The organism is uncultured Cetobacterium sp. (genome assembly GCF_947072685.1).
In the GTDB taxonomy this organism is placed as follows: Bacteria; Fusobacteriota; Fusobacteriia; order Fusobacteriales; family Fusobacteriaceae; genus Cetobacterium_A.
Genome location: NZ_CAMTIK010000016.1, coordinates 1 through 43,582 on the forward strand (window position 1 = coordinate 1; position 43,582 = coordinate 43,582).

Sequence of the window (43,582 nt, forward strand, 5' to 3'; positions counted from 1 at the left end):
TCATCTCCACCAATGAATCCACCAACTAATGATTTGCTGTAGTAAACTTAAAAGTTGTTATAATAGTAAAGACCACACTCAAAATTGAGTGTGGTCTTTTTTAGTTTTGAATAATTTTAGATTCAATTTTAAATCCTTCTGACTCAAAATTCTCTTCTATAAGTCCTTTATCAGTTTCATATGTGTATTTTATATTACTATTCCCATTATCTCTTTGAATAGCCAATATCTTTCCATCGAAACTAACAACTTCATACTTATTTCCTTCCGATTTCCAACTATTACCTTTTTCCAAAGGCATCTTCATTATAACTAAATTACTATTTACTTTTCCAGGTTTATATTCTTCACCCTCACCACTTAAAAATATTACAGTAGCAGACTCGGGAGTTATTTTTATTACTCTTGAAGTTTCCGTGGCAGTACTCTTAGTCGTTTGTAACACTAAATCATTTGACAATTTTTTAGTTACTACTGTATAACCACTATTTTCAAATCCACCTGAATATTTTAAATTCGATTCAGGGAAAAACCTTATTAAAGAGATATTGCTCTCTTTTTTACAAGCTACAAAAATAAATAAAGTAATTACTAAAAATATTAATTTTTTCATCAATCCTCCTCGTACAATAAAGGTTTCTGTTAACTAATTTTGTGAAAAAAGAATAATATCCCCAGCTAATAATACTATATCTCCTTTCGGGGTTATATAACTAGATTCTCTCTTTACCGAAATAATCAACATTCCTTTTGGAAGTTCCAAATCCTTTATCTGTTTATTTATATATTCTGAATCATTATCTAAAATCATTTTTTTTATAGCTAACTCTTCCAATTCATCGACTTCAATCTCTTTGTCCTCGGATTCAGATTCATCGAATAATCCTAATTTTTTTCCTACACTTTTTAATGTCATTCCTTGAAGTAAAACAGAAAAAACAACAATATAGAAGGTTAAATTAAATATGCCTTGTGCATTTGTAAGTCCCTCTGTTATTGCCATAGTAGAAAATATTATGGGTACAGCTCCTTTAAGACCCGCCCAGGATATAAAAAACTTTTCTTTATTAGTAAAATTAAACGGCCAAAGCAAACCATATACTACAACTATTCTGACAACAACTATCATTAAAATAGAGAGTAAGCTTCCTATATAAATATAGTCTAATAATTGACTTGGAAACACCAATAATCCTAATATTACGAACATTGTTATTTGCATAAACCAAGTTATTAGCCTCATGTTTCTAATACTATTTAATTTAAAATTAAACTTTTCATTTCCAATCATTATCCCAGCTATATAGATAGCAAGATATCCATTCCCCTCTATTACAGTTGCCAATCCAAAACACATAAATACCACTGCTATTAAATGAATTGTTAAAAATTCTTCTCTCACAATTTTCATATAGCTTGCTAACGGAAGTGTTATCTTTCCAAAACAATATCCTACTAAAATACCTAATCCAATCTGTTTTAATAAAAAAATACTTCCACTTAAAAGAGATGTATCATCACTTTTAAAAAATGATATTAAAAAAAGTATAAGTGCATATGCCATTGGATCATTACTTCCTGATTCAATTTCAACTACTGATTTTATTTTTTTTTTCAATTTAGAATCTCCCAACATTGACATAACCGCCGCTGCATCTGTTGAAGAAACCATTGCACTAAATAGTAACGATTCTTTTAGGGTAAATCCTGTTAAATAATATACTATAATTCCCGACAGAATGGCTGTTAGTAAAACTCCTATTGTTGCAAGTGTACAGCTGGGATAAAACGATGACTTTACATCCTCTTTTTTAGTTTCTAGTCCTCCTGAAAATATTATAAATATCAGTGCTAAACTTCCTATATTTTGAGCCATTGAAGCATTATCAAAATATATTCCACCTATCCCTTCAGAACCAGCAAGCATTCCTACTAAAAGGAACATTATCAACAACGGAATTTCTAGTCTCTTCGAAACTCTTATAGAAAATAAACTCACTAATATAATTATTCCTACAATTAATATTTCTACTCCCATATTTTCCTTCCTTTACAATTATTTAAAAAAAAGATACAAAACTAGACCATATGTTGTCATAACTACCAATGCTAAATATGACCCCACAAACAACGTTAAAAATAAAATCTTTAAAGTTTTATCAGCAAAGCTTTCCTCTCTCTTTAATATCTCGTTTTCTTCTTCTAATAATATCTTTTTCATTATTAACCTCCAATTTTATTTTTATATAAATTTGAAGGTTTTTTAAATTATTAAAACTCTTTTAGAATATCTTTCTAATATACCAATATGGAAGATATTGAAATATCTATTTGTAAAAACAATTTTTTTTAAATCAATTTTTATAATTGGAGTAAAATTAAAACTGATTAATTGTACGGGTTTATCAATGCTTTTATCTCTTAATGAGAGTGATTTTAATTCAGAAAACTTAAAATCTATATACTTGAGATTTTTCTCAGATTTTTTCTCTTTTATTTCATAATTCAATGATATATATATATGTTTTGCTTCTTTTATCTCCTCTTTTAAATTTCCAAAGATGGAAACTATAAAAAATATAAGAAATAAAAAAATCTTTTTTTTCATTTTTTCACCTCTGTACTTTTTACACTAAACTCAGTGTATCTCCTTTAATTATTATCTTATATTATACTTTATTTTATCAAATAACAAAAGAAAAAGAACCTAAATAATTAAAATTTAGGTTCTAATTTTTGGTTAGCTTGATAGCTATCCCATTTAAGATATTTTTTAATAATTAATGACCACAGCTACATCCACATCCGCCAGATGCATTTGCACTTTCATCAACATATTTTGCAATTTGATCCAAACCTACAAATACATTTGTCCCACTGCATTTTTCTACTACTAAAGATGGTACAGATCTAATACCATACATCCCTGCTAAATCTTGATTTTCTAAAGCGTTTATAATCTCTACACCTTCTGTATCTGCTAATAACTCCTTAGCTGGAGTACAGTATTGGCAAGTTGGTGTTGTAAATAACATTATTTTCATAAAAACCTCCTAATAAGATACTTTTTTAGTATATTTAATATGATATAAAAATTTAGTAAAAAAGTCAAGAATTTTTAGTTTTTCTTTTCCTTTAATTTTTCTCAAAATCAAGGTATAATACTCAATATTATTATAATTAGGAGAATAAACAATGAAAAAAATTTTAAGTTTTATTTTTATTTTTACAACTTTAATATCTTCTGTTTTATTTGCAAACCCAAACAAGGGAAATAAACATCATAAAAATTTTAGTCAAGAAGATAACTGGGGACACAATAGAACAGATTTTGATGATTGGTTAAACTTACATCCAAGGTTTAAACATAAAGATAGAAAAAGATTAGAAAAGTTTTACAAAGACCAATTAAAAGAAGAAAAACGTTTAAGAAAATCCTTTGAAAGATATCATAGAGAGATCGCCACTCTACCCGCTTACAGAAACTATAATGACCCTTTAAAATATTTTATTAATGATTTTTTATATTACCCAAACAGAGTTAATGGACATAATTTTAGTCGAAACTTTAGAGATACCTTGACAAAAGAACAAAAAATAACCTCTGACTTTATAAATCTTATAAGTAATTTTTTCTAATCAATATTTAGGAGGCATCTATGAATTTAATTGAAATTTTTGGTATTATAGTTTCAATTGTAATTTTTATTTCTTTGGACATGATATCTATAATTAAACTTCGTTGAGTCAATACTTTAGGATACCTACTTTTGCTGTGTATAGGATTATGATACACTCTATAGCTACAACTTTTTTAAATCTAGGTATTGCTATTTTAAATTAGTTCTAGCTGATAAAGATAGTGAGTATTTCAATTTTTTTCTTTATCAAAATTATGTTGAAATGATAGGATTCAAAAAAATATCAGAAAATACATACTCAAAAGATATTTGACAAACTAGAAAAGGTGGAATATAAACTTCCACCTTTTCTAGTTTGTTTCATCACTTTCTATCAAAATAATTGGATCTTCAATAAAAAAAGCTGGATATTTAAACATAACTAAATCTTTTAACACTCCTACTTTTTCTCTTGTTGCCATTATTATCTTTTTTTCAGCTTTATTTATTGTATCCATACTCAACGTTATTCTTTTATGTGGATATTTTGAACTTTCTGTTATTAGTGTCGGCTCCTCTACATTCACATCATCCATATCAAAAATAGAAGCAGTATGTCCATCGTCTCCTATCCCTAGATATATTAAATCAAATTTTATATTTCCTTTAAAATATTTTATTAATTTTTTTTCGTAATCAATCTTTGAATCCAGTGGCGTTTTTAACATCTCTATCCTATGAACATTTTTTTCTGGAATATCTATTTTATCTAAAAGATTTTTCCTAAGAAGATTATAATTACTATCTTCACTATTTAACGGAACAAATCTCTCATCAACTAAAAATATATTTATTTTATTCCAATCTATCTCTTCTTTCGAGAGTTTTCTAAAAAATTCTTTTGGAGTTTTACCTCCTGAGAAAGCCACATTCACAATATTTTTTCCATATGTAGATTCTTTAAAAATATCTACTGCTTTTTTAAATAAATCACTTTTTTTAGAAACTTTAATTATCCTCATGTCTACTCCACCTTCTTTCATCATTTTCTATTAATAACTCACTTTCTTTGACTCCCCAGCTTCCAGATGAATATTCCTGTATTTGTATACTTCCCTCAGAAGCCTCTATTATCGGTGCCACAATTTCCCACATACTTTCCACTTCATCCTCTCTTGTAAAGAGCGTTAAATCTCCCTTTAATATATCTAAAATTAATCTTTCATAAGCATTCAAATGTATTTTACTATTTAAATTTGAATAATCAAATGTTAATTTAATAGGATGTGGATAATTTTTATCTCCTGGATATTTTACATTCATACTTATCTCTATTTTTTCCTCTGGCTGAATAGTAAATATTACTCTATTAGGAAAAATTTTCGAACAATTATTTCCAAATAAATTTAGTGGAGGGTTTTTAAAAATTATGACGATTTCTGTCAATTTTTCTTTTAACCTTTTTCCAGCTCTTAAATAAAAAGGAACTCCTGACCATCTCCAGTTTTCTATAAAAATTTTTCCTGCAAAAAATGTTGCAGTCTTGGAATCTTGTGGAATTTTTTTCTCTTCTAAATAGCCCACTACATTTTCACCTAAAATTTTTCCATTTCCATATTGTCCTAATACAATGTTTTTTTCAATATCCTTTTTTTCAATTTTTTTTATGCTTTTAAAAATTTTTAGCTTTTCATCTCTTATAGAATTCGAACTAAAATTTATTGGATATTCCATACAAATTATACTCAAAATTTGGAGCATATGGTTTTGAATTATGTCCTTTATAATTCCATTTTTATCGTAAAATTCCCCTCTGTTTTCTATTCCTATTGTCTCCGAAATAGTTATCTGGACATGGTCTATGTACTCTCTTTTCCATATTGGTTCCAATATTAAATTTCCAAATCTAAAGAATAAAATATTTTGGACAGTTTCTTTTCCTAAATAGTGATCCATCCTATATACTTCATTTTCTTTAAAATTTTTCATAAGCTCTTTATTCAATTTTTTTGCTGAATTATAATCTGTTCCAAACGGTTTTTCCATAACTATTTTTTTATTTATACCTTTTTTACATATTTTTGTATTTTCAATTATCTTTAATATTTTTAAAACTAAATCTGGTGGAACTGCTAAATAAAAAATTATTTGATTTTCTTCTTCAGAACTATTATTAAATTTATCAACAATACTCTTTAGTATTTTACATTTTTCTGGCTCCTCTATATTCTCGTCATAATAACTAATATTTTTATAAAATTTTTCAAATAATTCTACATCAAACTCTTCTTTATCCTCTTTTAGAATATTCTTTTTTATTACTTCGTAGCACATTTCATTTGATCTTTTTGTTTTTCCATGTAAAATAATTTCAAAAGTTTTTTTCAGTTTATTTCTTTTGAAAAGATTAAATAAAGATGGAATTATTTTTTTAGTACTTAAATCTCCCATTCCACCAAAAATTATAAAAATAAAATTTGAAACTTTAATTTCATCTAATTCGTAGCTACAAAATTTATTCATATCAACTTTTAACACTATGACCTCCAAACCCATTTCTCATCTGAGCTATAACCTTATCTGAAAATGTTTCCTCCTGTCTAGATCTAAATCTTTGCATCAAAGCCATAGTTATAACTGGTAAACAAACTCCTTCCACAATAGCCTCTTCAGCAGTCCAACGTCCCTCGCCCGAATCCTCTACATAACCTTTTATATTTTCAAGCTTAGAATCTTCTTTAAAAATATCCTTACTTACTTCTAAAAGTAAAGATTCTATTATGCTCCCATTTTGCCAAAGATTTAGTATTTTTGACAAATCTAATTTATACTTACTATTTTTTTCTAAAAGTTCAAAACCTTCAGCATATGCCTGCATGAGTCCATACTCAATTCCATTGTGAATCATTTTTACAAAATGTCCACTCCCAGCCTTTCCCATATATCCATATCCATCTTTTTTAGACAAAGCATTTAAGATTGGTGAAATATAATTATAAGCTTCTTGATCTCCACCTACCATAAAGCAATATCCTCGTTCAAATCCCAGTACTCCACCACTAGTTCCTATATCTAGCCAATTTATACTACTATTTTTTATCTGTTCACTATTTTTTACACTGTCTTTATAATTTGAATTTCCTGCATCAATAATTATGCTGCCTTTTTTTAATTTTTCTTTTAATAACATCAACGTTCCATTGGTTATATCTCCCGACGGCAACATAACCCAAACTATAGGGGTTTCATTTATATTTATTCTTTCTAAAAACTCCCCAATACTATCAGTCACAATCCCACCAGCTTTTTTTATCTCATTTAAAGCCTTTTTATCAACATCAAAACCTATTATTTCATGATTTTTAATTAAAAGTTTTTTAGCAATACCACTTCCCATTTTCCCTAAACCTATTATTCCAACCTTCATTACTGACCTCCTAATTTAAAAAAATCATATCTTATTCAATCTTTTACTTCTTTTTTAAATATCTTCCTTTTACAATATTCAATATCTTTTTTAGTAATTTATAATTTTTATTTAATAAAAGGAAATATTGCTATTTACATGTATTTTAGATATATACAAATAGCATAAAGGAGGATTTTTATGAGCAATAATAACCCTAGTAATTCAACTGACCTTGTTAATATAAGAGATTTACTTCCTGAAGATATCCCTATTTTACCGCTTGTTATAAGACCTATATTCCCTAATATACTTACTCCTATAGCATTTACTGGTGACGACTTCTTAAAAGCTATTCAAGATGCTGAAGAACACTACAACGGGTTTATTGGCTTAGTTTTTACAAAAGATATCGATGACTCCGATTATTTTAACTCTGACCTATATGAGGTAGGTACAGTTGTAAAAATAAATAAAGTCACTTCTATTTCTCAAGATTCAGTTCAAGCAATAGTTTTTGGAGTAGAACGTTTTAAGAGAAAAAAAGTGGTTACTGGAAATTCTCGAATCTGCTGGAAAGTCAAATATAATAGAGAAAATGACGATTCTTCTGTTGAACTAAAAGCTTACATGCTTGCCATTATGACTTCTTTAAAAGAAATTTTCGAAGTGAATCCTATTTTAAAAGAGGAGCTTAAACTTCTTGTTTCTCAAGCTTCATATGATCATCCCGGAATTTTTATTGACTTTGTTTCTTCTATGTTGAAAGCTGAAGCTAAGGATTTACAAGAGCTACTAGAAGAATTTAATATAGTTAGCCGTTCACAAAGGTTACTTACAATGTTAAAAAATGAACTTGAAATTTCACAACTCCAAGCAAGAATTTCAAAACAAATAGAAGATAAAGTTAGCAAACAACAAAAAGAATATTTTTTAAGAGAACAACTTAAGCTGATTAAACAAGAGCTTGGATTAGAAAAAGATGAAAAATCAACTGTTATAGATAAAATTATGGAGCGATTAAGTCATATAAAACTATCTCCAGAAGCCGAAAAAGTTGTTAATGAGCAGATAGAAAAACTTTCATTGCTTGATCAGGGCTCACCAGAATATCATGTAGCAAGAACATATATAGAATCTATTGTTGAACTTCCTTGGGGAGTTTTTTCAAAAGACAGACTGGACATTAAAAAGGCTAAGGCAATTTTGGATAGAGATCATTATGGTTTAGAGGATATTAAAAATAATATATTAGAATTTGTGAGTACTGTCATTAAAACTGGAAATGTGAATGGTTCTATTCTTTGCTTAGTGGGTCCACCTGGTGTTGGAAAAACTTCTATTGGTAAATCTATAGCTGAATCTTTAAATCGAGAATTTTATAGATTCTCTGTTGGTGGAATGATTGATGAAGCAGAAATCAAGGGGCATAGAAGAACATATATTGGAGCAATGCCCGGAAAAATTATTCAATCTTTAAAATTAGTTCAAACATCAAATCCTGTGATTATGATTGATGAAATTGATAAGATTGGAAATAGCTTTAGAGGTGATCCTGCTTCTGCACTTTTAGAAGTTCTTGACCCTGAACAAAATAAAGATTTCTTAGACCACTATCTCGATATAAGATATGATCTATCTAAAATATTATTTGTTACAACTGCAAATCAATTAGATACAATCCCTAGACCACTACTTGATAGAATGGAAATTATTCATCTCTCAGGTTATATTTTAGAAGAAAAACTACAAATTGCACAAAAATATTTAATTCCTCAACAATTAAAAGCACACGCTCTTGATAGTAAAGAAATATCAATAAGTAAAAATGCTTTGAAATTTATTATTGATAAATATGCTCGAGAAGCTGGAGTTAGAACTCTAGATAAAAGCATTCGAAAAATAATGAGAAAAGTTAATTTAAAAATTGCTGAAGGAAATAAAGAAAAGGTTAGAATTAGTGAAGCAAATGTTGAGTCTTATTTAGGTGTTCCTTTTTTTACCACTGAAGAGCTTTATCAAAAAGAAATACCTGGAGTTACTTTAGGCCTAGCTTGGACATCTATGGGTGGAGCTACACTGTATATTGAAGCTGTTAGTATCAGTAATAAAGAGGGAGGTCTAAAATTAACTGGACAACTTGGAGATGTCATGAAGGAATCGGCTGAAATTGCCTATTCCTATATTCGCTCTCTTTTATCTAAAGATAAAACTCTTCCAGTTGAAATTAAAGAATATTTTGAAAAAAATAGAATTCACTTGCACGTTCCAGAAGGTGCTACTCCCAAAGATGGTCCTTCTGCTGGAATAACAATGGCTTTAGCTCTTTGTTCTTTGGCTTTAAATGCTCCTGTTAAAAAAGGTATCGCTATGACTGGTGAACTTACTTTAACAGGTAAAGTTCTTCCTATAGGTGGAATTAGAGAGAAAACTATCGCAGCTAGAAGGGTTGGGATAAAGGAGTTAATTCTTCCTAAAGATAATAAAAAAGATTTTGATAGACTTCCAGATTTCTTAAAAACTGGGATTACTGTTAATTTTGTAGATTATTTTACAGATGTTTTAAAGTATGCTTTAATAAAGAAATAAAAAAAGGGTGCAAGCCCTTTTTTTATTTCTTTAAACTTATACTTTTTAATATTTTTCTATCTAAATTTTTTATAAAAAAGATATCATTTTCAAAAATTCCATAACTATTTTCATTTCCTTCTTTTGGTAATGATATTGAACCTGGGTTTAATATAAAAATTCCATCTTTCTCCTCAGCTAACGGCACATGAGTGTGCCCATAAATTAATATATCTTTTTTAGATATTTTAGGTACTTTTTCCATATTAAAAATATGCCCATGAGTTGCAAATATTCTTTTTTCATTTAAAAATAGAGTAGTATAGTCTGCTAAAATTGGATATTCTAGCATCATTTGATCAACTTCACTGTCACAATTTCCTCTAACTGCTATAATTACATCTTTATATTTATTTAATGTATCCGCAACTTCTTTCGGGTTATAATCTCTAGGAAGAGGGTTTCTTGGCCCATGATAAAGTTGATCTCCTAAAATCAATAAATAATCAGCACTCTCTGCTTTAAATGCTTCCAGTGATTTTTTTAAATAGTAACTTGAACCATGTATATCAGATATTACAAAAATTTTCATACTTCTTCCTCCATTTTTAATCTTTTACAAAACATTTAATAAGCTATCTCTAAAGTGGAAAATAGAGATATTCTTTTTAAACATGTTATCATCATAACACATTTAATCATATATATAGAGCCAAAATCTTTAAACCTTCAAAAATAGAACCTTATTCGTTTCTTTGTTAATTTATTATACATTTTTGTATTTTAATTTTTTTATGGTATAATAATAATAAAAATGTTTGGAGGTCAATGTGGAAGATAAATTTTTAATGGAATCTTTAAACAGTTTACTAAAAGATGATCTTTTTAAAATTTTAGCTAAATTTGATATAAAACTTGCTAAAAGTACTGTTAAAGGAAAAATAATTGAAAAAATAATTGAGGTATACCTAAATAATTCAAAAACTTTTTTAGAAGTCTTTTCAAAAGATACTATAGCTCTTCTTTCTCAATATAATGAAAATAATAATAAAGTAAGTGAAAAAGATTTCTACGAGTATGAAGAATTCTTAATTCCTCTTCAAAGCTTTGGATTTATATCTAAAAATATCATAAAAGAAAAAGATAATAATCATTATACTATTTCTACTTGGTTTTTAAAAAACCTACATGAAATTTCTAATATTGAGGACAATAAAAAGGTAATCGATTTTAATCAAGAGCTTGAAATGCTTATCTTAGGAATGATTAGATTCTATGGAGTTATCGATGAAAATAAACTTTTAGAACTTTTAATCCCTACTTTTAAAAATATAACTTTAGAAAAAATTCACTCTTTTATTGATAATAGATGGATTTTAAATGTTTTTGTCAGCAAAATACAAGATTCCGGAAGTAACCTTGTATATTTAGTTGCTGATTCTGTTTCTGAACCTGTTGATATTTTACACGAAACAATAAAGTATGATAATTTAGATTACAAAATTTTAACAAATGATGAATATAAAAATTACTGGAACTATTTCTTTATAGAAAAAACACAGGAAATTGCTGATCTAATCGCTCTTTTAATGGGACATAAACTTCAAGGAGCTCAAATTGGTTTCGAAATAACTACTATCATTGATAAACTTAAAAATAATGTTCCTGTTAATGAAATTATCAATGATTTTAAAACAAGAATCATTTTTGATAATTTAGATTCTGAACAAATTTTTACAAATATTGTTACAAGAATAGCTAATACTCTTCCTTTATGGTGTTTAAAAGGTCATTCTTTTATTGAAATCTTTGGGGAAGCACAAGAACCTAGAAGTGTTACTAAAATTGGTAGAAATGATATCTGTCCTTGCGGATCAGGTAAAAAATATAAAAAATGTTGTGGTAAATAATAAAAATAGGAGCTTTGCTCCTATTTTTTTATAAATTATATTTGGTTTTTGTTTTGTACACTTTTATAGTATAGTATAAAACAAACTTTGTCAAACTTTTTATTATATATCTTTGAATTGAACTGTTTTTTCATGTATAATATATGGAAAAACTTAGGGAGTTGATTATGAATTTTTTAAACACTTTTTTCAAAATTAAAGAAAGGAACAGTACAATCAAACACGAAATAATTGGTGGTACTACAACTTTTCTTACTATGGCCTACATCATTTTTATAAATCCTGCTATTCTTAGTGAAGCTGGGATGGATAAAGGCGCTCTTATAACTGTTACTATACTATCTGCAACTATTGGTACTCTTATAGCCGCATTTTTAGCTAATGTTCCTTTTGCTCTTGCTCCTGGTATGGGACTAAATGCATTCTTTACATATTCTCTTGTTATTGGTAGAGGGATTCCTTGGGAGACTGCTCTTGGTATTGTTTTTCTTTCTGGAGTATTTTTCTTTTTTCTTTCTATAGGAGGAATTAGAGAAAAAATTGCAAATGCTATCCCTCTTTGTTTAAAGATATCAGTTACTGGTGGTATTGGACTTTTTATCGCTTTTATAGGTTTAAAGACTCTTGGTATTGTAGCATCAAATCCAGCTACAATTATAGGTTTATCTAGATTTAATACCAAAATAATGATAGGAGTTGTTGGACTTTTTATTGCAGTAATATTAGAAATAAAGAAAGTTAAAGGTGGGATTTTAATAGGTATTGTAGCTTCTACTGTTATTGGGTTTTTTACAGGAGATACACTTTTACCTACATCAATAGTTTCTATTCCTCCAAGTATAGCTCCAATAGCATTTAAACTTGATATACTTAGTGCACTTAAACTTTCTCTTTTAGGACCTGCCTTTTCATTTATGTTTGTAGATTTATTTGATTCACTTGGAACACTTATAGCATGTTCCAAAGAGATTGGAATTGCGGATAAAAAAGGTAATGTTAAAGATTTAGGAAAAATGCTTTATGCAGATGTTTCCGCTACTATGGTCGGTGCTGTCCTAGGAACAAGTACTGTTACAACTCTTTCTGAAACTGCTGCTGGAATAGCCGCTGGTGCAAGAACAGGTCTAGCATCTGTTGTGACTGCTTGTCTATTTATTATCTCTTTATTCTTTACCCCTCTTGTTTCAATAGTTCCATCATTTGCAACTGCTCCTGCTCTTATAATTGTTGGGGTATATATGTTTAAAAATATTTGTGATTTAGATTGGAAAGACTATAAAACTCTTTTTCCATCTTTTATAACAATTCTTATGATGCCTCTAACTTATAGTATCAGTACTGGACTAGCTTTTGGTTTCATATCTTATATCATTATCCATGCTGGAACTGGTGATTTTAAAAAATTAAATCCTACTTTAATTTTTATAGGTGTATTATCAGCTATCAGTTTAATTGTATAATTATCCAAAAAAACCAGCTAAAAATTTAGCTGGTTTTTTCTATTAAATTCACTATTATTTCTATCAATCTCTCTCTTGCTGGAGATTTTGTCATTGGTATATGAGTCGAATCTAAAGTTATATATACCCAGTTTCTCTCCTGCACTCTTTTTTTCATTATTTTTTTTGGTCTTTCTAAATGCTCAAATCCTGTACTATCTAAACAATCTATATAGGCACCTGGTATATTTTTCCCTTTATCTGTTAATTTTATTCTTTCTAAATATGGATAAAATGGCATATCTTTTATTAATGGATGATCTTTTCCAAATAACCTTTTGGGTAAGTAGACTCCTCTACCTTCTTTGTTTGAAATTTCAATCAGCTCTTTTTCTCTTTCTTCTCCAAATAAAGTTAAAATATTTTCTCCATTTTCTAAGAAAAAACTATCTATATATATTTGATATTTTATTCTTTCCGATATCCTTTCTGCCACAACTGATATTACTGCACCTCCAAAAGAATGCCCTACCAAATATACATCTTTTAAATTATTTTTTATAATTAACTCAATAATTTTATTTGCGTAGTTCGTTAAAGTAATTTTTTTCTCATCTTCTATTTCAGATAAGTTTGGCGAAAATACATTATTTCCATAATATTTCAAAATTTTTTCGACATCTCTATATACCCATCCTCCTACTCCTGCTCCATGAACTAAAATTATATTTCTTTTCATTTCCATCTCCTTAAAAAATTAAAAAGGCCTGATTTTGATCAAGCCTTTTTAATTAAATAAATCTTACATTCCTGCCAATCTCATAAATGAATCCGGTCCAATAGGGAATCCACTTACCATCCATATTGCTAAGAAAATACTCCACCCAATTAAAAATGCCATTGAATACGGAAGCATTACTGATACAAGTGTTCCTAACGATGCTTTTTTATCGTATTTTTGCATAAATACTATTATCATAGCGAAATAAGACATCAATGGAGATATAATGTTTGTACTTGAATCCCCTATTCTATAAGCTAACTGAGTAAATTGTGGAGTATATCCAACTCTCATTAACATTGGGATAAATACAGGTGCTAATATAGCCCATTTAGCAGAAGCAGATCCCATAAATAGATTTAAAAATCCTACAATCAAAATAAATCCAATAATTAATGGAATTCCAGTAATTCCAGTTGTTTCAAGGAAATCTGCACCTTTTACTGCCAATATTGTCCCTAAATTTGTATAGTTAAAATATGCTATAAATTGAGCTGCAAAGAATACTAAAATAATATATCCTGACATCCCCTGCATTGATTTTCCTAACATTGCCATTACATCCGAATCACTTTTTATTGTTCCTATTGATTTTCCATATGCAAGTCCTGGTATTGCAAAGAATAGAACGATAATTGGAACCAATCCACTTCCTAAGAAATTTTTTCCTAAAGTAAAATATAATGGTACCATTATTATTAGCATAATAAGTGCTGCTATTCCTGATGCTCTCAACGCTTTCTTTTCTTCAACACTCACTTCTTGGAACTCCATTTTTTCTTCACCTGTATATTTTCCAAGTCTTGGTTCTACAATTTTATCATTTATAAATGTTCCGATAGCTGCAATTATAAATGTTGACGCCATCATAAAGTACCAGTTTGCTGTTGGCAAAACTTCGTATGTAGGATCTAGTATTCTAGCAGCCTCTGTTGAAATTCCACCCAATAATGGATCAATTGTTCCTATTAATAAATTTGCTGAAAATCCTCCAGATACTCCTGCAAATGCTGCCGCTAATCCTGCTATTGGGTGTCTTCCAAATGACATAAATATCAATGCTGCAAGTGGTGGTAAAACAACATATCCAGCATCTGAAGCTACGTTAGACATAATCCCTAAAAATATAACCATAACTGTTACCAATTGTTTTGGTGTTGATAATGCTGCTTTTTTTAATACCGCTGCCATAAGTCCTGATCTTTCAGCCAAACCAATTCCAATAATTGCAACTAAAACAGTTCCTAATGGAGCAAATCCAGTAAAGTTCTTTACCATTGATGTAAATATATAATTTACTCCCTCTTTAGACATCAACGATTTTGTAGAGATTAGCATCTCTTCAGTTTTCATTGTTTTACTGTTAATTCCAACAAAGTCAACTGACCATCCAAGTGCTGATCCTATTCCTGAAATTAATATTATTGCTACTGCCAATATAGCAAATAATGTTGCTGGATGTGGTAAGGCATTTCCACCCTTTTCTACTACATTTAAAAATTTGTCTACCAGTCCTTTTTTCTTATTTTGTTCTTGCTTTAATTCTGCTTCCATATTCCCCTCCAATTTTTGATAATTTATTTCCATTTTCATTTGAAATGCTCAATAAAGTTTCTAATACTAGATAAAGAATATCATATTTTTGTACAAATTAAAAAGATTAATTTTATATATCATTTATAAATAACATATATATTATTCATCAATTCGTGTTTTTTACGAACGTTTTTTATAGTTTTATCATATTTTTTTCTAAATTTGTTAAAATTTCATATGAATTCTTTGTTACAAGTATATCATCTTCTATTCTAACTCCACCAAAATTTGGAATATATATACCAGGTTCGATTGTAATTATCATCCCCTCTTTTAAAATTTTATTCTCAGCTTTGAATGAAACACTGGGATACTCGTGAATCTGTAATCCTATCCCATGTCCAAGTCCATGTCCAAAGTATTCTCCATATCCTTTTTCTTTTATGTAATTTCTAGCTATCAAATCTAATTCGTGTGTTGATATTCCTGGTTTTACTGCTTTTATTGCAAGTTCATTTGCAACTCTTACTATCTCATAAATTTCAAAATGCTTTTCTTTTGGAGTATTTCCCACATAAAATGTTCTTGTTATATCGGAAGCATATCCTTTGTAAAAACACCCATAATCAATTGTTAAAAATCCTTCTTCTATCACTTTTTCACTTGCTACTCCGTGTGGTAAAGCTGATCTTTCATTTGATGCTACAATAATCTCAAATGATGGTTTTGATGCTCCTAATTTTCTCATTTGATACTCTAGTTCAACAGCTATCTCTCTTTCTTTTATCCCAACTTTTATTTTTGGGACTGTTAACTCTAAAGCTTTTTCCGCAATTTTTATAGATTTTTGAATTAGTTTAATTTCTAACTCATTTTTAATCTCTCTTTCTTTTATAAAAGAATCGTTTAAATTTATATATTCTATATCTCCGAAATTACTTTTAAAAAGATCAAACTGATCAAGAGTAACAGATTGGTTTTCAATTCCTAATTTTTTCACTCTATTTTCTTTCAATAGCTCTCCTACCTTTTTTAATGTGGATATATTTTCACATATTAACTCAAACCCATTTTTTTCTACTTCATTTTTCCCTTGAACAACATATCTAAAATCTGTTAAAAAATATTTTTTCTTTCCTATTACAATCACTATTCCTGTTGTTCCTGTAAAACCTGTAAAATATCTGATATTTAACATGTTTGTTATCAATATTGCATCCACATCTTTCTCTTTCATCAATCTTTCTAATTTCATTTTTTTCCCCCTTAAAATATTATTTTTCCTCCACCGATTACAAATTCATCTGAATATATTACAAGATGTTGCCCCTTTGCATTTTGTGGATTTTCTTTTTCGTATTCAAAGTATACTTTTTCTTCCTCAAATATTATTTTCCCACTAAAACCACAGCTGGAAAATCTTGGTTTTGCAACCAAACTTAACCTTTTTAATCTTTCTTTAGAAATATGGAGTACAAAGTTATCAAGTTCTACTCTTTTTTTATTTAACTCTATATAATCGCCCAAAATTATCTCATTTGATCCTGGTATTATATCTAGAATAAAATATACTCTAGAAAAAATAATTCCTAATCCTCTTCTTTGTCCTATTGTATACAACTGATATCCTTGATGCTTCCCTAAAATATTTCCATCTTTATCTATAAAATTTCCGGGTTTTATATTTTCTTTTAAGTTATTTTTTAAAAAAGCTAAATATCCTTCTTTAGCAAAACATATTCCTTGGCTATCTTTTTTATCATGCATATCTATTCCATATTTTTTTGCTCTGTCTCTAACAACTATTTTTTCATATTTTGCCAGTGGAAAAATTATTCTTTTTAAATTTTCTGGCTTTATTCTATATAACATATATCCTTGATCTTTTCTTTCATCTTTTGGTTTTTTTAAAAGAGTTTCTTCAAAACTATTCTCTTCCTCTATTTCACAATAATGACCTGTTGCTATAAAATATGCATTTTCTAAATCAGCTATTTCTAAAAGTTTTTTTATTTTTATTTTTTCATCACAAATTACACAAGGTGATGGTGTCATTCCATTTGAATACTCATCTATAAAATATTTTATTATCTTTTCTTTAAACTCTTCAACTATATCTAATACTATATGTTTAATCTTTAATTTTTTTGCTAGTTTTTTTGCATCCAACAAATCTTGAGATTTTTTTTGTTCTTCACTACAAATTAAAGTTACTCCAACAACCTCAAATCCATCCTCTTTTAACATATAAGCCGATGTTGATGAATCAACTCCTCCACTTAATCCTAAAATTACTTTTTTTCTGTCCATTCTTTTCCTCTATTTCTTCGAAATGTGAATTTCTCCTATATTATATTTTTTTATTTCCGTTCCTATAAAAACTTCAAGTCTTCCATCTAAAAGTATATCTCCTGCTATTCCAGTTTCTTCTTTAGTTACTCCTACAATATCAATTCTTTTCCCATATAAATAATTAACGTTGTTTATTTCATTTAATATCTCTTGCCAGTTTCCAGCTTTAAATTTAAAAAAATCTTTAAAAAATGAATTTACAACATGTTTTATAATCTCTTCAATATCATATGTTTTTCCAGTTTTATTTTTTAAAGAGATTGCTACATCATTCGCTTCTCCAAAATTACAGTTATTTATATTTATTCCTACTCCTATTATATAATAATCTCCTATTTTCTCTATTAAAATACCACTTAATTTTCTATCATTTAAATATATGTCATTTGTCCATTTAAACTTATAATCTTGAGGTTCTATTCTTTGCATAGTTTTTAAAAGAGAATATCCTACAACTAAAGACAACTTCATATACTCCTCTTCTTTGATTGAATTGTCATGCTTTAAACAAAATGAAAATAGAGCTGATCCCTCAGATGAAATCCATTTATTCCCTCTTCTACCTCTTCCTGCTGTTTGAACTTTAGCTATTGCCAAATCTCTTTCTTCTAAATCTAACTTTTCTTTTAAAAATTTATTTGTTGAATCTATCTCATCAAATTTATAAACTCTCATCTCTCTCCTTTTAATTTTAAAAAATAAAATTAGGCAGAATATTATCTGCCTAATTTTTTTTAATCATTATATCCTTCTGGATTTTCTTTGTGCCATTTCCATGCAGTTTCTATCATTACATCTAATGACGAATATTTTGGTATCCACTTTAATTCATCCATAGCTTTTTTTGAACTTGCAACCAGCTTTGCTGGATCTCCCGCTCTTCTTGGTGATACTTCTGCTGGTATTGGATGTTTTGTTACTTTTCGTGCCACTTCAATAACTTCTTTAACAGAGAATCCCTCTCCATTTCCCAAGTTATAAATACCACTTTCCTCTCCTTTGAATAATCTGTCTAAAGCTAAAATATGTGCATCTACTAAATCCATTACATGAACATAGTCTCTAATACATGTTCCATCTTCAGTAGGATAATCATCTCCATATATTGCTATTTTTTCTCTTTTTCCTAAAGCTACTTGTAATATAATTGGTATTAGATGTGTTTCTGGCGAGTGATCTTCACCTATCTCACCTGTCGGATATGCTCCAGCTACATTAAAATATCTAAGAGCCGTGTATTTTATTCCATATGCATAATCATACCACTTTAAAAGTTTCTCAACCATTAATTTGCTTTCACCATATGGATTTGTTGGTTTTGTTTCATCCGTTTCTAGTATTGGAATATTTTTCGGTTCTCCATATGTGGCCGCTGTTGATGAAAACACTATGTTTTTTATTCCATATTTTTTCATAGTATTCAATAGATTCATGCTTCCCATCACATTATTCTCAAAATATTTAGCTGGATTAGTCATGCTCTCACCCACTAATGAATCTGCTGCAAAATGTATAACTCCATCTATTTTATTTTCTTCAAACACTCTATTTAAAAATTCTATATCTCTTAAATCACCTAGAGCTAACTTAATATTCTCTGGAATAGCTTCTATATGACCGGTTTGCATATTATCTAATACTATAACCTCTCTCTTTGCTTCTATTAAAGCTCTTACAGCATGACTTCCTATATATCCAGAACCACCACAAACTAATATTGCCATTTTTTCCTCCTCTAGGTTTTTTCTTTATTATATTTAGTTTTCAAGGTTCAGTCAATCTTTTTAGCAATAATTATACGAATACTTTTTTTAATAATTAAAAAAAGATTAATTTATAAAAATAGCTAGACTTTTAATCTAGCTATTTCTGATTTATCTTATTTTATTTAGTATTCCCATTCCATATACAGGTCCTGTATGAGATGCTATTGTCGCTCCTATCTCAAATCTTCCTCTATAATCCAATTTTTTAGTTTTTTCAGCAATACTTCTCAGTTGGTCAGCAGCCTCTAATTCGCTACGAGTTCCACCCCAAGCAGTATACATGATTATTGAATTTTTCTCATTTTTAATTATTTTTTCCATATAAGATAAAGCTCCTCTTTCTCCTAAAGCTTTAGCTTCAATACAAACTTCACCATTTTCTAGTTTTAAAACTGGTTTTATTTTTAAGAAACCACCAATTACGGAAGAAGCTCTACCTATTCTTCCACCTTTTTCTAAATAAGATAATTCTTTTACAACAAAGTATACTTTCATCTTATTCTTAGTCTCATCTATCCATTCAATAATATCATCAAATGAACTCCCATTCTGAACCATTTTTGCAGCTTCTATTACTATATGTCCTAAAGCAAAAGTTACCGCTTTTGAATCTACAATAGCTATATCGTCCTCTTTATTTAACATACCTCTTGCAACTCTTGCCGCTTGTTGAGTTCCACTTAGTTTACTTGAAATATGAATCGATATAATTTTTTTATACCCTTTCTCAAGTAATTTTTCATATAATTCTTTAAATTCAGCTGGAGATGGTTGAGATGTTTTTGGCACAACCCCATCTTTTAATAGTTGTTTCCAAAACTCTCCTTTTGTTATATCTACACCTTCTCTATAGTATGTATCTCCTTCAAGTTTAATTTTTAAAGGAATTATATCTACATCCAATCCTTTTATCATATCTGCAGTCAGATCTGATGTTGAATCAGTTACTATTGCTATCTCTGGTAACTCTGGGTTTCTATTTGTTATATATATATAGTAAGGATAATTTTCTTGCCCAATAACCATATCTGAATATTTTACTTTAGATCTTATATTTTTTAAAACTTTATTTGCTTCTTCCGTTGAGCCTTTACCAATACAAGCAAATATATTTAATGTTTCACTATTTATACAAGTATTATAAACTTTTTCAACTATCTCCTCTAAAGTAGATGCTCTTAATTTTATTTTACCATCAATTAGAGCAATATAATCTCCTTGTGTAATTGTTATCTCATCAACTTTTGTATCTCTTACTGCTTGTGTTATTTCAATAGAGTTATTAAAAGGTAATTGCTTTAATATATCATCTATACCAAAGTCCTTATTTTTTACAACATACTCTCCTTCAAGCATTGTTTTTGTCTCTAAAACTGTAATTTCTTTAGATGATCTTTCAGCGGCAAGCTTTGCTGAAGAGATTATATTTTTATTATTTGGTAATATTACAATCTTATCTGCCTTTATTTTATTTATACCATCTTCTATATCTGCAACACTTGGATTTTGTGTTTGTCCTCCTATAAGAACAGCTGTCGCTCCATTATCTAAGAATAGATTTCCCAATTCTAAATTATCAACTATTGCAAAATAAGCAACCGGTTTACTATTTTCATTTTGAACTAATATCTTTCCTGTTTTATTAGCTTTATGGTGCTCTGCATCCGCTAGTAACATATTTTTATGTTGAATCTCCATATTATCAATCTTAATATTTGAAAGATTTCCTAATTTTCCTGCAATATCTAATACTAATCCAGGATTATTTGTATGAATATGTGTCTTTGTTTTTTTTGAAGTTTGAGCACATACCATTGAATCACCCAAATTTATTATTTTTGACTTATAATCATCTAAATCAAAATCTCCCGACTCTATTACAAACTCTGTACAATATTTAAATTTAATATCTTCAAATACATGCATAACTGAATGTTCCATTAAATCTTTTCTCTTAGCTTGAGATTGAACTATTCTTTCTAAATCATTCAACATATCTGGATCTGTTACTGACTTTTCAAAACCTTCTAAAATATAAAATATTCCTTGTCCACCAGCATCTACAACTCCTGCTTCTTTTAGCTTTGGTAACTGGTTTGGAGTCTCTTGAACTGCATCATATGCCGCTTCTTTTAAATAAACTAAAAATGGAATGAAATTATCTGATGGTCCTTGATATTTTTCAGCCTCCTCAGCTACTCTTCTTATTACAGTTAACATAGTTCCTTCTACAGGCTCACTAACTGCCTTATATGCCTTTTCTTTAGCTAATCTAAAAGCTACCTTAACATCATCTACAGTAACCTCTTCTTTAGATCTAACACCTTCTAAGAACCCTTGTATTATTTGTGATAATATCGTCCCTGAATTTCCCCTTGCTCCCAGTAGAATTGCTTCCGAAACTATTTCAGCTAACTCCTCCATATCTGGTTCATGGTTTAGCTTTATTAAATCATTCTCAACAGCTTGTAGTGTCATTGACATATTTGTTCCTGTATCTCCGTCTGGAACAGGATAAACATTTAGATCGTTTAAAACATCTGAATATTTTGATAACCATCTACTTGCCGCAATTAATAATTTTGTCAGCCTTGTAGAGTTTAATACTCTTACTTCTATATTCATTATTTTCCTCCATTTTTAAAATGTTGGTGGATTTACCACCCAAAGAGCTTTTGCTCTTTTATCTGAATTATTTTTAAATCTATGTTTTTGACTAGATTTAAAATAAAAACTATCCCCTTCATGTAGTGAATGAACCGCTTCCTCTATATATATGTCTAAACTTCCCTCAAGGATAAATATAAACTCCTCTCCAGGATGTGTGTAATAACTTCTTCCGCTCTCTCCACCTGCTCCTATTTCATATAAAATAGGTTCCATACTTTTCTCTATATTCGAAGATGTTAACAAAGATATAGTCGTATTTGAATCTACACTTTCCACAAACTTTCTCTCTTTTGCCCTTATTAAGTCTGAATTTTTTTTAACCTCTTCATCTTCTATTAAATAACTAACCCTTACATCCAATGAATTGGCAATTTTTTTTAAATTTTCTATTGAAGGAGATGCTTTTCCCTGTTCAATTTGTGATAAAAAGCTTGCTGATAAATCTACCATTGTTGCTAATTCTCTTAATGATAATGATTTTTCATTTCTGCTTTTTTTTATTCTTTCTCCTATACTCACTACTGTTCATCCTCCTCTAATATTTTATAAAGTTCAAATAGACTATGGAGAACTGCTTTTTGTCTGATTCGACTTCTATCACCTTTAAAGTTAAATTTAAAAGTTGATATTTTATCTTTTACTCTAATTCCTACATAAACAAGTCCTACTGGTTTTTCTTCTGTTCCCCCTGTTGGCCCAGCTATTCCTGTTGTTGAGATTGCTATATCTGTATCTAATCCTAAAACCATTCTTTCTGCAACCTCTTTGCTTACAGCTCCATACCTATCTATTGTATTTTTATCTATATTTAGTCTTTTTACTTTAGAAAAATTACTATAAGAAACTATTCCCTCTTCAAATATTTCTGAAACTCCAGGTATCTCTATAAATTTAGCTGCTAATAATCCACCAGTACACGACTCTGCAACTGAAATTGTATAATTTCTATTTTTTAACAAATTTATTATTTTGTTTTCTAATGTTTCTTTATCTTCTCCGAATATGTTCTCACCTATACTATTATATATCTTTTCTTTAATTTTTTCTACTGTGTTTTTATTAGATTGTGTACTTTGCATTCTAACTATTATACCATAATCTTTTACTAAAAACTCATATTCTATATTTGGATTTATAAAATATTGTTTTATTTTTTCTTCCAAATGAGATTCTGGTATCCCTATAACAATTAAATCTTTTATATATATTGGATCTATATTTATTTTTTTTGTATTAAAATAAAATTCTAAAAATTTAGGAAACATATCATATAACTCTTTTGGAACTCCTGGAAAAGCAACTATATCGTCTATAAAAAAGGCAGGTGCCATACCTACTCCATTTTTTATAGATATTGACCCTTCTGGTTTTTCAACTTCCTTGTGATTTTTATCTAAAAATTTTATATTTAAAGTTTCAAATTTATTTTTTAAATCTAAAAGTTCGTTTTTTTCAACTATAAGTTTTTTGTTCAAAAATTTACTTATTGCTAATTTTGTTAAATCATCATCAGTAGGTCCTAATCCACCAGAAACTATCACCAATTCACTATTTTTTTTTGCAAATACCAATGTTTCCATGATGTCTTTCAGTGAATCTCCTACTGTCAATTTATACGCTATTTTCATTCCATATTTATTCAACTCTTCAGCCATATATAAACTATTTGTATCTGCTGTGCCTCCGTTTAATAGCTCTGTTCCCACTAATATCAAGCTACATCTCATTTCTAATCAACCCCATTAAAAAAATATAGTCCAAATACAAACCATCAAGAAATTTCCAATTACTCCTGCTAAAAAATCATCTAATACTACTCCTATTCCATTTCCAAAAAATTGGGATTTATATATTGGACCTATCTTTGTTATATCAAAAAATCTAAATATAACAAATCCAATTACAATTGCCATTGATGTTTGAAAAATTCCAACTGGATTTATTAGAAATAATGTTGTTAAAAATCCTAGTACTTCATCTATTACTACTGCCTGTGGATCTTTTTCTTTATATATCTCTCTTTCTGCAATATCAGATACATAAACTGCCACTGCAAAAAATGTCATTAAAAACATAAAGTAAAAAGAGTTATATATCATATTGTTTGGAAACATTTTTTTTAACATCACTAATCCTATATAGATTGGTATTCCTCCTAAAGTTCCAAACGTTCCTGGGGCTACAGGCATCTCTCCCAATCCAAATACTGTGGCTAAATTCTTAACTGTTCTTCTCTTCAACTAAAACACCCCTTTTTCATAGTTATACACTCTATATTCACCATATCCATCCAAGACAGATTTAATTTCTAACTCTGATTCCGTTGTAAATTCTAAAACAAGTTCTGAAATACCTAATTTTTTTAAATATTCTTTATCTTTTAAAATATTTAATGGTTTTTCTAAATATATCTCACTAGCTCCTATAGCATTTTTTAAAACAGTAAATCTATCCCCTTGTTCATTTATAATCTCACTTTGTTCTTTTTCAAATAATGGAAGTTCTGTATACATAGCTCTTGGTCTTCCGTATACCAATACCGCTTTTTTTATCTTTGTTTCTCCAATTTCTTCTAATCTTTTATAACTTATTTCTGGCGAGACTATTATTGTATCTATTTTTTCTAAAGATGAAAAATGTTCAAAAGCATAACGGTTTGAGATGTTCATATTCCAACCCATAGTTATCTTCGAGTTTTTATTTTTCAAGGCTTGATAAAGATTTGTTGCCATTTTATTTGTTAGATCTATATCTTTTAAAATACCTTCTCTTGCTACATCATATCCTTTAAAATAAATTTTCTCTATTCCCAATTCCTTCAATATTTTTGCTTGATTCTCCGTTGAAACAATTGCTGATAAAATCATGTCTTTTTGAACCGGTACTTTTCTTTCTAGTTTTTTTATTTTTTCAAAATCAGACTTTCTATAGCTTAAAACCAATTGTTTTGAAAGGCTTGATATAGAATCTCTTTTAAGTTGCTTTAATAAAGAAATTGGTAGGAATATATCTTCATCAATATCAATATCTATAACTTTTCCAACAAATGTAGTATCTCCAATTTCTAATATTTTTTCCTCTATACTACTTTTTGAAGTTGCTTTATTCTTTGCCTTTTCTAATATATTTTCACTTTCTAAAAAAATATTTATTTTTTTATTTCTATTGTTGTAAGTAGCTACTTCTATTCTTGCTTTTTCTCCAACTTTAGCTTTAAATTCAAATTCTACTAATTTTTTTTTGTCCACTACTTTCAATCTATTTTCTGTTAGGTCACTAACCTCTTTAGAATAGTTCCTAAAAATATACTTTGTCCCTTTAGGTGTATCTTTAATAATTATTATTTCATTTTTTTCTGCTGTTTTCTTCACTTCTTTATCTAGGGTTTCTATTTTATTTATATAGGTTCCACCTAAGTTTTCATAATTTTTAGATAAATAAATTATTCCATCTCCTAAAACTATTCTTTCACTAAGCTTTAACTCTCTTCCTTTTAGAATTCCTAATTCTTTTCCTATGTTACTAGCAAAATTAGGATTTATTAAATTAGCCCTGTTGCTATAAAAATATCCTTTACTGTATCCCCTATTAAAAATATGTGAACTTTTTTCTTCAACTATTTTCCCATCAATTAATTCTTTATAATAAGAAACTGTTTGAAAAACATAGTTGGGCTCCTTCATTCTTCCTTCTAATTTTATACTGTCTATTCCTATTTCTTTTAATTTTTGAATCTCTTCATATCCATAAAATTGATCTTTGGGACTTAAAAGATACTTGCTTTCATTCTCTTCTGACATATATTTTTTTCTACAAGGTTGTGCACACATCCCTCTATTTCCACTACGACCACCTATAAAACTACTCATATAACAATTTCCAGAATAAGACACACATAAAGCTCCCGAAACAAATATTTCAAGTTCAATATCTGTTTTCTCTCTTATCTGTTTAATTTCTTCAAAACTTAATTCTCTTGGCAAAACAACTCTTTCAAAACCTATAGATTTCAAATAATTTGCTTCTATGTGATTAGCGATTGTCATTTGAGTACTTCCATGCAATTCTAGCCCTGGATAATTTTCTTTTATAAATTTAGCTAATCCAAAATCTTGAACTATTACAGCATCTAAACCATGCTTGTAAAGTTCTTTTAAGTTTATAGATATTGCTTCTATCTCCACATCCATCATTATTGTATTCAAAGTTAAAAAAACCTTTACCCCTCTTAAATGAGCGTAATCAATAGCCTCTTTATATTCTTCTAATGTTAAATTTACCGCATTCCTTCTTGCTCCAAATCCTTTTATTCCCATATATATTTCATCTGCACCTGCTTTTATTGCTGCATGAAATCTTTCAATACTTCCCGCTGGGGCTACAATCTTCATATTTTTCCTCTCTTATTCTTTCTATTAAAGCAAATACTTTATTCTCTAACTCTTCTAAACTTCCATTATTTTCAATAATTATATCTGCTTTCTTTAATTTTTCTTCTCTTGGCATTTGTTTTTCTAGTATTTTTTCTATAAATTCACTACTCAAACTATCTCTTTTTTTAACTCTTTCTATCTGAATTTTAGAATCTATATCTACCACTATCACTTTATTACATAAACTCTCTAAACCAACTTCAAATAGAAGAGGTATATCAAAAACTACTATTTCTTTTTTCTTTAAAAATTTTTCACTTAAACTTTCATAATATCTTTTTACTTTCGGATGAATTATTCCATTTAAAATTTTTAGTTTTTCATCATCACTAAAAATCTCTTTTTTCAATAATTTTTTATTTGTTTTATTACCTATTATAAACTTATTTCCTAATTTTTCTTTTATTTCCTCTTTTACTTCTTTTAATTCCAGTATATCTTTAGCTATTAAATCCGCATCAAAAACTTTTATTCCAACTGAATTTAGAATTTTACTCACTGTCGATTTTCCACTTCCTATTCCACCAGTTAATCCTAATATCATAATTGATCTCCTTTTAAAGAATATATTATATTCTATCATATTTTCTAGGTTTTTTTATAAAAAAAAATGGGTGAAATATAATTTCACCCATGGTTTTATCTTATTAAGCACCTGCTACTTCTTTAGCTATTGGACCTTTATTTCCCTCTTCAACAACAAAAGAAACTCTTTGTCCCTCTTCTAAAGTTCTAAACCCATCCCCAATAATTCCTGTGAAGTGTACAAAATAATCTTTTCCCTCTTCACATGTTACAAAACCAAATCCTTTTTCTTTGTTAAACCATTTTACTGTTCCTTTTAACATTTTAACCTCCGAATATAATAAAGTAATATAAGTCCCCCTAGGCACTTTATGGCTATATTATACCCTAATATTATTATAATTGCAATACATATTGTTTGTTTTTTGAAGAAAAAAATAAATTATTAATCACTATTTTCAGTTTTTTTTAAATATATATATTTATTTTTGTTTGAATATAATAATGTTATATAAATAAAAAAAAGAGATTGATTAATCAATCTCTTTTTAAGAATTAGTATTAAACTAATTCGATTATAGCCATCTCAGCAGAGTCTCCTCTTCTTACAGAAGTTCTCATTATTCTTGTGTATCCACCATTTCTTTCAGAATACTTTGGAGCTAAGTCATTAAATATCTTAGCTACAGCCTCTTCACTTCTTAAAAATGCGAATGCTTGTCTTCTATGTGCAAGAGTTCCTTTTTTACCAAGAGTAACCATTCTCTCAGCAAACTTTCTAAGTTCTTTTGCTCTAGTAACAGTAGTTTCTATTCTATCTGATAAAATTAGAGATATTGTTAAGTTCATTAACATAGCTTTTCTATGGTCAGCTCTTCTCCCTAACTTTCTATATGATTTATTGTGGTTCATTAGTCAGTTAGCCTCCTTATCTTAATTATTCTACAGATCCATTTCCATTAAGATCGAACCCAAGTTCTTTCATTTTTTCAAGGATCTCATCCAGTGATTTTCTTCCTAGATTCTTTATTTTTAGAAGTTCATTCATTGACATTTTTGCCAATTGTCCAACCTCTTCAATTCCTGCTTTCTTTAAACAGTTAAATGATCTAACTGTTAAATCAAGTTCTTCAATTCTAGTATTCATTATATCATCAACTTTATTTACTGATGCTGGAGTTTCCTCCTCTTCCTCAAGATCTACTCTTAAGTGATCCATTTTGTTTCCTAAATCTAGGAAAGGATCTAAATGATACTTTAGAAGCTCTATAGCATAAGAAACAGCGTCTCTTATCTCTACACTTCCATCAGTTTCTATATCTAAAGTTAACTTGTCGAAATCAGTCATTCTTCCAACCATTGTATCCTGAACTGAGTAAGATACTTTTTTAATTGGTGTATATATAGCATCTACTGCTATAAAATCTACAGCCCAATCTTTTTTCTCTATCTCTTCAGCAACAACAAATCCTTCACCAGTATCAACTATAAATTCCATATCGATCTCTCTATCTGTAGTTAATGTACAGATAATTTGATCTGGATTTACAATCTCTAATCCGATATCTGGTATTATATCAGCAGCTGTAACAGTCTTAGGTCCCTTTGCAGAAAGAGTCATTTTTCTTTCTCCAGCAGTTTCTGCCTTTATTACTACCTCTTTTACATTCAATAAAATTTCCGTTACAGCTTCCTTAATACCTTCCATAACTGAAAATTCACTTAGTACTCCATCAATTCTAACACCTTTGATTGCAGCACCTGGTATCGATGATAGTAAAACTCTTCTCAAAGCATTACCAATTGTATGTCCATATCCTCTATATAAAGGTTCTATAACATATTGACCTGAAAAGTCACTTGTTTTTAATTCGGTAATGTTAATACCCTTAGCATGTTTTTCTATTTTTAACATTTAATCAACTCCTGTCAAAGGATTTATTATCTTGAGTAGAACTCAACTATTAAAGCCTCATTTAAATCGTAATCTAAATCGTCTTTAGTTGGGTTCTGAAGAACTTTTCCTGCGAAGTTAGCTTTATCTAACTCTAACCATGCTGGAACTGTTTTCTCTTCTACTGCAGCCTTTATGATCTCTAAATTTTTAGAGTTCTCGATTACAGATACTACATCCCCTGCTTTTACTCTATAAGATGCAATGTTAACTTTTCTTCCGTTAACTGCAATATGTCCATGAGACACAACTTGTCTAGATTGTCTTCTAGTTTTAGCGAAACCTAGTCTATAAACTACGTTCTCTAATTTTCTTTCTAAGTACTGGATTAAAGTTAAACCTGTAACTCCATCCTTTCTTGAAGCCTCATCATATAATTTTCTGAACTGCTTCTCCATTACATTGTATATAAATTTAGCCTTTTGCTTTTCCTTTAACTGAATTGCGTATTCAGTAGGCTTTTTGTTTGCGTTTGGTCTTGGCCCTCTATTTGAAGATTTGTTAACTCCTAAAACCACTGGGTCGATTCCTAGAGCTCTACATTTCTTTAAAACAGGCTGTCTATTTCTTGCCATCTCTTTTTTGTTCCTCCTTCACTTAATAATTTCTCTACAATAATGAGCTTGAATATTGAGTTAATTACACTCTTCTTCTTTTTGGTGGTCTACATCCGTTGTGTGGAACTGGAGTTACGTCAGTAATCTTTGTAACCTCTAATCCTGCTGCCTGAAGAGATCTGATACATGCTTCTCTTCCTGATCCAGGTCCTTTCACTTTTACTTCAACCTTTTTCATTCCGTTCTCCATTGCAATATGAGCTGCTTGCTCTGCTGCGATTTGAGCCGCAAATGGAGTTCCTTTTTTAGTTCCCTTGAAACCAGAAGTTCCTCCTGATCTCCAACTTACCACTTTACCATCCACATCAGTAATTGCTACTATTGTGTTATTGAAAGTTGAGTGTATATGAGCTATTCCTGCTGGAATATTTTTCAATTTCTTTTTAACTTTAGCTACTTTCTTCTTAGCCAATTTAAGCTACCTCCTTACGATAAAATTCCGTTTTTTACTATACTACAATTAGCTTAAAACTATCTTTTTATAGGTTTTTTAGGACCTTTTCTAGTTCTTGCATTTGTCTTTGACTTCTGTCCTCTTACTGGTAAGTTCATTTTATGTCTTGAACCTCTGTAACATCTGATGTCCATAAGTCTCTTTATTGCAAGTCTGATCTCTTTTCTAAGATCTCCCTCTACTTTTACACCTTCAACAATGGCTCTGATTTTATTTAACTCTTCTTCTGTTAAATCCTTTACTCTAGTGTCAAAGTTTACTCCTGCTTCTGTTAAAACTTTTTGTGAAGTTGGTTTTCCAATTCCGTAAACATAAGTTAAAGCGATTTCCACTCTCTTATTTCTAGGAATATCTACACCTGCGATTCTAGCCAAAATTCGTTCCTCCTCTTCCGAAAATTTTTATATATCCGTCAGTATATCAACCGACTAAGACTTTCTTCGGTATGCCTCTTTCGAGTATGAGCTCTACAGCCTAACATACCTTTACAGTACTTCCCATGTCAGTACTAGTTTTGTAAAACTTTTCAAGTTATCCTTGTACTTGTTTGTGCTTAGGGTTGTCACAGATAACTCTGATCTTCCCGTGTCTCTTGATAACTTTACATTTGTCACAAATAGGCTTAATTGATACTCTTACTTTCACTTAATTACCTCCTCTCGTGATCATAACTTTACTTTTTTCTGTATACTATTCTTCCCCTAGATAAATCATAAGGAGAAATTTGTACCGTTACTTTGTCTCCAGGTAAAATTTTGATATAATTCATTCTCATTTTACCAGAGATGTGCCCTAAAATTGTGTGTCCGTTTTCTAACTCTACTTTAAACATCGCGTTTGGAAGGGCCTCTAATATAGTTCCCTCTAATTCGATAACATCCTTTTTCGACATACTACCTCCTATCGAACAGAAATTCATATTATTTTAACATTTATTTTACAAAAAGTCTAGATAAATTTTGTATTTTTTGTGTTTTAAAACACCTTTATAATCAATATTTTCCTAGTCTAGTTCAGTTAAAATAACTGGTTTTCCGTCTACTATTGCAACAGTGTGCTCAAAGTGAGCCGATCTCTTCCCATCCTTTGTAACAACTGTCCATCCATCGTTAGTTATATCTATCTTATAACTACCTACATTCACCATAGGTTCTAATGCTAAAACCATTCCGTTTTCTATTTTTATACCTCTTGCTTTTCTTCCGAAATTAGGTATACATGGATCTTCATGCATTGCTTTTCCAACACCATGTCCTGCAAAATCTTTTACAACGCTAAAACCATTGGATTCTACATATTTTTGAATTGCATTTCCTACATCTCCCAATCTATTTCCTGCAACCATTTGTTCAATTCCAATTCTTCTAGCTTCTTTCGTAACATCAATTAATTTTTGAGATTCTTCATCAATTTTACCGACAGGATAAGTTATAGCAGAATCTCCGTAGTAACCATTCATTCTTGCAACTACATCCACACTCACTATATCTCCATCTTTTAAAATTTTATCTTTTTTAGGAACGCCATGTACAACCTCTTCATTCACAGAAATACAAGATCCAGCTGGATATGGGTTAATTGGTCCACCAACACCCACTGTTGCCAATTCAGCTCCATTTTCTATTAAATATTTTTCAATTATATCATTTAGCTCCGCAGTTGAAACTCCCGATTTTATATATTGAGGTAAAACCTCTTTATATAATCTTGCTATTAACTGACAAGGTTTTTTTATTTCTTCAATCTCTTCTAATGTTTTTAATATAATCATATTCCAATCCTTTCTAGGCTCTTAATTATCCTAAAATAGCAAAGACTTCCTTTGTTATATCATTGATATTTTTAGTTCCATCTATTTCAAACATAACTCCTCTTTGAGCATAAAAATCAAATAGTGGAGCTGTCTGTTCATGATAAGCTGTCAATCTATTTTCAACAGTCTCTTTATTGTCGTCTTTTCTTAATATTAAGTCTGAACCACAATAATCACATTTTCCATCTATTTTTGGAGGATTATTCTCTATATGGAAAGATGCACCACAATTAGGGCATACTCTTCTTCCAACAACTCTTCCAACTATTAATTCATCTGGAACATTTAAAGATATAACTTTATCTAAATTCATATTCAAATCTTTTAATAAAATTTCTAAAGCTTCTGCTTGAGCTAATGTTCTTGGAAATCCATCAAGAATAAATCCTTTCTTACAATCTTCTTCAGAAAGTCTATCCTTTATTATTCCTATGATTGTTGAATCTGGAACTAATTTTCCTTCATCCATAAATTTTTTAGCTTCCATTCCCATTGTTGTTCCTTCTGAAATAGCTGCTCTTAGCATATCTCCAGTTGAAATTTGAGGAATACCATATTTATCTATTATGAATTTTGCTTGAGTTCCTTTCCCTGCACCAGGGGCTCCAAATAACATTATATTCATTTTTTCCATCTCCTTTATCCTTTTAAATAAAAATGGCACGACTTATGCCGTGCCAAGATTTTATAAAAATCCTTTATACTCTTTCATGATAAGATGAGCATCTATCTGTTGTACTGTATCCAGAGCAACTCCAACAACTATTATAATTCCAGTTCCACCGAAAAATATCGGTAGTCCAAAGGCTTTAAATAGTACCATTGGTGCTATGGCGATTAAAGCTAAAAATATAGCTCCTCCCCAAGTTATTCTAGTTACGACTCCTTCAAGATAATCAGCTGTATCTGCTCCAGGTCTAATACTTGGAATCGTACCTCCACCTTGCTTTAAATTTTCTGCAACCTTTTCAGGATCGAAAACTATTGAAGTGTAGAAGAACGAGAAGAATATAATTACAGCAGCATATAGTATTAAATATACAGGATGCTGGTCACTAAATATTCTAGCAAGTACTACTTTCCCAGAAAACTCTCCTGGAAGAATATTTACCACTAAAGAAGGTATCATCATAACCACTGAAGCAAAAATAACTGGCATTACACCTGAGCTATTTAGTTTCAATGGAATATATGAATTTTGACCCATTCCATTATTTCCAGCAAATCCTCTTCCAACATAGTGAACTGGTATTTTTCTTTGTCCCAACTGGAACACAACAATTCCTGCAATAGTTAATATTGCAGCAATCCCCACTAATAACAAAACAGGAATAAGAAACTTACTCCCTCTCATATCTTGTATAGTTTGGATAACCGCCCCCGGTGCTCCAGAAATAACATTTAAAAATATTAGTAGCGAAACTCCATTACCTATCCCTTTGATAGAAATTTGTTCCCCTACCCACATTAAAAATATTGTTCCAGCCGTTAACGTTGCTATCGTTGTTAAGAAAAATGTTACCCCTGGTGTTGTTACTAATCCTACTGATTGTAACCAAGTACATACTCCAATTCCTTGAACTATGGCTATTACAATTGTCAGATATCTAGTCCATTGAGTGATCTTGTTTCTTCCAGATTCTCCCTCTTTTTGAATTTCTTCAATTTTAGGAATAATTACTGCTAGTAAACTAAATACAATTGATGAATTGATATAAGGAACAATTCCCAATGCAAATATTGATACTCTTTGGAAAGCCCCACCTGAGAACATATTAATATAGCCTAGCAAATCGCTTTGTGCAGTCATTTGAGCTAAACGATCAATGTCCACACCAGGAGCAGGGATATAAGTCCCTACCCTAGCTACTAGGAACATTAATAAGGTGAAGATGATTCTCTCTCTCAGTTCTGGAATTTTAAATATACCTCTAAGCTTCGTTTCAAACTTTTCAATTAAACCCAAAATTCTTCACCTCACATTGAAATAACAAGCGTTAATTACTGGTTATTTTTTGCTACATCAGCAAAAGTTTTAACTTCAAGTATTTCTACTGAACCACCTTTTGCTTCGATAGCTGCTTTCGCAGAAGCAGAAACTTTATGAGCTTTTACAGAAACTTTCTTTTCAAGCTCTCCATTTCCTAATACTTTGATTCCAGCAAGAGTTTTTTTGATTACACCAGCAGCTACTAATAACTCTGGAGTTACCTCAGTTCCCTCTTCGAATCTATTTAAATCACATAAGTTTATAATTGCATAATCTTTTCTGAATAATGCATTCGAGAATCCTCTTTTTGGAGTTCTTCTGTATAAAGGCATTTGTCCACCCTCGAAGTAAGGTTTTACCCCTCCTCCTGATCTAGAGTTTTGACCGTTGCTTCCTTTTCCAGCAGTCTTTCCTAAACCTGAAGATTCTCCTCTACCTATTCTTTTTCTAGCTTTTCTTGGTACAGAAGGCTTTAATTCATTTAATTTCATAGATTATTGCACCTCCTCTACTTTTATTAGGTAAGAAATTAGAGCAATCTTTCCCATTAACTCTGGAGTCACATTGTGCTCTCTAACATCATTCATCTTCTTAAGCCCTAGCGACTTTGCAGTAGCTATATGGTTAGGCTTTCTTCCGATTATGCTTTTTACAAGCTCTATTCTAAGCTTTGCCATCTTTATTTACCTCCTAGCTTAAGATTTCCTTTACTTCTTTTCCTCTTAATGCTGCAACCTCTTCAGCAGTTCTTAATGCTGCTAAACCTTCGATTGTAGCCTTTGCAACGTTATGCTTGTTTCTTGATCCTTTGATTTTTGTAAGGATATTGTGTACCCCTGCTAATTCAAGAACCTCTCTACAAGATGACCCTGCGATAACTCCAGTACCTTCGTAAGCTGGTGCCATCCAGATAGATGTTGCTCCCCACTTACCAACGATTTCGTGAGGAATAGTAGTTCCTTTTAAAGAAACCTTTACCATACTTTTCTTAGCAGAAGCGATTGCTTTTCTGATTGCATCAGGTACACCATTCGCTTTTCCTAAACCTATTCCAACATTTCCTTCAGCGTCTCCTACAGCAGCTAAAACTGAGAAAGATATTGTTCTTCCTCCTTTAGTTGTCTTAGAAACTCTAGAAATTTTAAGTAATTTCTCTTGAAATTGTTTTTCTTCTTTAACTAACTTAGACAAGTTAAGTCCTCCTCTCTACAAGAATTAGAATTTAAGTCCTGCTTCTCTTGCAGCCTCTGCAAGGGCAGCTACTCTTCCTGTGTATTTATATCCAGATCTGTCGAATACTACAACAGATATCTCTTTTGCTACAGCTCTCTCAGCGATTGCTTTACCAACAAGCTTAGCAGACTCGATGTTCCCACCATGCTTTACATTCCCTTTGATCTCTTTATCGATTGTAGATGCAGAAACTAAAGTTACTCCATTTACGTCATCAACTAGTTGAGCAAAGATGTTGTTGTTTGATCTATATATAGAAAGTCTTGGTCTCTCAGCTGTACCAGAAATTTTATTTCTGATAGATAAGTGCTTTCTTCTTCTAATAGCGTCTCTATTAACTTTCTTAAACAACGTTTTAACCTCCTTATTCAGCACACTAGTCATTTTAAACTAGTATTATGATTTCTTACCTTCTTTTCTTCTGATTACCTCATCAGAATACTTAACTCCTTTTCCTTTATAAGGCTCTGGAGCTCTTTTCGATCTGATGTCAGCAGCAACTTGTCCTACTACATCCTTCTCGATTCCTTCTATGTGAATAGTTGTGTTCTTTTCAACTATCATTTTGATTCCATCTACAGCTTTGATTATAACTGGGTGAGAATAACCTAAAGCCATCTCTAATCCGTTATCTTTCTCTGCTGCTCTGTATCCAACTCCAACTAATGTAAGAGATTTCTTGAATCCTCCAGAAACTCCTAAAATCATGTTGTTTATAAGAGCTCTTGTTGTTCCATGTATAGCTCTTACTGCTGGTAAATCATTTGGTCTTACAACGTTTATTTCGTTGTTTTCCATATTTATTGTTAACTCTTCGTTAAACTTTTTAGTTAAAGTACCTTTAGGACCTTTTACAGTAACTACATTTTCAGCAGCTATTGTAACTTCTACCCCAGCAGGTACCACTATGATCTTTTTACCTACTCTTGACATATGGCTACCTCCTAGTTTTTACCAAACGAATGCAAGAACTTCTCCACCAACGTTATCTCTTCTAGCAACTCTATCAGTTACGATTCCTCTAGAAGTTGAAACGATAGCGATTCCTAAACCTGATAATACTCTAGGCATATCCTCTACAGAAGAGTAAACTCTTCTTCCTGGCTTAGAAATTCTCTTGATTCCTTTGATTACTCTTTCTCTTCCATCATACTTTAAATACACTCTTATATTCTTTTTATTTCCATCTGTTACTATCTTAAAGTTAGAAATATATCCCTCTTCTTTTAAAATCTCAGCGATTCTCTCTTTTATGTTAGAGTGAGGAACATCTGTTTTCTCATGCATTACAGCATTTGCATTTCTAACTCTTGTTAACATATCTGCAATTGGATCTGTTAAAAACATCTATTAAATCCTCCTTTCATCAATTACCAAGATGACTTCGTTACACCTGGGATAAGTCCAGCACCTGCTAATTGTCTGAACTTAACTCTCGAAATTCCGAATTCTCTCATGAATCCTCTTGGTCTTCCATCTAATTGACATCTATTTTTCTTTCTAACATCCGAAGAGTTCTTTGGTAACTTGTTTAGCTCGAACATAGCTTCCATGTCTCCCTCATTGATTCTCTTCTTCAGTTCAGCTCTTTTTTCAGCATATTTATCACATAAAGTAGTTCTCTTAACTTCTCTAGCGATCATTGACTTTTTAGCCATTTAACTTTAACCTCCTCACTATTACTTTTTAAAAGGCATTCCAAATGCCTTAAGTAAAGCTCTTCCTTCTTCATCTGTTTTAGCTGAAGATACTATAGTGATAGACATTCCTAAAAGCTTGTCAACTTTATCAAACTCGATCTCAGGGAAAACTAATTGATCTCTTAATCCTAGAGAATAGTTTCCTCTTCCATCAAATGAATCAGCTGGAACTCCTTCGAAGTCTCTTACTCTTGGAAGAACTACATTTACTAATCTATCTAGAAAATCGAACATTCTCTCTTTTCTTAAAGTAACTTTTGTACCGATTGGCATTCCTTCTCTTAACTTAAATCCAGCTTCTGATTTTTTTGCTTTTCTTACAACTGGTTTTTGTCCTGAAATTATTGCTAAATCTCCCATAGCAGCATCGATTAACTTAGCGTTTTGAGTTGCCTCTCCAACACCCATGTTGATAACGATTCTGTCTAATTTAGGACATTCCATAACGTTAGATAATCCTAACTCTTTTACTAAGTTAGCAACTATTGTTTCGTTATATAATTTGTGATATCTAGAAACGTATTTAGACACTTACGTTCTCCTCCTCTCTTATAAAGTCTCTCCAGATACTTTAGAGTATCTTACTTTTTTACCGTCCACAAACTTGTAACCAACTCTTGTTGGTTTCCCAGCTTTCTCATCAAATAACATTACTTTTGAAGAGAACATTGGAGCTGGTTTAGTTACAACTCCACCTTGTGGGTTTATTTGTGAAGGTTTCATGTGCTTAGTAACCATGTTGATATTCTCAACTACGATTTTACCTTTGTTAGGAAATACTTTTACAACTTTCCCTGTTTTACCTTTATCTTTTCCAGATATTACGAAAACTGTATCACCAGTTTTCACATGTAATGACTCTGGTACGAATTTAATCTTAGGTTTAGCCACGACAATTAGCCTCCTCTCTCAATTATATTACTTCTGGAGCTAGTGAAACTATCTTCATGAAGTCTTTAGCTCTTAATTCTCTTGCAACAGGTCCAAAGATTCTTGTTGCTTTTGGGTCATTGTTATTGTTTAAAATAACTCCTGCGTTATCATCAAACTTTATGTATGATCCATCTTCTCTTCTTAATTCTTTTCTAGTTCTAACAATAACTGCTTTAACTACGTCTCCCTTTTTAACGTTTCCACCAGGTATTGCTTCCTTAACTGATGCCACAACAATGTCACCGATTCTACCGAATCTTCTTCTAGACCCTCCAAGAACTCTTATAACCATAAGTTTTTTAGCTCCCGAATTATCAGCAACATTAAGGATAGTTTGTTGTTGTACCATTAAAATATCCTCCTCTCAACAATAATTTGAATTATTATCTTGCTTTCTCTATAATATCAACTAGTCTCCATCTCTTATCTCTAGATAATGGTCTAGTTTCCATGATTCTTACTTTATCTCCAGCTTGAGCTACATTGTTCTCGTCATGTGCTTTAAACTTTGTAGTCTTTTTAACTCTTTTTTTGTAGATTGGGTGTAATGTTGTAGTTTCGATAGCAACAACTATTGTTTTGTCCATCTTATCTGAAACAACTATACCTTCTCTTACTTTTCTTTCGTTTCTCAAGATTTTGACCTCCTCTTCTTAAGAATCTATATTAACGTTAAAGATTATCTTTCGTTTAATATAGTATTTATTCTTGCGATCTCTCTTCTTACTTCTCTTATCTTAGCAGTGTTAGTTACTTGTCCTAATGATAGTTGAAACTTTAGGTTGAATAATTCTTCCTTAAGCTCTTTACACTTTACTACTAAGTCTTCAGTAGATATTTCTCTTATTTCCTTAGCTCTCATTAGTTCTCACCACCGTTCTCTCTTTTTACAATCTTACATCTAATAGGAAGTTTCATAGTAGCTTTTCTTAAAGCTGCTAATGCTTTCTCCTCAGTAACACCAGATACCTCGAATAACATTCTTCCAGGTTTAACTACTGCTACCCAACCTTCTACATTTCCTTTACCTTTACCCATTCTAACTCCAGCTGGTCTAGCAGTTATTGGTTTATCAGGGAATATTCTGATGAAAGTTTTTCCTTCTCTTTTGAATGTTCTGTTGATTCCAACTCTACAAGACTCTATTTGTCTGTTAGTTATCCAAGCTGGCTCAAGGGCTTGTAATCCGTAATCTCCGAAAGCAACAGTGTTACCTCTTTGAGCTGTACCCTTCATTCTTCCTCTAAACATTTTTTTATGTTTTGTTCTTTTAGGCATTAACATGATTACGCTTCCCCTCCTTCCTTCTTAGTTGGAAGTACTTCACCGTGGAAGATCCAAACTTTGATTCCAAGAGCTCCATACGTAGTGTGAGCTGTTGCTGTAGCATAGTCAATGTCTGCTCTTAATGTGTGTAGAGGTACTTTCCCTTCTACTACCCACTCAGATCTTGCGATCTCAGCACCATTTAATCTTCCAGAAACCATAACTTTGATTCCTTTTGCTCCAGATTTCATAGCTCTCATTACAGCTTGGCTTACTGCTCTTTTGTACGCTACTCTTTTCTCGATAGATGTAGCTATATTTTCAGCAACTAAAGTTGCATCTTTGTTAAATTCTTTTACTTCTTGAACTTTAACTGTAATTTTTCTTCCAGTTAACTTCTCAAGTCTTGCTCTTAAAGATTCAATTTCAGAACCTTTTCTTCCAATTACTATTCCAGCTTTAGCTGTGTATATTAAAACTACAACATGTGATGGAGAAGTTCTCTCGATTTTTACCTTCGAAATCCCCGCGTGGAAGTAGCTCTTCTTGATCATTTCTCTGATCTTTATATCCTCATGGAAGAACTTTGCGTATTCTTTTTTATCTGCATACCAGATAGATTCCCAAGTTCTTGTTATACCAAGTCTCAGTCCTCTAGGGTCTACTTTTTGTCCCACAGTCTTACCTCCTTACTACTTTTCAGACACTGCCACAACAATGTGTGCTGTTGGTTTTCTTATTATATCCGCTCTTCCCATCGCTCTTGGCATTATTCTCTTAAGCGCTGGTCCGTCGTTTATCATTATAGTTGATACTACTAACTTTTCCTCATCCATATTGAAGTTGTTAGTTGCATTAGCAATTGCTGATGCTAGTGTTTTCTTTATAAATCTAGCCGCTTTTTTGTTAGTAAATTCTAACGTATCTAAAGCTTCTAATGCTGATTTTCCTCTCACTAAGTCTGCTACAAGTCTAGCTTTTCTTGGAGATAATCTTACGAATCTAGTTATTGCTCTAGCTTCCACTAGTCCAACCTCCTTTTCATACTATCGATTTATATTAAATCGATTTATTTTTTCTTTTTCTTTTTGTCAACACCGTGACCATAATATGTTCTTGTCGGTGCAAACTCTCCTAGTTTATGTCCAACCATTTGCTCAGTTACATGAACTGGTATGTGCTTTTTACCGTTGTAAACACCAAATGTCAATCCTATAAAGTTAGGGAATATTGTTGATCTTCTAGACCAAGTCTTTATTACCGCTTTTATATTCTCAGTAGCTACTGCTTCCTCAACTTTTTTCATTAAGTGGTGGTCACAAAAAGGTCCTTTTTTTAATGATCTAGCCATTACCTATTAGCCTCCTCTCGAAAATTACTTTTCGTTTCTTCTTCTTACGATAAACTTGTCCGAAGTTTTTCTTCCTCTTGTTTTAACACCATGAGCTGGTTTACCCCAAGGAGTCATTGGAGATTTTCTTCCAACAGGAGCTTTACCTTCTCCTCCACCGTGTGGGTGATCACAAGGGTTCATTACAGATCCTCTTACATGAGGTCTTCTTCCTTTGTGTCTATTTCTTCCAGCTTTTCCTAGTGAAACTAGGCTATGCTCAGAGTTTCCTACTTCACCGATTGTTGCCATACATTCTCCGTGAACTAATCTTAATTCACCTGATGGTAACTGAACGTGACAGTAAGTTCCTTCTTTTGCAACTAGTCTTGCTGCAGTTCCTGCAGATCTAACTAATTGTCCACCCTTTCCTCTTTGTAACTCAACGTTGTGTATCTGTGATCCAACAGGCATCTCTTTTAATTTAAGAGCATTTCCTGGCTTTATTTCAGCATTTGAACCAGCCATTACGATATCACCTTTTTTAAGTCCTTTTGGAGCAAGAATATATCTCTTCTCTCCGTCTGCGTACGATAGTAATGCAATGTTTGCAGTTCTATTTGGATCGTACTCAAGTGATACTACCTTTGCAGGTACATCTAATTTATTTCTCTTAAAGTCGATGATTCTGTAAAGTCTTTTGTGTCCCTTTTCTCTATTTCTACATGTTCTGTGTCCATAGTTATCTCTACCATAAGCAGATTTTAGTGGTGTCGTTAAAGACTTTTCAGGTCTAACTTTATCTAAATCTTCGTTAACTAATCTAGACATGTGTCTAGTTCCATTAGTTATAGCATTTAACTTTCTAATTGCCATTTCTGTTAACCTCCAAAATTTTCCTGACCTATAACTATCTTTAGCTTTCATCCTTAATACAAAGAATTAAACTTCTAATTATTATTGAAATTAAACTTCTGCGAAGTAAGTTATTGTGTTTCCAGCAGCTAATTTAACAATAGCTTTCTTTTTAGCTTGAGTTTTGTAAAGTTTCATTCCGTGTCTCTTAGTCACAGGCTTTACGTTCATAGTAGCTACAGACTCAACAGTTACGTTGAATATTGTTTCGATAGCTTTTCTGATCTCAATCTTGTTTGCTTTAGGACTTACTTCAAATGTGTACTTGTTGTAATCTCTTCTTAAGATTTCAGTCTTTTCAGTGATTACAGGCTTCTTTACGATATCGTAAGCAGTCATTATGCAAGCACCTCCTCGATTGTCGTTAACGCTTCCTTAGTAACGATAACTTTCTCTTGCTTTAATAACCAGTAAACTCCAATCTCATTTGGTTGAAGAACTACTGCGTTCTCTAAGTTTCTAGCTGATAAATATAAATTGTAATCAGCTTCTGTAGCAAGGTCATTTACAACAAATAATTGCTTTGTGTTTGCTGTTAAAGCATTTGTTAAAGCGATTATTGTTTTTGTTCTTGGAGTTTCTATAGTTCCATCAAGAACTAAGATTTCTCCAGCAGCAACTTTCGCAGAAAGTGCTGATCTTAAAGCAAGATTTCTTACTTTTTTGTTTACTTTTTTCTCGTATGATCTTGGGTGTGGTCCGAAAGTAACTCCTCCACCTACCATGTGAGGTGCTCTGATAGAACCTTGTCTAGCTCTTCCAGTTCCTTTTTGTTTAAAAGGTTTTCTTCCTCCACCTTTAACCATAGCTCTAGTTTTAGTAGCTGCAGTTCCTTGTCTAGCAGCTGCTAACTCTGCAGTCAATACTTCGTGTAAAACTGCTTTATTAGGCTCGATTCCAAATACAGAATCTTTAACTTCTACAGTACCAGTTTGGTTACCTGCTAAGTCATATATGTTTAAAACTGCCATTATTTTCCTCCTTCCTCATCTACTAACTAATTATTTTTTTACAGCCGGCTTAACAACGATATAACCGTTCTTAGGACCTGGTACTGCACCTTTAATTAGTAGTAAGTTGTTTTCTGCGTCAACTTTAACAATTTTTAAATTTTGAACTGTTACAGTTGCATTTCCGTATTGTCCAGCCATTTTCTTGTTCTTAAGAACTTTTCCAGGCCAAGATGACATTCCTATTGATCCTCCAAGTCTATGGTTTCTAGATACACCATGAGTTGCTCTGTTTCCAGAGAAGTTATGTCTCTTCATAACACCCGATGTTCCTTTACCTTTTGAAGTTCCTGTAATGTCTACGAAAGCAACCTCTGCTAAAGTGTCAACTTTAATTTCTTGTCCAAGTTCGATCCCTTCTACTGAATCTACTTTTAGTTCTTTAACAAATCTTAAAGGTTTAACTCCAGCTTTATTAAAGATTCCCATTAATGGCTTTGTAGTATTTTTTTCTCTTTTTTCATCAAAACCTAATTGTAAAGCTGAATAACCATCATTCTCTACAGTCTTCTTTTGAAGTACGAAGTTAGGTCCTGCTTCAACTACTGTAACTGGAATAAACTTTCCATTTTCGAAAATTTGAGTCATTCCAATTTTTTTAGCTAAAATTCCTGACATGTGTTTTACCTCCATCAAATAATATATTGGTTGACAACTTGCCCTCGTGGTTCCACCACTTTTCTTTAAAAAAAAACGCCAACTTGTATTATTCTGTAAGGATAATTTAATTCTTCAATTAGCATCAAATTACCCGAAAATCAGCTGTTTGCTTTTTTTTAGAATCTTCTTAAAACAATTAAGCTTGCTTTATTTCAATTCCAACACCAGCTGGTAAGTTAACTGCTGTTAAAGAAGCAATTGTCTTAGGGTTAGAGTTTTTAATCTCAACCATTCTTCTGTGTACTCTCATCTCGAATTGTTCTCTCGAGTCTTTGTTTACGTGTACTGATCTTAGTACCGTGTATTTCTTGATTTTTGTAGGCAGTGGCATTGGTCCTGCGATCTCTGCACCAGATTTCTTAGCAACCTCCACTATCTTCTTAGCTGACTGATCTAATAAAGTGTGATCATAAGCTTTTAAGTAAATTCTTAACTTGTTAGAAGCCATTTTACCTTTCGCACCTCCTTAAAAGTTTCGATTAAAAGAATTAAATAATTCTTTTGTACACTCTGGTAATTATACCATATTTTTTACAAAAAGCAAATGTTTTTTGTTTATATACAAAAGTTTTTTTGAGCTTAATAACAATAATATAGAAGGGGTTAATTCCCCTTCTATATTGAACTAATTTTCACTAGTTCTAAAAATAAGTTAGATTACTTAGTAATTTCTGCTACAACTCCAGAAGCTACTGTTCTTC

General features: G+C 30.8%; 57 protein-coding genes. 4 read left to right on the forward strand and 53 right to left on the reverse strand.

Annotated features, from left to right (window positions below):
• Nucleotides 1–100 precede the first annotated feature (100 nt).
• From Q0V67_RS06840 to Q0V67_RS06860, 5 genes are all read right to left on the reverse strand, one after another.
• Nucleotides 101–613 carry a hypothetical protein gene (locus tag Q0V67_RS06840; RefSeq protein ID WP_297598189.1) on the reverse strand — a complete coding sequence of 171 codons (513 nt, stop codon included), beginning with the start codon at nt 611–613 and terminating at the stop codon, nt 101–103.
• Between the two features lie 33 nt (nt 614–646).
• Complete coding sequence (locus tag Q0V67_RS06845) at nt 647–2,038, reverse strand: potassium/proton antiporter (RefSeq protein WP_297598190.1); 1,392 nt, start codon at nt 2,036–2,038, stop codon at nt 647–649.
• 18 nt (nt 2,039–2,056) lie between these two features.
• Nucleotides 2,057–2,221 carry a hypothetical protein gene (locus Q0V67_RS06850; RefSeq protein ID WP_297598191.1) on the reverse strand — a complete coding sequence of 55 codons (165 nt, stop codon included), beginning with the start codon at nt 2,219–2,221 and terminating at the stop codon, nt 2,057–2,059.
• A gap of 42 nt (nt 2,222–2,263) precedes the next feature.
• The gene (locus Q0V67_RS06855; protein ID WP_297598192.1) at nt 2,264–2,608 is read right to left on the reverse strand and encodes a hypothetical protein; all 345 of its coding nucleotides are present in this window, start codon (nt 2,606–2,608) and stop codon (nt 2,264–2,266) included.
• A 172-nt stretch (nt 2,609–2,780) separates the two neighbouring features.
• A complete protein-coding gene (locus Q0V67_RS06860) occupies nt 2,781–3,044 on the reverse strand; it encodes a glutaredoxin domain-containing protein (protein ID WP_297598193.1) in 264 nt (87 codons plus the stop codon).
• Nucleotides 3,045–3,195: 151 nt separating this feature from the next.
• On the opposite strand from Q0V67_RS06860, the gene Q0V67_RS06865 reads away from it, so the two are divergent.
• Nucleotides 3,196–3,639 carry a hypothetical protein gene (locus tag Q0V67_RS06865; protein ID WP_297598194.1) on the forward strand — a complete coding sequence of 148 codons (444 nt, stop codon included), beginning with the start codon at nt 3,196–3,198 and terminating at the stop codon, nt 3,637–3,639.
• 352 nt (nt 3,640–3,991) lie between these two features.
• On the opposite strand, the gene pgl is transcribed toward Q0V67_RS06865, so the two are convergent.
• From pgl to gnd, 3 genes are read right to left on the reverse strand one after another with little or no spacing between them, the layout of a single operon-like run.
• Entirely contained in the window at nt 3,992–4,642 is a 651-nt protein-coding gene (gene pgl, locus Q0V67_RS06870; RefSeq protein ID WP_297598195.1) for a 6-phosphogluconolactonase, read from the reverse strand.
• Nucleotides 4,629–6,158, reverse strand: coding sequence for a glucose-6-phosphate dehydrogenase (gene zwf, locus Q0V67_RS06875; protein WP_297598196.1), 1,530 nt, complete (start codon nt 6,156–6,158; stop codon nt 4,629–4,631). The genes pgl and zwf overlap by 14 nt, the downstream gene beginning before the upstream one ends.
• Nucleotides 6,145–7,047 carry a phosphogluconate dehydrogenase (NAD(+)-dependent, decarboxylating) gene (gnd, locus tag Q0V67_RS06880; protein WP_297598197.1) on the reverse strand — a complete coding sequence of 301 codons (903 nt, stop codon included), beginning with the start codon at nt 7,045–7,047 and terminating at the stop codon, nt 6,145–6,147. The genes zwf and gnd overlap by 14 nt, the downstream gene beginning before the upstream one ends.
• Before the next feature lie 180 nt (nt 7,048–7,227).
• Between gnd and lon the strand changes: the two genes are divergently transcribed.
• Nucleotides 7,228–9,615: an endopeptidase La gene (gene lon, locus Q0V67_RS06885; RefSeq protein WP_297598198.1), complete on the forward strand. Its 2,388-nt coding sequence runs from the start codon at nt 7,228–7,230 to the stop codon at nt 9,613–9,615.
• Nucleotides 9,616–9,637: 22 nt separating this feature from the next.
• On the opposite strand, the gene yfcE is transcribed toward lon, so the two are convergent.
• Complete coding sequence (gene yfcE / locus Q0V67_RS06890; protein WP_297598199.1) at nt 9,638–10,186, reverse strand: phosphodiesterase; 549 nt, start codon at nt 10,184–10,186, stop codon at nt 9,638–9,640.
• 238 nt (nt 10,187–10,424) lie between these two features.
• Between yfcE and Q0V67_RS06895 the strand changes: the two genes are divergently transcribed.
• Together Q0V67_RS06895 and Q0V67_RS06900 are read left to right on the forward strand one after the other, a co-directional pair.
• Entirely contained in the window at nt 10,425–11,504 is a 1,080-nt protein-coding gene (locus Q0V67_RS06895) for an SEC-C metal-binding domain-containing protein (protein ID WP_297598200.1), read from the forward strand.
• A gap of 167 nt (nt 11,505–11,671) precedes the next feature.
• The gene (locus Q0V67_RS06900; protein ID WP_297598201.1) at nt 11,672–12,964 is read left to right on the forward strand and encodes an NCS2 family permease; all 1,293 of its coding nucleotides are present in this window, start codon (nt 11,672–11,674) and stop codon (nt 12,962–12,964) included.
• A gap of 25 nt (nt 12,965–12,989) precedes the next feature.
• Here Q0V67_RS06900 and Q0V67_RS06905 read toward each other — a convergent pair whose 3' ends face one another.
• The 44 genes from Q0V67_RS06905 to rpsJ form a co-directional block, all read right to left on the reverse strand.
• Nucleotides 12,990–13,682 carry an alpha/beta hydrolase gene (locus Q0V67_RS06905; protein ID WP_297598202.1) on the reverse strand — a complete coding sequence of 231 codons (693 nt, stop codon included), beginning with the start codon at nt 13,680–13,682 and terminating at the stop codon, nt 12,990–12,992.
• Between the two features lie 63 nt (nt 13,683–13,745).
• Nucleotides 13,746–15,278: an AbgT family transporter gene (locus tag Q0V67_RS06910; protein WP_297598203.1), complete on the reverse strand. Its 1,533-nt coding sequence runs from the start codon at nt 15,276–15,278 to the stop codon at nt 13,746–13,748.
• 175 nt (nt 15,279–15,453) lie between these two features.
• Nucleotides 15,454–16,515 carry an aminopeptidase P family protein gene (locus Q0V67_RS06915; protein ID WP_297598204.1) on the reverse strand — a complete coding sequence of 354 codons (1,062 nt, stop codon included), beginning with the start codon at nt 16,513–16,515 and terminating at the stop codon, nt 15,454–15,456.
• 11 nt (nt 16,516–16,526) lie between these two features.
• Nucleotides 16,527–17,570: a tRNA 2-thiouridine(34) synthase MnmA gene (gene mnmA / locus Q0V67_RS06920; RefSeq protein WP_297598205.1), complete on the reverse strand. Its 1,044-nt coding sequence runs from the start codon at nt 17,568–17,570 to the stop codon at nt 16,527–16,529.
• Nucleotides 17,571–17,579: 9 nt separating this feature from the next.
• Nucleotides 17,580–18,287 carry a biotin--[acetyl-CoA-carboxylase] ligase gene (locus Q0V67_RS06925; protein WP_297598206.1) on the reverse strand — a complete coding sequence of 236 codons (708 nt, stop codon included), beginning with the start codon at nt 18,285–18,287 and terminating at the stop codon, nt 17,580–17,582.
• Between the two features lie 59 nt (nt 18,288–18,346).
• A complete protein-coding gene (gene galE, locus Q0V67_RS06930; protein ID WP_297598207.1) occupies nt 18,347–19,336 on the reverse strand; it encodes a UDP-glucose 4-epimerase GalE in 990 nt (329 codons plus the stop codon).
• A 150-nt stretch (nt 19,337–19,486) separates the two neighbouring features.
• Nucleotides 19,487–22,003: a DegV family EDD domain-containing protein gene (locus tag Q0V67_RS06935; RefSeq protein ID WP_297598208.1), complete on the reverse strand. Its 2,517-nt coding sequence runs from the start codon at nt 22,001–22,003 to the stop codon at nt 19,487–19,489.
• A gap of 15 nt (nt 22,004–22,018) precedes the next feature.
• On the reverse strand, nt 22,019–22,567 hold the full coding sequence (locus tag Q0V67_RS06940; protein WP_297598209.1) for a cupin domain-containing protein: 549 nt from the start codon (nt 22,565–22,567) through the stop codon (nt 22,019–22,021).
• Nucleotides 22,567–23,775 (reverse strand): CinA family nicotinamide mononucleotide deamidase-related protein, encoded by a 1,209-nt coding sequence (locus Q0V67_RS06945; RefSeq protein WP_297598210.1) that lies wholly within the window; start codon nt 23,773–23,775, stop codon nt 22,567–22,569. The genes Q0V67_RS06940 and Q0V67_RS06945 overlap by 1 nt, the downstream gene beginning before the upstream one ends.
• A gap of 15 nt (nt 23,776–23,790) precedes the next feature.
• A complete protein-coding gene (locus Q0V67_RS06950; protein ID WP_297598243.1) occupies nt 23,791–24,237 on the reverse strand; it encodes a phosphatidylglycerophosphatase A in 447 nt (148 codons plus the stop codon).
• Between the two features lie 51 nt (nt 24,238–24,288).
• Complete coding sequence (locus tag Q0V67_RS06955) at nt 24,289–26,439, reverse strand: U32 family peptidase (RefSeq protein WP_297598211.1); 2,151 nt, start codon at nt 26,437–26,439, stop codon at nt 24,289–24,291.
• Nucleotides 26,408–27,025: a dephospho-CoA kinase gene (gene coaE / locus Q0V67_RS06960; RefSeq protein WP_297598212.1), complete on the reverse strand. Its 618-nt coding sequence runs from the start codon at nt 27,023–27,025 to the stop codon at nt 26,408–26,410. Before coaE ends, Q0V67_RS06955 begins: the two co-directional genes overlap by 32 nt.
• Before the next feature lie 103 nt (nt 27,026–27,128).
• The gene (locus Q0V67_RS06965; protein ID WP_297598213.1) at nt 27,129–27,329 is read right to left on the reverse strand and encodes a cold-shock protein; all 201 of its coding nucleotides are present in this window, start codon (nt 27,327–27,329) and stop codon (nt 27,129–27,131) included.
• A gap of 238 nt (nt 27,330–27,567) precedes the next feature.
• A complete protein-coding gene (rplQ, locus tag Q0V67_RS06970) occupies nt 27,568–27,918 on the reverse strand; it encodes a 50S ribosomal protein L17 (RefSeq protein ID WP_297598214.1) in 351 nt (116 codons plus the stop codon).
• A 25-nt stretch (nt 27,919–27,943) separates the two neighbouring features.
• Nucleotides 27,944–28,921 carry a DNA-directed RNA polymerase subunit alpha gene (locus Q0V67_RS06975; protein WP_297598215.1) on the reverse strand — a complete coding sequence of 326 codons (978 nt, stop codon included), beginning with the start codon at nt 28,919–28,921 and terminating at the stop codon, nt 27,944–27,946.
• A gap of 26 nt (nt 28,922–28,947) precedes the next feature.
• Nucleotides 28,948–29,535, reverse strand: a complete 588-nt coding sequence (gene rpsD, locus Q0V67_RS06980; protein ID WP_297598216.1) for a 30S ribosomal protein S4 — start codon at nt 29,533–29,535, stop codon at nt 28,948–28,950.
• Between the two features lie 64 nt (nt 29,536–29,599).
• Nucleotides 29,600–29,989: a 30S ribosomal protein S11 gene (rpsK, locus tag Q0V67_RS06985; protein WP_297598217.1), complete on the reverse strand. Its 390-nt coding sequence runs from the start codon at nt 29,987–29,989 to the stop codon at nt 29,600–29,602.
• Between the two features lie 59 nt (nt 29,990–30,048).
• Nucleotides 30,049–30,405, reverse strand: a complete 357-nt coding sequence (gene rpsM, locus Q0V67_RS06990) for a 30S ribosomal protein S13 (RefSeq protein WP_185875524.1) — start codon at nt 30,403–30,405, stop codon at nt 30,049–30,051.
• Nucleotides 30,406–30,562: 157 nt separating this feature from the next.
• Nucleotides 30,563–30,676 (reverse strand): 50S ribosomal protein L36, encoded by a 114-nt coding sequence (gene rpmJ / locus Q0V67_RS06995; protein ID WP_185875523.1) that lies wholly within the window; start codon nt 30,674–30,676, stop codon nt 30,563–30,565.
• Nucleotides 30,677–30,704: 28 nt separating this feature from the next.
• Nucleotides 30,705–30,923: a translation initiation factor IF-1 gene (infA, locus tag Q0V67_RS07000; RefSeq protein WP_040407300.1), complete on the reverse strand. Its 219-nt coding sequence runs from the start codon at nt 30,921–30,923 to the stop codon at nt 30,705–30,707.
• A 111-nt stretch (nt 30,924–31,034) separates the two neighbouring features.
• Nucleotides 31,035–31,802, reverse strand: a complete 768-nt coding sequence (gene map, locus Q0V67_RS07005; protein ID WP_297598218.1) for a type I methionyl aminopeptidase — start codon at nt 31,800–31,802, stop codon at nt 31,035–31,037.
• 25 nt (nt 31,803–31,827) lie between these two features.
• The gene (locus Q0V67_RS07010) at nt 31,828–32,469 is read right to left on the reverse strand and encodes an adenylate kinase (protein WP_297598219.1); all 642 of its coding nucleotides are present in this window, start codon (nt 32,467–32,469) and stop codon (nt 31,828–31,830) included.
• 60 nt (nt 32,470–32,529) lie between these two features.
• The gene (gene secY / locus Q0V67_RS07015) at nt 32,530–33,810 is read right to left on the reverse strand and encodes a preprotein translocase subunit SecY (RefSeq protein ID WP_297598220.1); all 1,281 of its coding nucleotides are present in this window, start codon (nt 33,808–33,810) and stop codon (nt 32,530–32,532) included.
• A 35-nt stretch (nt 33,811–33,845) separates the two neighbouring features.
• Entirely contained in the window at nt 33,846–34,325 is a 480-nt protein-coding gene (gene rplO, locus Q0V67_RS07020) for a 50S ribosomal protein L15 (protein ID WP_297598221.1), read from the reverse strand.
• A gap of 3 nt (nt 34,326–34,328) precedes the next feature.
• Nucleotides 34,329–34,511: a 50S ribosomal protein L30 gene (gene rpmD, locus Q0V67_RS07025; RefSeq protein WP_047384421.1), complete on the reverse strand. Its 183-nt coding sequence runs from the start codon at nt 34,509–34,511 to the stop codon at nt 34,329–34,331.
• Nucleotides 34,512–34,524: 13 nt separating this feature from the next.
• On the reverse strand, nt 34,525–35,025 hold the full coding sequence (gene rpsE, locus Q0V67_RS07030; RefSeq protein WP_297598223.1) for a 30S ribosomal protein S5: 501 nt from the start codon (nt 35,023–35,025) through the stop codon (nt 34,525–34,527).
• A gap of 24 nt (nt 35,026–35,049) precedes the next feature.
• Complete coding sequence (gene rplR, locus Q0V67_RS07035) at nt 35,050–35,418, reverse strand: 50S ribosomal protein L18 (RefSeq protein ID WP_185875517.1); 369 nt, start codon at nt 35,416–35,418, stop codon at nt 35,050–35,052.
• A 45-nt stretch (nt 35,419–35,463) separates the two neighbouring features.
• Nucleotides 35,464–36,000: a 50S ribosomal protein L6 gene (gene rplF / locus Q0V67_RS07040; protein WP_297598225.1), complete on the reverse strand. Its 537-nt coding sequence runs from the start codon at nt 35,998–36,000 to the stop codon at nt 35,464–35,466.
• A gap of 18 nt (nt 36,001–36,018) precedes the next feature.
• Nucleotides 36,019–36,414, reverse strand: coding sequence for a 30S ribosomal protein S8 (gene rpsH / locus Q0V67_RS07045; RefSeq protein ID WP_297598226.1), 396 nt, complete (start codon nt 36,412–36,414; stop codon nt 36,019–36,021).
• Nucleotides 36,415–36,437: 23 nt separating this feature from the next.
• Nucleotides 36,438–36,725 carry a 30S ribosomal protein S14 gene (rpsN, locus tag Q0V67_RS07050; RefSeq protein WP_297598228.1) on the reverse strand — a complete coding sequence of 96 codons (288 nt, stop codon included), beginning with the start codon at nt 36,723–36,725 and terminating at the stop codon, nt 36,438–36,440.
• A gap of 21 nt (nt 36,726–36,746) precedes the next feature.
• Nucleotides 36,747–37,298: a 50S ribosomal protein L5 gene (gene rplE, locus Q0V67_RS07055; RefSeq protein ID WP_297598230.1), complete on the reverse strand. Its 552-nt coding sequence runs from the start codon at nt 37,296–37,298 to the stop codon at nt 36,747–36,749.
• Nucleotides 37,299–37,316: 18 nt separating this feature from the next.
• Complete coding sequence (gene rplX / locus Q0V67_RS07060; protein WP_297598232.1) at nt 37,317–37,658, reverse strand: 50S ribosomal protein L24; 342 nt, start codon at nt 37,656–37,658, stop codon at nt 37,317–37,319.
• A 22-nt stretch (nt 37,659–37,680) separates the two neighbouring features.
• Entirely contained in the window at nt 37,681–38,049 is a 369-nt protein-coding gene (gene rplN / locus Q0V67_RS07065; protein WP_297598234.1) for a 50S ribosomal protein L14, read from the reverse strand.
• 34 nt (nt 38,050–38,083) lie between these two features.
• Nucleotides 38,084–38,335, reverse strand: coding sequence for a 30S ribosomal protein S17 (gene rpsQ, locus Q0V67_RS07070; protein WP_297598236.1), 252 nt, complete (start codon nt 38,333–38,335; stop codon nt 38,084–38,086).
• A gap of 44 nt (nt 38,336–38,379) precedes the next feature.
• Nucleotides 38,380–38,562, reverse strand: coding sequence for a 50S ribosomal protein L29 (gene rpmC / locus Q0V67_RS07075; RefSeq protein WP_023050812.1), 183 nt, complete (start codon nt 38,560–38,562; stop codon nt 38,380–38,382).
• Entirely contained in the window at nt 38,562–38,984 is a 423-nt protein-coding gene (gene rplP / locus Q0V67_RS07080; RefSeq protein ID WP_297598238.1) for a 50S ribosomal protein L16, read from the reverse strand. Before rplP ends, rpmC begins: the two co-directional genes overlap by 1 nt.
• A 2-nt stretch (nt 38,985–38,986) precedes the next feature.
• Nucleotides 38,987–39,643, reverse strand: a complete 657-nt coding sequence (rpsC, locus tag Q0V67_RS07085; protein WP_297598240.1) for a 30S ribosomal protein S3 — start codon at nt 39,641–39,643, stop codon at nt 38,987–38,989.
• Between the two features lie 15 nt (nt 39,644–39,658).
• Nucleotides 39,659–39,991: a 50S ribosomal protein L22 gene (rplV, locus tag Q0V67_RS07090; protein WP_023050809.1), complete on the reverse strand. Its 333-nt coding sequence runs from the start codon at nt 39,989–39,991 to the stop codon at nt 39,659–39,661.
• A gap of 44 nt (nt 39,992–40,035) precedes the next feature.
• Complete coding sequence (rpsS, locus tag Q0V67_RS07095) at nt 40,036–40,317, reverse strand: 30S ribosomal protein S19 (protein ID WP_023050808.1); 282 nt, start codon at nt 40,315–40,317, stop codon at nt 40,036–40,038.
• A 24-nt stretch (nt 40,318–40,341) separates the two neighbouring features.
• Nucleotides 40,342–41,172 carry a 50S ribosomal protein L2 gene (gene rplB / locus Q0V67_RS07100; protein ID WP_185875507.1) on the reverse strand — a complete coding sequence of 277 codons (831 nt, stop codon included), beginning with the start codon at nt 41,170–41,172 and terminating at the stop codon, nt 40,342–40,344.
• Nucleotides 41,173–41,262: 90 nt separating this feature from the next.
• Complete coding sequence (gene rplW / locus Q0V67_RS07105; protein WP_185875506.1) at nt 41,263–41,550, reverse strand: 50S ribosomal protein L23; 288 nt, start codon at nt 41,548–41,550, stop codon at nt 41,263–41,265.
• Nucleotides 41,550–42,182, reverse strand: coding sequence for a 50S ribosomal protein L4 (gene rplD, locus Q0V67_RS07110; protein WP_297598242.1), 633 nt, complete (start codon nt 42,180–42,182; stop codon nt 41,550–41,552). The genes rplW and rplD overlap by 1 nt, the downstream gene beginning before the upstream one ends.
• Before the next feature lie 30 nt (nt 42,183–42,212).
• Nucleotides 42,213–42,839 (reverse strand): 50S ribosomal protein L3, encoded by a 627-nt coding sequence (rplC, locus tag Q0V67_RS07115; RefSeq protein ID WP_185875504.1) that lies wholly within the window; start codon nt 42,837–42,839, stop codon nt 42,213–42,215.
• Between the two features lie 178 nt (nt 42,840–43,017).
• Complete coding sequence (gene rpsJ, locus Q0V67_RS07120; RefSeq protein WP_023050803.1) at nt 43,018–43,329, reverse strand: 30S ribosomal protein S10; 312 nt, start codon at nt 43,327–43,329, stop codon at nt 43,018–43,020.
• Between the last annotated feature and the right edge of the window lie 253 nt (nt 43,330–43,582).

Excerpts from the sequence above, each read along its gene's own strand:
- mnmA (WP_297598205.1), bottom strand. The coding sequence starts at position 17,570 with ATGGACAGAAAAAAAGTAATTTTAGGATTAAGTGGAGGAGTTGATTCA.
- rplW (WP_185875506.1), bottom strand. The coding sequence starts at position 41,550 with ATGACTGCTTACGATATCGTAAAGAAGCCTGTAATCACTGAAAAGACT.
- rpsD (WP_297598216.1), bottom strand. The coding sequence starts at position 29,535 with ATGGCAAGAAATAGACAGCCTGTTTTAAAGAAATGTAGAGCTCTAGGA.
- rplD (WP_297598242.1), bottom strand. The coding sequence starts at position 42,182 with ATGGCAGTTTTAAACATATATGACTTAGCAGGTAACCAAACTGGTACT.
- Q0V67_RS06950 (WP_297598243.1), bottom strand. The coding sequence starts at position 24,237 with ATGCCTGTAGCCCCAGGAACGTTTGGAACTTTAGGAGGAATACCAATC.
- Q0V67_RS06900 (WP_297598201.1), top strand. The coding sequence starts at position 11,672 with ATGAATTTTTTAAACACTTTTTTCAAAATTAAAGAAAGGAACAGTACA.
- Q0V67_RS06850 (WP_297598191.1), bottom strand. The coding sequence starts at position 2,221 with ATGAAAAAGATATTATTAGAAGAAGAAAACGAGATATTAAAGAGAGAG.
- map (WP_297598218.1), bottom strand. The coding sequence starts at position 31,802 with ATGATTATATTAAAAACATTAGAAGAGATTGAAGAAATAAAAAAACCT.
- rplQ (WP_297598214.1), bottom strand. The coding sequence starts at position 27,918 with ATGAACCACAATAAATCATATAGAAAGTTAGGGAGAAGAGCTGACCAT.
- Q0V67_RS06855 (WP_297598192.1), bottom strand. The coding sequence starts at position 2,608 with ATGAAAAAAAAGATTTTTTTATTTCTTATATTTTTTATAGTTTCCATC.
- Q0V67_RS06910 (WP_297598203.1), bottom strand. The coding sequence starts at position 15,278 with ATGGAAGCAGAATTAAAGCAAGAACAAAATAAGAAAAAAGGACTGGTA.
- gnd (WP_297598197.1), bottom strand. The coding sequence starts at position 7,047 with ATGAAGGTTGGAATAATAGGTTTAGGGAAAATGGGAAGTGGTATTGCT.
- Q0V67_RS06865 (WP_297598194.1), top strand. The coding sequence starts at position 3,196 with ATGAAAAAAATTTTAAGTTTTATTTTTATTTTTACAACTTTAATATCT.
- lon (WP_297598198.1), top strand. The coding sequence starts at position 7,228 with ATGAGCAATAATAACCCTAGTAATTCAACTGACCTTGTTAATATAAGA.
- Q0V67_RS06965 (WP_297598213.1), bottom strand. The coding sequence starts at position 27,329 with ATGTTAAAAGGAACAGTAAAATGGTTTAACAAAGAAAAAGGATTTGGT.
- rplN (WP_297598234.1), bottom strand. The coding sequence starts at position 38,049 with ATGGTACAACAACAAACTATCCTTAATGTTGCTGATAATTCGGGAGCT.
- Q0V67_RS06935 (WP_297598208.1), bottom strand. The coding sequence starts at position 22,003 with ATGAATATAGAAGTAAGAGTATTAAACTCTACAAGGCTGACAAAATTA.
- Q0V67_RS06925 (WP_297598206.1), bottom strand. The coding sequence starts at position 18,287 with ATGAGAGTTTATAAATTTGATGAGATAGATTCAACAAATAAATTTTTA.
- yfcE (WP_297598199.1), bottom strand. The coding sequence starts at position 10,186 with ATGAAAATTTTTGTAATATCTGATATACATGGTTCAAGTTACTATTTA.
- pgl (WP_297598195.1), bottom strand. The coding sequence starts at position 4,642 with ATGAGGATAATTAAAGTTTCTAAAAAAAGTGATTTATTTAAAAAAGCA.
- Q0V67_RS06945 (WP_297598210.1), bottom strand. The coding sequence starts at position 23,775 with ATGAGATGTAGCTTGATATTAGTGGGAACAGAGCTATTAAACGGAGGC.
- infA (WP_040407300.1), bottom strand. The coding sequence starts at position 30,923 with ATGTCGAAAAAGGATGTTATCGAATTAGAGGGAACTATATTAGAGGCC.
- coaE (WP_297598212.1), bottom strand. The coding sequence starts at position 27,025 with ATGATATTAGGATTAACTGGTGGAATAGGAAGTGGAAAATCGACAGTG.
- rplP (WP_297598238.1), bottom strand. The coding sequence starts at position 38,984 with ATGTTAATGCCTAAAAGAACAAAACATAAAAAAATGTTTAGAGGAAGA.
- rpsJ (WP_023050803.1), bottom strand. The coding sequence starts at position 43,329 with ATGGCTTCTAACAAGTTAAGAATTTACTTAAAAGCTTATGATCACACT.
- Q0V67_RS06955 (WP_297598211.1), bottom strand. The coding sequence starts at position 26,439 with ATGAAGATTGTAGCCCCAGCGGGAAGTATTGAAAGATTTCATGCAGCA.
- rpsH (WP_297598226.1), bottom strand. The coding sequence starts at position 36,414 with ATGTTTTTAACAGATCCAATTGCAGATATGTTAACAAGAGTTAGAAAT.
- rplC (WP_185875504.1), bottom strand. The coding sequence starts at position 42,839 with ATGTCAGGAATTTTAGCTAAAAAAATTGGAATGACTCAAATTTTCGAA.
- rpsS (WP_023050808.1), bottom strand. The coding sequence starts at position 40,317 with ATGGCTAGATCATTAAAAAAAGGACCTTTTTGTGACCACCACTTAATG.
- rplB (WP_185875507.1), bottom strand. The coding sequence starts at position 41,172 with ATGGCAATTAGAAAGTTAAATGCTATAACTAATGGAACTAGACACATG.
- galE (WP_297598207.1), bottom strand. The coding sequence starts at position 19,336 with ATGGCAATATTAGTTTGTGGTGGTTCTGGATATATAGGAAGTCATGCT.
- Q0V67_RS06840 (WP_297598189.1), bottom strand. The coding sequence starts at position 613 with ATGAAAAAATTAATATTTTTAGTAATTACTTTATTTATTTTTGTAGCT.
- Q0V67_RS06915 (WP_297598204.1), bottom strand. The coding sequence starts at position 16,515 with ATGAAATTAGAAAGATTGATGAAAGAGAAAGATGTGGATGCAATATTG.
- rplO (WP_297598221.1), bottom strand. The coding sequence starts at position 34,325 with ATGAAATTAAATGAATTAAAGCCTTCTGTACCAAGAAAAGCTAGAAAA.
- Q0V67_RS06975 (WP_297598215.1), bottom strand. The coding sequence starts at position 28,921 with ATGTTAAAAATAGAAAAACATGCTAAGGGTATTAACATTACCGAATTA.
- rpsN (WP_297598228.1), bottom strand. The coding sequence starts at position 36,725 with ATGGCTAAAAAGTCAATGATCGCTAGAGAAGTTAAGAGAACTACTTTA.
- rpmD (WP_047384421.1), bottom strand. The coding sequence starts at position 34,511 with ATGGCAAAGCTTAGAATAGAGCTTGTAAAAAGCATAATCGGAAGAAAG.
- rpmC (WP_023050812.1), bottom strand. The coding sequence starts at position 38,562 with ATGAGAGCTAAGGAAATAAGAGAAATATCTACTGAAGACTTAGTAGTA.
- Q0V67_RS06860 (WP_297598193.1), bottom strand. The coding sequence starts at position 3,044 with ATGAAAATAATGTTATTTACAACACCAACTTGCCAATACTGTACTCCA.
- Q0V67_RS06905 (WP_297598202.1), bottom strand. The coding sequence starts at position 13,682 with ATGAAAAGAAATATAATTTTAGTTCATGGAGCAGGAGTAGGAGGATGG.
- Q0V67_RS07010 (WP_297598219.1), bottom strand. The coding sequence starts at position 32,469 with ATGAATATAATGTTATTTGGAGCCCCTGGTGCAGGGAAAGGAACTCAA.
- Q0V67_RS06845 (WP_297598190.1), bottom strand. The coding sequence starts at position 2,038 with ATGGGAGTAGAAATATTAATTGTAGGAATAATTATATTAGTGAGTTTA.
- rplF (WP_297598225.1), bottom strand. The coding sequence starts at position 36,000 with ATGTCAAGAGTAGGTAAAAAGATCATAGTGGTACCTGCTGGGGTAGAA.